Below are 43,968 nucleotides of genomic sequence, written 5' to 3' on the forward strand. Positions count from 1 at the left end.
CGAGAAGGTCGGGGATGCCGCGCAGGACGGTGGTGTAGCCGTCCGCCAGGCTGCGGATCACCACGTTGCCCCCGATCTTGCCCCAGGCCACCAGGGTGCCGACGATGGAGCCCGCGAGAAAGCCGCAGGAGGCGACGGCGATCGTCATCCCGGTCGCGGTGAGAAGAGCCCATCCCCAACCGTTGGGGCCGAACCCGACGAGCTCGAAATAGCTCAGCTGCTGCACGCGTCTCAACTTTCTTGAATACGTCTCCCTCACCGAGAGGCAGGAGGTGAGACAAGATCTGTCACATCGGACCTTCGACCGGAGCGAGTCCCGGGTCCGTTTAGCAGGATCCGGGACTTTTTTTCCAGTGGGCTAAAGCATCGGACGTGAAAAGTGGACTTGCACTTTTGGGATCCATCCGATGCCTTCTTCTTGAATGAGAGCATCGGTCAGGACGGAAAACCGGACCCACTTTTGGGATCGGACCCGAAGGCGCTCCCCCGTGCCCCACTGGTCAGGTCAGACCTGCGGGGTCGCGTCGAGCTTGAACCACTTCTCGGACAGGGTCTTGATCGTGCCGTCCTTGATCGCCGCCTGGATCGCCTCGTCGAAGGACTTCTTGAGCTCGGTATCGTCCTTGCGCATGCCCACCGCGACGCCGCGGCCGAGCAGGCCGCCGCGCATGCCCGTTCCGGCGATGATCATGTCCTTGAACTCGGGCTTCTCCTGCGTGGCCTTCAGGGCGCCCTGTCCGGCGAAGATCGCATCGAGGCGGCCGGCGGAGAGGTCGAGATCGTGCTGCTCCGTGGTCTTGTACTCGCGGATCTGGACCGTATCCTTCAGGTAGGTCTCCACGAACTGCGCGTTCACGGTCGAGGTCTGGACGCCGACGGTCTTGCCCTTCAGGAGCGGCTTCCAGGCCTCGATCGCCTTCTTGGCGCCTTCAGGATCCTTGTCGAGGCTCACCGTCGTGCCGGTGCCCGCCAGCTTGGCGAGGGGGGAATCCTTCATGACGCCGAAGCCGTGCGGGGTGGCCGCGTAGGGGATCGAGAAGTTGATCGTCTCGAGGCGCTTCTCGGTGATGTTCATGCCGGCCATGATGGCGTCGTACTTCTTGGCCTGGAGGGCCGGGATGATGCCGTCCCAGTCCTGGGCGACGATCTCGCACTTCACCTTCATGCGGCCGCAGAGCTCGTTGGCGAGATCGATCTCGAAGCCCTCGAGCTTGCCGCCCGGGCCCGTGAAGTTCCACGGGGCGTAGGCGCCCTCCGTGGCGATCTTCACCGTCTTCTCCTGCGCGGCCGCTCCGCCGACGGCGAGCCCGGAGGCGAGCAGGCCGAGACCCAATGTCTTGAAGAATTTCATCGTCTTCCCTCTGGTCAGCTTCAACTGATCCTGTTGTCGGATGAGGGTCTTAGGACCGTCATCTCGCGTCCAGAAGCTAACATTCAAAAGCCAAGCCGGCGCAAGTCCTAAACATGCTGAATAAAGCGCCCAAGCTGGCGATTTCGGTCGTAGTCGGGCCGGATCGATACAAAAAGGGCGCGGCCGATGCCGCGCCCTGAATTCCATGGTCGTCGCCAGGTCATGGCCGGGCTTGTCCCGGCCATCTCGGTGGCTTGAAGCGCAGCGCCATTCGGCATCGGAATCCCCGGCACAAGGCCGGTGACCACGTGGGACGGGGATTCCAGCCTCGAGGCCGGACGATCAGACGCGCGGCGTGGTGTCGATCTTGAACCACTTCTCCGACAGCTTCTTCACGGTGCCGTCCTTGATCGCCGCCTGGATCGCCTCGTCGAAGCTCTTCTTGAGCTCGGTCTCGCCCTTGCGCAGGCCGACGCCGACGCCGGCGCCGAGCAGGCCGCCGGTGATCGACGGGCCGGCCAGGGTATAGTCCTTGCTGAACTCGGGCTTCTCGAGGGTGCCGATGATGTTGGTCGCGTCCGCCAGAACCGCGTCGATGCGGCCGGCCGCCAGATCGAGGTCATGGGCCTCGGTGGTCTTGTACTCGCGGATCTCGGCCGTGCCCTTCAGGTACTTGTCGGCGAAGTTCGAGTGGATGGTCGAGGTCTGCACCCCGATGGTCTTGCCCTTCAGGAGCGGCTTGTAGGCCTCGATCGCCTTCTCGGCGGCCGCCTGCTGGGTCGAGAGGTTGAAGGCCTCGCCCTTGCCCGGCATGGCGGCGAGCGGAGAGCTCTTCGCCACCAGGAAGCCGTTCGGGGAATTGGCGTAAGGGCCGGCGAAATCGATGGTCTTCTTGCGCTCGTCGGTGATGCTCATGCCAGCCATGATGGCGTCGTACTTCTTGGCCTGGAGGGCCGGGATGATGCCGTCCCAGTCCTGGGCGACGATCTCGCAGGTGACCTTCATGCGGGCGCACAGGTCGTTGGCGAGGTCGATCTCGAAGCCCTCGAGCTTGCCGCCCGCGCCCGTGAAGTTCCACGGGGCGTAGGCGCCTTCGGTTGCGATCTTCACCGTCTTCTGCTGGGCGGCCGCTCCGCCGATCGCAAGAGCGGAACCGAGAAGAGCCAGGCCGACGGTCTTAACGAAATTCATAGTCGTTCCCTTGTTTATGAGCCCCGGTTTCGCGCCGGGGCCTGACATGCCCGCGGCCCTCTTCAGGGCCGCGCCGTGACGCAGTAACAGCCAAACTTGACCAAAACGCAAGGGGGGAGCGCGGGCCTCACACGACCCGCAGCCTGATCTCGCCGAGGCCCTCGATGGCGCCGGTCATGGTCTGACCTTGGGTGACGGCGCCCACGCCGTCCGGCGTGCCGGAGAAGATCACGTCCCCAGGGGCGAGCTCGAAATAGGAGGAGAGATAAGCGATCTGCTCGGCGACCGACCAGATCATGTCGGAGAGATCCGCCGTCTGTCTGGTCGCCCCGTCCACCGTCAGGGAGATCGTGCCGCCGGCCGGGTGTCCGACCTGCGAGACCGGGCGGATCGGTCCGACCGGGCCGGAATGGTCGGCGGCCTTGCCCAGCTCCCAGGGACGGCGGAGCTGCTTGGCCTCGTCCTGGAGGTCGCGGCGAGTCATGTCGAGGCCGACCGCGTAGCCGAAGACATGGTCGAGGGCCTGCTCGACCGGGATGTCCTTGCCGCCCTTGGCCAGGGCCACGACCATCTCGATCTCGAAATGGTAGTTTCCGGTCTTCGGCGGATAGGGATGGTCGGCCGTTTCGCCTTCCGGGACCGGCTGGAGCGCGTCGGCCGGCTTCATGAAGAAGAAGGGCGGCTCGCGGGTCGGATCGCCGCCCATCTCGCGCGCGTGGGCCGCATAGTTGCGGCCGACGCAATAGACGCGGCGGACCGGGAAGAGGTCGGCGCTGCCGGCCACGGGGAGGGCAGGAGTCGAAGGCGCGGGAATGACGTAGGCCATGGAAGCTCGCGGGATGTCAGGGTGATCGAGGGGATCCGGAAGGCAGGACCGCTTGTCCCTTCCTACACCTTGGAAGAGGCATCGCAACCCATGGCGAACAGGTTTGGACTACGGCTTTGGGAGAACATGAAAACGGCGGGCCCAGGGCCCGCCGCAGAGATCCGTCGATCTTGAGCCGCTTAGCGGCGACGGGCGGTGCCGCCCGGCAGACGCTGGGCGTCCGCAAGGTGGTGCTCGATATGCGGAACCACCGAGGCCGCGAACTGGCGCAGGCCCGGATCGTTGCCGCCCTGGGCGTAGCCCGAATGCAGGGCGAGGGCTTCCTGGTGACCCATGCGCTGAGCCTGGCCGTACAGCCGGTCGAACTGCGGGCCCGAGGTCGAGGCGAGCTGGTTCAGCATGGCGGTCTTCTCAGGAGAGAGCGGCACGCCGAGACGGATCGGCGTGACCGAGCCCGTCGCCTGCACGTCGGCGCTGCGGCCGGCCGCGGCGCCCGTGGTCGCGCCGACGCCGGCACCGACCGCGGCCCCCACCGGGCCGCCCACCAGAGCGCCGACGCCCGCACCGGCCAGAGCGCCGGTCGCCGTTCCGCCGGCCGTGCCCGGAGCGCCACTGGCGGCCGCGCCCGCGGTCGCGCCGGCCGTCGCGCCGACGCCTGCGCCCACGGCCGCTCCGACCGGGCCGCCCACGAGGGCCCCGATGCCGGCGCCGGCGAGGGTGCCGCCCAGGGAGCCGCCGATGAACTCACCGGACGCGGAATAGACCGGGCGGCCGCCGTTCAGGGCCTGGCTGGTCATGCTGTGGTCCTTGATCATGTTCTGGGCGTAGCGGCGAACGGCGGGGTTGCGCGAGCGCTCGAGGGCGAGCTGGCTCGAAGCGATCTCGAAAGCATCCGATTGAGCCGCCATCATGCGGTAGGTCTGGCCGTCCATGATCTGGGCAGAGGCCGGGACGGCCGAAACGGATGCAAGCAGGGCCGCGAGGGGAAGATATTTCTTCATGGGGTGAACTCCTGTTACCGGGATCGCAGAACACCGTGCGAAGCCCATCGGGCTCGCGGAGGTCGTGGGTGGCTGCTGCACCCCTTCAACGGCATTCGATCTAAGCGGTTCCAGGAAAGTCAGGTTTCGTTCAGCATAAATTCCGATCAACCCGCCAAAGCTTGGCTTTCGTCACGCTGAAGGACAATAGAGACACCTCTCGCGACAGTGGAAAGCGCGCCTATTCTTCGAAGCTTGACGTTTCAGCGCGGCCATATGCTTGAGCGCGGTCCCGGAGGTTTTCTCAGGACTTCGCCTCGGGCTGGCGAATGCGGGCGAGGGAGAGCATGCCCATGCCTCCGACCGTGCCGTCGGGCTTCAGGCCCCGCAGTTCCGCCATGAGGAGAAATCCGGTCTCGTCCCGGTCGATGGTGAAGAGATGGTAGCCGGCCTTGTGGGTCAGGGTGCCGCCGCGCGCCGAGGCCGAGGGCGCGCCGATCACCGGGATGGGACCGCGCGGGCCGTCGAGATGGGCGAGCGAGCCCACATGGTTGTGCCCGTGCAGCACGAGCTCGGCGCCGACCCGGCACAGCATCTTCTCGAACCGGGAGGCGTCGGTGAGGTTGCGGCCCGCTTCCGCGCCGCCGACATGGGGCGGGTGGTGGATCAGCACGATCCGGAAGCAGCCCGGGTCCCGCCCCAGCTCGCCGAGGATCTGCTCGACGGCCTTCATCTGCCGCGACCCGACCCGTCCGCTGGCCACGAAGGGCAGGGTCGGGATGGCGGAGGAGAGGCCGACCACGGCGATGGACCCGTAGCGGCGCAGGTAGGGGAACGCGCCTTCGCGGCCGTCGTCGCCCCGGGTCCAGGGCGAGATCTCCCGCAGCAGCCCCTCGAGCGAGCCGCGCACATAGGCGTCGTGGTTGCCCGGCACGAAGGTCACGCGGGACGGGTCGCCCAGGCTCTCGAGAAAGACCCGGGACGTCTTCCATTCGTCCGGAAGGCCGATGTTGCAGGTATCGCCCGTGCAGGTGATGTGGTCGGGCTTCTGCGCATGGATGTCGGCGACGAGCTCGGCCAGGAGCTCCATGTCGTGCAGGTCGTGCCGGCTGCGGTGCCAGTTGTACCAGCCGGTCAGGCGCTTGCTCAGAAGCTGCTTGAGACGCGGCCGGGGCAGCGGGCCCACATGGGGGTCGGTCAGGTGAGCGATGCGGAACATGGCGGCCGGGTTGATGCGTCGGGAAGCGAGAGTTCGCGCGCGGTGCCCCGCGCGTCAAGCGCTGCCGATGAAGATCCCGGCGAGAAGCACCAGAATGCCGCCCACGACCACCTGCAGGGTCGCGCTCCAGAACGGCGTGTCCATGAACCGGGTGCGGATCCACGAGATCGCCACGAGCTCGACCGCCACCACGAGGGCCGCGATGCCGGTGGCGAGGAGAAAGGCGTTGGGCCAGGAATCCGGCACCAGATAGGGCAGGGTGTGGCCGAGGCCGCCGGCCGCCGTCATGACCCCGCAGACCAGCCCGCGCAGCCAGGGCGAGCCGCGGCCCGTGATCTCGCCGTCGTCGGAGAGGGCCTCCGTCAGGCCCATGCTGATGCCGGCGCCCACCGAGGCCGCGAGCCCGACCAGGAAGGTCTCCCAGTTGTTCTGGGTCGCGAAGGCGGCGGCGAACAGGGGCGCGAGGGTGGAGACCGAGCCGTCGATCAGCCCGGCCAGCCCCGGCTGCACGTATTGCAGCACGAAGAGCCGGCGGCGGGCATGCTCCTCCGCGGCCTCGGCGTTCTCGGTGAGATGGGCGGCATGCAGCTCGCCGGCCTTGCGCTCGTGGCCGCGCTCGATCTCGGCGAGCCTGGTGAACAATTCGCGCACGGACACGTCGAGGGTCTGCTGGGCGGCCTTTTCGTAGAAGTTCGCGGCCTGCAGCTCCATGACCTCCGCCTCGCGGCGCATGCGGTCGAGGTCGAGATGCGGGCTCCACCACACGGCGCGGCGCTTCAGGAAGCCGCGCACGTCCTCGCGGCGGATCGGCGGGAGATGCTCGCCGAAGCGGTCGCGGTAGAAGCCGTAGAGGGCGTTGCGATGGGCGCGCTCCTCCTCGGCCATGCCGTCGAAGATTTCGGCCGAGGCGGGGAAATCACCCCGGAGGCGATCCGCGAATTGCTGGTAGATCCGCGAATCTTCCTCTTCGCTGCCGATGGCGAGCGCGATAACCTCGCGCTCGGACAATTGGGACAGAGACTTCATGCCCGCTCCTGTTTAGAAGGATTCTAAACAATAAGCCGGGCCGTTGCCAAGCCTCCCCGTGTCAACGGAGGCGAGGCCTCAGACTCAGTACTGCGCGCCCGGGATCAGGGTCGAGTAGATCGAGCGGTCCTCGAGGTTGAGGGCCGGGGACCAGGAGAAGCGGGCGGAACGGTTGAGACGGGACAGGATCAGCGCGAGAAACATCGGAACACCTTTGGTTGATCCTGTCTTAGACCTTCGTCTAATCCCGGTCACGCGACAAAATACCGGAACAGCTATGCAGTGGATGAATGACTACATTCATCCTCCCGTAACCTTGCCGTGATGGGGTGGCCCGATGTCCGATCCTCAGCCTCGCCGGTCCGCGCGCCTCGTCTCCCGGGCACTCCATACCTATTGGCGCTTCTCCCGGGGCATGACGCTCGGCGTTCGGGCCGTGGTCCTCGACGACCGGAACCGGGTCTTCCTCATCCGGCACACCTACGTGGCCGGCTGGCACCTGCCGGGAGGCGGCGTCGAGACCGGCGAGACCGCCCTCGAGGCCCTGGGCCGCGAGCTCCAGGAGGAGGCCTGCATCGCCATGGACGAGACGCCCAGGCTGTTCGGCGTCTTCTTCAACAGCCGGATCTCCCGGCGCGACCACGTGCTGGTCTACGTCATCCGCCGTTTCACGGTGCTCGCCGTCAAGCAGCCGGACCGGGAGATCGCCGAGGCGGGCTTCTTCCCCATCGAGGGGCTGCCCGAGGGAACGACGGCCGCGACCCGCCGACGCCTGGCCGAGATCCTCGAGGGCCAGCCCGTCTCGGCGAACTGGTGAGAGAGGGTTTGCGCCGCGTTCCCGGCGCTGCTATGGCCTTGCGACCTTCATGAAATGCCGAGCCCCATGAGTATCACACGGATTTCGCGACGACGACACGGCTGACGTTCCGTTCAGCCGTTTTCCGTTCCCTCTCGTCCCCGAGTCCGTCCATGACCGAGCTCTCGCTCCTGATCCGCACCGAGCAACCCATCGATTCCGAAGCCATCGAGCGCCTGCACGAGCGCGCCTTCGGGCCGGGCCGCTTCGCCCGCACCGCCTCGCGCCTGAGGGAAGGGGCGTCCCATCGGCTCGATCTGTCCTTCACGGCCCTGGTCGGCACCCTGCTGGTCGGTTCGGTGCGCCTCACCCCGGTGAAGGCCGGCGACGTGCCGGCCCTGATGCTGGGCCCGCTCACGGTGGAGCCCGCCTTCGAGAGCCGCGGCATCGGCGCCGCCCTCATGCGCCGCTCCCTCGAGGCCGCCAAGGCCGGGGGCCATACCCTGGTGCTGCTCGTGGGCGACGAGCCCTATTACAGCCGCTTCGGCTTCAGGCGCATCCCGCCGCAGCAGCTGCAGCTTCCGGGTCCGGTCAACCCGGTCCGCTTCCTGGCCCTGGAACTGGTGGAAGGCGCGATGGCGGGCGCCAAGGGACTGGTGAGCCCGCTGCCCGACTCGGACGGGTAGCGCGAACGATCCGGCCTCTCCGTTGTCGTCACCGGGAGGAGCCCGGTGACGACGTGGCTGATGAGCGCTGCGATTCCGGTCAGGCCCGGCGGCGTCCCTCGATCAGCCAGGCCGCGAGGGTGGAGCCGATCAGGAGCACGAGCCCTACGAAGCCGAGCGCCATCGGGAAGACCGATACCCCGCGCACGATGGCGCTGTCGCTCGGCTTGATGCCGATCCAGTCGCCGCCGGAGAAGCGGCTGCCCGAATGCACCGCGAGGACGCGCGGCACCGTGATGCTCTGATCGCCCGCCATCGCGACGCGCCGCACCGACCCGCCGGTCGCTTCGGCGATCGCGCTCAGGGCCTCGGTGTTGCTGAACACGTCCATGAGCTCGCGCGGATTGGCCGGGCCGATGCTCACGAAGGTGATGAGATCGCCCGACCGGACCGTGTGCAGGCCGAGCTCGCGGCTGGCCACCTGGGCGGTGAAGAGGCCGGGGCGCGTCTCGGTGAGCGGGACGCTGCTCTCCTGGCCGCTCGGGGCCACGATGGTCACGGGGTCGGCCGTCTCGGCCATGGTCTGGCGCTCGACGCGGATGTCGCGCCCCTGCGCGCTCGCCCGCAGGGCCTCCTCCTCGAGGGCCGGCTCCTTCATGAGCCAGTGGGCGAGGCGGCGCAGAAGGTCGAGATGCGGGCCGCCGTCCTGATAGCCGCGGGCCCAGAGCCAGGCATGGTCGGAGAGCAGCAGCGCCACGCGGCCCTTCTCCTCCCGGCGCAGGACGAGGAGCGGCAGGTCGTTCGCCCCCGACATGAGCGTGTCGCCCGACTGCACCTGCGAGCCGATGATGCGCAGCCACTCGCCCCAGGCCGGCGGCGACTGCTCCGAGCCCGGCAGGTCGCGGGTGACGGGGTGGCGGTCGCCGGTGTCGGTGATCTGCGCCTTGTAGGGCTGCTCGACGATGCTGCCGTTGGGCTGGCCCGGGATGATCGGCGCAAGCCTGGTCTGCGCGAGGCTGCCGTAGCTCGCGAATTCGGGGCCCGCCGCCACCAGGATCGCCCCGCCCTCGCGCACGTAGCGCACGATGTTCTCGAAATAGCTGGACGGCAGGATGCTCTGGTTCGCGTAGCGGTCGAAGATGATCAGGTCGAATTCCTTGATCTTCTGCTGGAACAGCTCGCGGGTCGGGAAGGCGATCAGCGAGAGTTCGTTGATCGGCGTGCCGTCCTGCTTCTCCGGCGGGCGCAGGATCGTGAAGTGGACGAGGTCCACGTTGGCGTCGGACTTGAGGAGGTTGCGCCAGGTCCGCTCGCCCGCATGGGGCTCGCCGGAGACGAGCAGCACGCGCAGCTTCTCGCGGATGCCCTCGATGGGGATCACCGCCCGGTTGTTGGCCTGCGTCAGCTCGTTGGGCAGGCCTTCCACTTCGAGCTCGACCACGTTGGTGCCGCCATGCTCGATGCGCACGTCGAGGGTGAAGGGCGTGTCGGCGCGAACCTGCTGGCGGGCGAGAACCTGTCCGTCGCGGCGCACGGTGACGAGGGCCGAGCCGGTGCCGCCGCGCTCCATGATCTGGGCGCGGATCGTCTGGTCCTTGCCCACGATGCCGAAGCGGGGCGCCTCGAGCAGCTTGATCTGCCGGTCGCGCTCGTCCGGACGGCCGGTGATGAGCGCGTGGAGGGGCGCCCGGAAGCCGAGACCCTCCACGGAGGACGGGATGTCGTGCACCACGCCGTCGGTCACGAAGACCACGCCGGCGAGCCGGTCCGGCGGCACGTCGGCCAACCCGTTGGACAGGGCGGCGAACAGGCGCGTGCCGTCGTCGCCGCTGCCGTCGTCCGCCTCGATGAAGCGCGGGTCCACGTCGGCCAGGGAGCCGAAGCGCCGCTCCAGCTCGGCCCGCACCTGATCGGTCATGGCCGGGCGGTCGCCCAGGGTCTGCGAGGTGGAGCGGTCGACCACGACCGCCACGATGTCCTTCACCTTGTCCCGGTCCTCCTGCACGAGCGCCGGGTTGGCGAGCGCCAGGAGCACGAGCCCGAGGGCGACCGCCCTGAGGATCGCCACGGGTCCGCGGGAGACCAGCGCGAGGATCGCGAGCAGCGCGACGACCGCGCCGAGGGCCCAGAGGGCATAGGCCGGGATGAGCGGGGAGAAGCTGATCGAGAGCAAACCGTTTCCCTCTTACTGCCCGAGGCGTTCGAGCAGGGCCGGCACGTGCACCTGGTCGGCCTTGTAGTTGCCGGTCAGCGCATACATGACGATGTTGACGCCGCTGCGGTACGAGAATTCCCGCTGGCGCTGGTCGCTGCCCACGATCGGGTAGATGAACTCGCCCCGGGCGCCGACCGCCCAGGCGGCCGCGAGATCGTTGGACGTGATGATGATCGGCGACACCCCGTCGCCGGAGCGGGCCGGGCGGCTCGCCTCGCCCTCGGGCGCGGGCGGCAGGGCCTCGACCCAGGTCTGCCCGGTGGCGTAACGGCCCGGGAAGCTGTCGAGGATGTAGAAGGTCTTGGTCAGCACGTGATCGGCCGGCACCGGCTCGAGCTCGGGAATGTCGAGGCTCGCCAGCATCCGGCGCAGGTACTGCCCCTCGGCCGTGGGAGCGCCGTCCGGACGGTTGCCGAAGGCGTCGCGTGTGTCGAAGATCACCGTGCCGCCGCCCTTCATGAAGGCGTCGAGACGCCGGATCGCGGCTTCGGACGGCATGGGCCGGGATGCCACGATGGGCCAGTAGATCAGCGGATAGAACGCCACCTCGTCCCGCGAGAGATCGATGCCGATCGGCTCTCCGGGCGACAGGGCGGTGCGCTGGCTCAGCACCTGCGTCAGCCCGGTCAGGCCTGCCTTGCTCGTCTCGTCGACCTGGGAATCGCCCGTGACCACATAGGCGAGCCGCGTCACGAGGGCGGGGCTGGAGCTCTCCATGGTCATGGACGAGCGGCGCTCCTGCGCGTTCGCGTCCGAAGCCGGGTTGAGGAGAAGGGACGCCCCGAGCACGATGGCGGCCGCGGCGCCGGCCCGGCGCAGGCGGGAGGCGACGTTCGACAGATGGCCGCCGAGCCAGAGCGACGCGAGGGTGTCGATCAGCAGGAGCACGAGAGCCAGCATGAAGAGCGGCATGCGCAGATCGATGGTCTGCGCCCCGGCGAGGGGCGCGACCCGGGCGTTGAGGGGAGCGAAGTCGAGAGGCGCGAGCCGGTCGCCCGGCAGGAGCGCGTTCACCGCGAGGCTCGAATCCACCGGCCCGTAGAAGCCCGGCGGATGCTCACCGCTCGCGCGCTCGGCGTAGTTGCGCGCCACGGCGCGGGCATTGGCCGGGGGCGACGTGTAGATGCCGTAGCCGTCGAGGGTCAGTCGTGGAGCCACCGTGTCGTTCTCCGCGTTGCGCGCCTCCGCATTGGCATCGCTCGGCGCGCCCGCGAGCGCCGTGGTCCGGCGCAGCATGTCGACGAAGAGGCCCGACAGGGGCAGGTTCGACCAGGTGGTGTCGGCGGTGACGTGGAAGAGCACGATCATGCCGTCGCCGCGCTTGTCCGCCGTCACGATGGGCGTGCCGTCGGCAAGCGACGCCCAGGTCTTCCCCGGCAGGTCGCCGTCCGGCTCCGCGAGGATCTGGCGGCGGATGCCGATCTCCTCCGGCACGGTCAGGCCGAAATAAGGGCTTTCCCGGGTGAAGGGCGCGAAGGTCTTGGGGGTGTCCCAGGACAGGGTGCCGCCGAGGCTGCGCCCGCCCCGGCGCAGGCGCACCGGCACGAGCTCGTCGTTGCCGGCGGCCAGGCGGGAGCCCGCGAAGCGCAGGAGCATGCCGCCCTTCTCGACGAAGGCCGTGACCCGGCCCAGGGTCTCCCGGTCGAGCCCGCCCACGTCGGCCAGCACGAGAACGGACACCTGCTCGTCGATGAGCTGGTTCACCGCGTCGGCCACCGCGCCGCGCCCGTTGCGGATCTCCGAATAGGGCGCGAGGGCGCGCTCGATGTAGTAGAGCGGCGAGAGCAGGGGCTGGGCCTGATCGGAGGTGCCGCCGAACACCAGCCCCACGCGGCGGCGCTTGCCGCGCTCGTCGAGGAGATGCACGGCCCCGGCCGAGCCCTCGCCGAGGACCTCGATGCGCGCGATGGCGTTGCGGATCTCGGTGGGCAGATCGAACGCGACGCTCGTCTCGGTGGCGTTCGGATCGAAGGCGAAGCGCATGTCCGCGAGCGGCAGGCTCTTGAGGTCGAGGGCGCGCACGGTGCCGGCATCGCGTCCGTTCGGCTCGGGACGCACGAGCCTCACGTTGAGCTGGCCGCTGGCATTCTCCGCGCCGGCAACGGCCAGGGCCGGAGCGCGCTCCGCTTTGAGAACGGTGATCCGCTGCCCGTTCGCCATCTTGGCCAAACCATCGATGAAGCCCTGTCCATCAACGCCCGCCACCCCGTCGCTGATCCAGACGATGTTGGTCTCGGGAGTCGATTCCAGGAACCGCCTGACGGAATCGAGATGGGCCTGGCGGTCCTGCAGATGCGGCAGGGGTTTCAAGGACCGAAGCCGTTCCAGCGCGGTGGACGGGCTCGCCGGCTCGATGGCCGCGGGAGCCTCGGCGGTCGCCACGAGCGCGACCGTGCGCCCGTCGCGGCCCGCCGCCTCGACGCGCTCGACCGCGAGGTTCATGCGCTCGCGCCAGTCATGCGCGGCGGCAAAGCCGTTGTCGAGCACGATCAGGAGCGGCGAGCGGTTGTCGTCCTCCGCCAGCGGGTTCCAGATCGGGCCCGCGGCCGCCAGGATGAGGAAGGCGGCGAGCAGCAGCCGCAGCAGCAGGAGCCACCAGGGGGTGCGCGCAGGCATTTCCTGCTCGGGCCGCAGGTCCGCCAGGATCTTGAGGGGCGGGAAGTCGACCCGGCGCGGCTGCGGCGGCGTGATGCGCAGGAGCAGCCAGATCGCCGGCAGGGCCGCCAGCGCCGTCAAAACGAGCGGAACCGCGAAGGTGAGGGGAAGGCCCAGCATGGCTCAACGCCCTCCCAGGCCGGTGCCGCGCGCGGTCGACACGAGCGTCATGATGCGCAGGGCGGCTTCGCTGGCCGGCCGGTCGGTGCGGTGGATGGTCAGGGTCCAGCCGCGGCGGCGGGCCAGCTGCTGAAGCGCCTCCCGGTGCTCCTCGATCCGCAGCCGGTAGGCACGGCCCCAGGAGACCGCATCGCCGATCCGCAACGACAGCCCGTCCTCGAGATCGTGCAGGACGGCCTGTCCCTGGAACGGAAAGGTCTCCTCGACGGGATCGACGATCATCACGAGATGACCGCGCGCCCCGCGCGACGAGATGCCTTCGACCATGGCGGTGACATCGGACAGGGGCGACAGGAAATCGCTGATCAGAACGGCCTCGTGCTGGGGCGCCACGGGAGCCTGCGGGGGCAGGTCCTCTTCCAGGGACGCCCGGTCGGCCACCAGGGTCTGGGCCATGGTCTCGGCGATGCGCCGCGTCGCCCGCGGCGGCATGAGGCCGAGCATGCCGACCCGCTCCCCGGCCTCGACGAAGGCATCGGCGAGCGCGAGGCCGAGCACGATGGCGCGCTCGACCTTGGGCGCCTGCGCCAGCTCCGAGACATAGCCCATGGAGGCGGAGCGGTCGATCCAGAACCAGACGGTCTGGGCGGTCTCCCACTCGCGCTCGCGCACATAGAGCCGGTCGTCGCGGGCCGAGCGGCGCCAGTCGATGCGCTGCGCCGCCTCGCCGGCCACGAAGGGGCGGAACTGCCAGAAGGTTTCGCCGGTGCCGGCGCGCCGGCGGCCGTGGATGCCGTGGGCCAGGTTGGCGGCGACCCGCCGGGACTCGAGCACGAGGTGCGGCATGCGGTCTGCGAGGGAGAGAGCGCTTTCCGTTTCGCGGCGGCCCGGCGAGCGGGCGCTTTCGGGGAGGACCCGGACACGGGCCATGACGGGGTTCCTAGCCTGCCAGCCGCGACGTGAGCCGGCCGACGATGCTCTTGATGGTCTCTCCATCCGCCCGGGCCGAGAAGGTCAGGGCCATGCGGTGCTTGAGCACCGGCTCGGCGAGCGCCACCACGTCGGCGATCGACGGGGCGACCCGGCCTTCGATCAGCGCGCGGGCGCGCACCGCCAGCATCAGGGCCTGGCTGGCGCGGGGACCCGGCCCCCAGAGAATCCTGTCGGTCACGCCTTCGATGCCGTTGCCCTCGGGACGTGCCGAGCGGACGAGGTCGAGGATCGCCTCGACCACGCTCTCGCCGACCGGCAGGCGGCGCACGAGGCGCTGGGCGTTCATGAGGGCCTCGGCGTTCATGACCGCCTGCGGCTTGTGCTCGTCGGCGCCCGTGGTCTCGATCAGGATGCGCCGCTCGGCCTCGCGCGTCGGATAGCCGACGTCGATCTCGAGCAGGAATCGGTCGAGCTGGGCTTCCGGAAGGGGATAGGTGCCTTCCTGCTCGATCGGGTTCTGGGTCGCCAGCACATGGAAGGGCTGGGGCAGGTCGTGCCGCTCGCCCCCCACGGAGACGTGATGCTCCTGCATGGCCTGGAGCAGGGCCGATTGGGTGCGCGGGCTCGCGCGGTTGATCTCGTCGGCCATCAGGAGCTGCGCGAAGACCGGGCCCTTCACGAAACGGAAGGAACGGCGCCGGTCGGCGCCCTCGTCGAGGATCTCGGACCCGAGGATGTCGGAGGGCATCAGGTCCGGGGTGAACTGGATGCGGCGGGCGTCGAGCCCGAGCACGGTGCCGAGCGTCTCCACCAGCTTCGTCTTGGCGAGGCCGGGAACGCCCACGAGCAGGCCGTGGCCGCCCGCGAGAAGGGTGATGAGGGTGAGATCGACCACGTCTTCCTGGCCGAAGATGACCGTGTGGATGGCCTCGCGGGCCCGGCCGACAGTCTCGAGGGTCGCCTCCGCGTTGCGGATGATCGCGTCGTCCAATGCGGTAGGCGCCTGAGCAATGCTGGCCGTCATGAGGTCACTCTCCTCGATCGCAATTGCCCCCGGTAGGTAGTCTGCCTTCGATCCGTGTCGAGGTGCAAGGGTCGTTGCGCCGCAGCGAAGGACGGATGGAGTGGACGAGACAGCCGAGGGCTCTATGCTTTAAAGCATCGGACCCAAAAGTGGACCCACTTTTGGGATCGGATCCGATCCTTCGTCATTGATGTGTGCATCGTTGATGCGGAAAACCGGGTCCACTTTTCCGCACGATGCCCTTAGAAGTAACAATCGGCGGCCGTTCGTCGATCCATAAAGTTCAAAATCCTGTTCACGCTTGCGTCATGACCGAACCCTCCGCCTCCACTCCCGGGAATGCCCTGGCCCGCCTGACAGCGGCGCTGGGCTCCGATCGCGCGCGCAAGGGACCGCCGCCGGTCGAGCGCTGGAACCCGGCCTATTGCGGCGAGATCGACATGCGCATCGCAGCCGACGGGACGTGGCATTACATGGGCACCCCCATCAACCGTCCGGCTCTCGTGAGGCTGTTCTCGACGGTGCTGCGCAAGGATCCGGAGCGCTACGTGCTCGTCACCCCGGTCGAACGGGTCGGCATCACGGTCGAGGATGCGCCGTTCCTCGCCGTCGAGATGGCCGTGGACGGCGACGGCGCAAGCCGCCAGATCGCCTTCCGGACCAATGTGGACGATCTCGTGCAGGTCGGGCCAGCGCATCCCCTGCGCTTCGAGCAGGACGCCAGCGGCGGGGTCAAGCCCTCCGTGAAGATCCGAGGGGATCTGTGGGCGCGGGTGACGCGCTCCCTGGCGCTGGATCTCGTCGCCCTCGGCGAGGAACGGGATGTGGAAGGCGCTGCCACCTTCGGCGTCATGGCAGATGGCATGTTCTTTCCCATCGCTCCCGTCAGCGCTCTGGACGCCTTCTGATGCGGCTTGCTCCCCACGACGCGCCGGACTTCCTGACGCTGGCGGCCGAGCGTCTGCGGCCCGAGCCGCCGCATCCCGAGGAGGCGCTCGCCAACCCGCGCGGCGACCACAGCCTCGACGACGTGCCCCTGGTCCACCCCCTGACGCCGAAGCCGGCCGCGGTCCTCGTTCCGGTCGTCATGCGGGCGGAACCGATGCTGCTCCTGACCGAGCGCTCCGCTCAGCTGCGCCAGCATTCCGGGCAGATCGCCTTTCCGGGCGGGCGGGTCGACCCGGAGGACGCCTCGGTCCTGGCGGCGGCCTGCCGCGAGGCCATGGAGGAGATCGGCCTCGACAGCCGCTTCATCGTTCCGCTCGGCTACCTGGACGCCTACCTGTCCACGACGAATTATCTCGTCATGCCCGTGGTGGCGCGGGTCTCCCCTTCCTACAGCCTCAACCTCAACCACGACGAGGTGGCCGAGACCTTCGAGGTGCCGCTCGGCTTCCTCATGGATCCCTCCCGCCATGAGCTCCATTCCCGCGAATGGAAGGGAAGGGTGCGGCGCTACTATGCAATGCCCTACGAGGGACGCTACATCTGGGGCGTGACGGCGGGCATCATCCGCAATCTGTACGAGAGGCTCTACGGTTCATGACGCGGGCAGTTGTCCAGGGATTGGTTCTGTTCCTCCTGCCCTTCGTTCTCTTCGGCGTCTACCTGGTCGTCCGTCGCCGCAACCCGCTGATCTGGTCGCACTGGAGCGACCAGTCGCTCTGGCTCGCCATCGCGGGCTTGAGCTTCGTGATCGCCTCGCTGGTCGCGACCGGCCTCCTGGTCGACCGCGAGACGGGCACCTATGTGCCGACCCATGTGGAAAACGGACGGGTCGTCCCGGGACATTTCGAGTGATGGAAACCCTCGATCGACAGGCCCTGCTCGGCCTTCTTGACCGTCCGCCCCTGCGCCGCCTCCTGGAGGCCTTCAATGACGGCGCCGAGGAGACGCGCATCGTGGGCGGGGCCGTGCGCAACGCCCTGCTCGGGCGGCCCGTGACGGAGGTGGACTGCGCCACGACCATGCGGCCCGATGCCATCGTCGAGCACGCGAAGGCGGCCGGGTTCAAGGCGGTGCCGACCGGGATCGAGCACGGCACGATCACCGTGATCGCCGACGGCGAGCCTTACGAAATCACGACCCTGCGCGAGGATGTGGAGACCGACGGGCGTCACGCGGTCGTGCATTTCGGACGCGATTTCGCGCTCGACGCGAGGCGCCGCGACTTCACCATCAACGCTCTCTCGCTCGGCCTCGACGGGCGGCTCCACGACTACACGGACGGCCTGGCCGATCTGGCGGCCCGACGGGTCCGGTTCATCGGCGATGCCCGGACCCGCATCCGCGAGGATTATTTGCGGATCATGCGCTTCTTCCGGTTTCACGCGGAATATGCGCAGGCCGATCCGGACCCGGAGGGGCTCGCCGCGGCCGGGGCCGAGCGGCAGGGATTGGAGATCCTCTCCCGGGAGCGGATCCGGCATGAGCTCTTCAAGCTCCTGGTCGCCCGGCGGGCGAAGGACACGATCGGCGTCCTGGCCGATCACGGCTTTCTCCCGTGGCTTCTGGGCGGCGCCGCCGAGTTCGGCCGCTTCGGCCGCGTGGAGGTCTCCGACGCGAAAAGCCCCGTCCCGGTCTGGCGTCTGGCCGCGCTCGCGGTGATGGTCGAAGAGGATGCCGACCGCCTGCGGGAGCGCCTGCGTCTGTCGAACGACGAGCACCGGAAGCTCGTCGCCTATGCGCGCCTTCTGAGCCTCGTGAAGACCTGGGCCCTGCCGCTCGACGCCGGCGCCATCCGCCGCCTGGCGGCGGATCACGATGTGGAGGCCCTCGACACCGTCCTGGCGGCGACCGCCGGCGAGCCATTCCCGATCGTCCGTGCCGACGCCCGCGAGGCGCTCGAACGCTACCGCACCGGGGCCGAGCCTGTGCCGGTCTTCCCCCTGCGGGGAGGCGACCTGGTCGGGAGCGGCATCCCGAAAGGGCCGAGGATCGGTGAATTGCTCGCGCAGGCCCGCCAGGCCTGGCTGGCGGAGGGCTGCCGAACCGACGAAGCCTCCGCGAAGGATCTGCTCAGGCGGGTGCTGAAGCAGGCTTAAAGCATCTTTTCACGTCCGATAGTCCGGCCCCTGTCTCCATCCCGGGACATGACCAGCCGGCCGTGCCATTCGCCCCGTCATCACCGGCACAAGGCCGGTGATGACGGGGCGGGTGAGATGGGACGGTGGTGACACCCTCCCCATGTCATGGCCGGGCTCGTCCCGGCCATCCCGATACGAAAGGCGCTGCGCCCTACAGAAGCGAGATCGCCGGCACGCGCCCGGGGGATGATGCCGTGACGGCGTCGATGTCGGACGGCTGCGCTTCCCCGTGGCGGCTGGCGTTATGGCCACCGCACCGTCGGCGGCATGGACGAGAGGATCGACGCGATGTTGCCGCCCGTCCTCAGCCCGAAGATCGTGCCGCGGTCGTAGAGCAGGTTGAACTCCACGTAGCGCCCGCGCCGCACCTGCTGCTCGATCCGGTCCTCGTGCGTCCAGGGGCGTGCGACGTTGCGCCGGACGATCTCGGGATAGACCGTGAGGAAGGCCTCGCCCACGTGCCGGGTGAACGCGAAGTCCTCGTCCGGATCCCCGGTCCAGTGATAGTCGTAGAAGATGCCCCCGACGCCGCGCGGCTCGTTGCGGTGCTTGAGGTGAAAGTACTCGTCGCACCACGCCTTGTATTTCTCGTAGGAGCCTTCGGGCGCATGGACGCGGCAGGCCTCTTCCATCGCGGCGTGAAACGCGACCGTATCCGGATCGTCCTGCGTCCGCCGCCGGTCGAGCACGGGCGTGAGGTCCGCCCCGCCGCCGAACCAGGGCTTGGAGGTCACCACGAAGCGGGTGTTCATATGCACCGTTGGAACGTTCGGGTTCCAGGGATGCGCGATGAGCGAAAGGCCGGCAGCCCAGAAGCGGGGATCCTGATCCGAGCCCGGAATCTGGCCGCGGAACTCCGGCGCGAACTCGCCGTGCACGGTCGAGACATGCACGCCCACCTTCTCGAACACGCGGCCGCGCATCATGGACATGACGCCGCCGCCGCCGGGGGCGCCGCTGTGATCCTTGCGCTCCCAGGGCGTGCGTTCGAACCGGCCGGGGTCGGAGGCCTCGGGGGGGAGGGGGCCCGCGACCTCGTCCTCGAGCGCCTCGAACGCGGCGCAGATGCGGTCGCGCAGCAGGGCGAACCAGATGGGAGCCTCTGCCTGCAGGCGTTCGACGGTTGTCGTATCGGTCATGATGGTTCCGCTTCAGGTTTCGGACGGAGCCGGATGGGGAAACCCGTTGGTCTGCCGCAGGGCCTCGCCGAGGATCATGGCGGCCGTTACGGCGACGTTCAGGGAGCGCAGGCCGGTCTGCATCGGGACAGCGACCCGGGCGTCGGCCGCCTGATGGACCTCCTCCGGGACGCCGGCGGATTCCCGGCCGACCAGAATGACGTCGTCGGGCCGGTAGGCGAGTTCCGTGTAGGCGAGCGCGCCCTTCGTGGTCGCCAGGATCAGCCGGCCCCCGGCTTCCTGCCGCCAGGCCTCGAAGGTGCGCCAGGACATGTGCCGGGTGATCGTCACATGGTTGAGGTAATCCATGCCCGAGCGGCGCAGGTTGCGGTCGGAGACGTCGAAGGCCGCAGGTTCGATGATCTCCACCGGCACGCCGAGGCAGGCGGCCAGGCGCAGCATGGTCCCGGTGTTCTGCGGAATGTCGGGCTGGTAGATGGCGAGACGGGGCATGGGTCCGTCATCGGAGGAACGGGCTCCGTCGTCAAGGGAGCCTCAGGGCCATTTGCCCCGGCGGCATTTGCGCCACAAGCTGGAACAACTCCAATCCGGCTATGGACAGGCGGGCTTGGCCGTGCCAAAGAGCCACCGCGCGGCGACTCCCAGTCGCATTGCGCGCGCGTCGCCGCGCATGCTTGTTCCATTTTGGACCTCGTGTGCCAAATGCCTTGGTTCCCAAGGGATTGCCGATGCGCGGTTCTCGTTTTTTGATCAATGCTGGAGAGCCAAGTGGCCGAGACCACCACTCATGTCGCTGAGCCGACACGGCGCGATTTCCTTTATATCGCCACGGGCGCAGCTGCCGTCGTCGGCGGAGCCACCCTGGTATGGCCCTTCGTCCAGTCCCTGGCGCCCGACGCGGCGACGGTGGCGGCCGGCGCCCCCGTCGAGGTCGACCTGACCCCCATCGCGGAAGGGCAGATCGTCAAGGTTTTCTGGCGCGGCAAGCTGATCTTCATCCGTCACCGCACGGCCGAGGAGATCAAGGCCGCCGAGGACGTGAACGTGGCCTCCCTGCGCGACCCGCAGCCCGACTCGGCCCGCGTGAAGGAAGGCCATGCCCAGTGGCTCATCGTTTACGGCAACTGCACCCATCTCGGCTGCGTGCCGCTGGGCCAGCAGGGCGAGTATCACGGTTGGTTCTGCCCTTGCCACGGCTCGATCTTCGACACCTCCGGCCGCGTCCGCGGCGGCCCGGCGCCGATCAACCTGCCGATCCCGCCCTATACCTTCGCGTCCGACACCAAGATCGTGATCGGCCAAGAGGCCACGGCGTAACCTAAGCGACGATCAGGCGATATCATGAGCGACCATCCCACAACTTACGTTCCCAAGAGCGCCTTCGGTAAGTGGTTCGAGAGCCGCCTGCCCATCGCAGGCCTCATCCACTCGTCCTTCATCGCGTTCCCGGTTCCGCGGAACCTGACCTATTTCTGGACCTTCGGCGCCATCCTGGTGTTCATGCTCGTCGCGCAGATCGTGACCGGCGTGTTCCTGGCCATGTACTACACGCCGAACGCCGGCATGGCTTTCCAGTCCGTCGAGCACATCATGCGCGACGTGAACTACGGCTGGCTGATCCGCTATCTGCACGCCAACGGCGCGTCGATGTTCTTCGTGGCCGTCTACGTCCACATCTTCCGGAACTTCTACTACGGCTCCTACAAGGCCCCCCGCGAGGTTCTCTACATCCTCGGCGTGATCATCTTCCTCTTGATGATGGCCACGGCCTTCATGGGCTACGTGCTTCCCTGGGGCCAGATGAGCTTCTGGGGCGCCACCGTGATCACGAACCTCTTCTCGGCGATCCCGCTCGTCGGCGAGACCATCGTGAGCTATCTCTGGGGCGGCTACTCGGTGGGCAACCCGACCCTGAACCGCTTCTTCTCCCTGCACTACCTGCTGCCCTTCATGATCGCGGGCGTCGTGATCCTGCACATCTGGGCGCTGCACGTGCCGGGCCAGAACAACCCGACCGGCATTCCGATCAAGTCGGGCAAGGACGCGGTTCCGTTCACCCCCTACGCGACGATCAAGGACATCTTCGCCGTCGTGGTGTTCATGATCTTCTTCGCCTACTGGGTGTTCTACATGCCCAACTACCTGGGCCATGCGGACAACTACATCCCGGCGAACCCGGCCGTGACGCCCGCGCACATCGTTCCCGAATGGTACTTCCTGCCGTTCTACGCGATCCTGCGCGCCATCCCGGACAAGCTCGGCGGCGTCATCGCCATGGGCTCGGCCATCGTGATCTGGTGCTTCATGCCCTGGCTCGACACCTCCAAGGTGCGCTCCACGGCCTACCGCCCGCTCTACAAGCAGTTCTTCTGGATCTTCGTGATCGTGTGCTTCCTGCTCGGCTGGCTGGGTTCCCGCCCGGCCGAGGGCTGGTACGTGATCGCCTCCCAGATCTGCACGGCCTACTACTTCGCCCACTTCCTGATCATTCTGCCGGTGCTCGGCTTCGTCGAGCGTCCGCTGCCTCTGCCGAATTCGATCCTCGAATCCGTCATGGGCGTGCAGAAGGGCGGGGCTGGTATTCCGGCCGGCGCCAATGCCGAGCCGCATTCCAAGGGCTGATGCGAGAGTCGAGGAAACACAGACAATGATGAAGCGTACTCTTCTCATCGCAGCCGCCGTTCTCGGCTTGTCCGCTCCGGCCTTCGCTGCCGGCGAGACCCCGGTCCCGCCGCAGCTCAAGTGGAGCTTCCAGGGGCCGTTCGGCAAGTTCGACCGGGCCCAGCTCCAGCGCGGCTTCAAGGTCTACCGGGAGGTCTGCGCCTCCTGCCATTCCCTGAACTACGTGGCCTTCCGCAACCTGCACCAGCCCGGCGGCCCGGAATTCTCCGAGGCCCAGGTCCGCGCGCTCGCGGCGGAGTACAAGGTCCAGGACGGCCCGAACGAGGCCGGCGACATGTTCGAGCGCCCCGGGCGCCCGGCCGACCGCTTCCCGGCACCGTTCCCGAACGAGAACGCCGCGGCTTCCGCCAACGGCGGCAAGGCTCCCCCGGACCTGTCCCTGATGCCCAAGGCCCGCACCTACGAGCGCGGCTTCCCCTGGTTCATCACCGATGTGTTCCGTCAGTACTCGGAGAACGGCGCGGATTACGTGACCGCGCTGCTGACCGGCTACGAGGAGGCCCCCCAGGGCTTCACGGTGCCCCAGGGCGGTCACTACAACCACTACTATCCGGGTCACGTGATCGCCATGCCGAAGCCGCTCAGCGACGGCCAGGTGGAGTATCCGAAGAATGAGGCCGGCCAGCCGCAGGTGCCGGAAACCGTCGATCAATACGCCCGCGACGTGACGGCCTTCCTCACCTGGACGGCTGAACCGCACCTCGAGGCCCGCAAGCGCCTCGGCTTCCAGGTCATCCTGTTCCTGCTCGTCCTGTCCGGCCTGCTCTACTTCACCAAGAAGAAGGTCTGGGCCCGGGTGGGCGGCGAGGTCGAAGGCCACGCGACGCCTCCGATGACCCACAACCCCTAAGGATCAAGGCCCCGGTTTCCGGGGCCTTTTTCGTTTCAGGCGACTTCGACCGGAGAGGCGTCCAGGCCGACCACCATGCTGCAGACCATCGCCGACGACATCTGGGGCACGGATTGCCTCGCCTACCACGTGCAACCCAGCCTGGAGCCCGAAACCCGGGCGGCCTTCGAGCGGGTGCAGCAGGCCTTCGCTGGGCTCTGGCCGGAGCCCCTGCATGTCGGCCCCAAGCACGGCCTGCATGTGACCATCTATCCGCTCGTGACCGTCAGGGGCGGCTTCGACAAGGATGCCTACTGGCAGAGCATCGCCCAGCACAGCGAGAGAATTCTGGAGGAGCTCTGCACGGGTCATCGGGCCTTGGAGCTGCGCTTCTCCCGCCTGAAGGTGACGGACACGGCCATCATCGCGACGGCCACCGACGAAACAGGCCTCATCCAGGCCATCCGGGACAGGATCGTGCGCGACATTCCTCCACCGCCGGGGGCGAGCCCGATCATCTACGACCTGATCCATTCCACGCTTGCGCGCTACAGGACGAGCACCGCCATCCCGGACGACGCAGTGGCGCGCGTCGAGAACCTGCCGGTCTCCATCACGGCGCCCGTCACCCGGATCAGGCTCGTGCGCGAGACGCTCTTTCCCTGCCTCGCGACGGACGAGATCGCGTCTATTCCCCTGGGACGCGAGGAGGCTGCGAGGACGGCCCGGAGGCCACCGGGGTGACGGTCTGCGGTGCCGCGCGCGGTTGCGGGACGGGATCGTAGGGATAGACGCGCTGGCTCCGGAGCAGGATGAGCGATTGCGCGATCAGGGACCGGCTGTACCGGATCTGCTCGCGGGTCAGGGCCGCGAGGGTATGAGAGACGCCGATCGCCGTGGAGCAGCGTCGGGTCGCATTGCCGGTCTTGTCGTTCATCGGGGGAGCATACTGTCCCGTTCGCCGCCTGCATTCACCTAGATCAATCGCACGATCCCGATACGGGACTTGGGACCCGGCCCGCACTCGTCTATGAAACGGAACGGGCGGAGAGCCCGGAAACGGGGAGGGCGCGCGATGGCGAAATCGGTTCTAGGCATCATCGGCGGGTCGGGGGTCTACGACCTGCCCGGGCTCGAGGACATGCGCGAAGAGCGCATCGATTCGCCCTGGGGCGAACCCTCGGACGTTCTGCGCGTCGGACGCATCGGGACGACCGAGATCGCCTTCCTGCCGCGCCATGGGCGGGGGCACCGCCTCCCCCCGTCCGACATCAACTACCGGGCGAATATCGACGTGATGAAGCGCGCCGGGGTCACCGACCTGATCTCGGTCTCGGCCTGCGGGTCGTTCAAGGACGAGTTCTATCCGGGCTTCTTCGTGCTGGTGGACCAGTACGTGGACCGCACGCATCGCCGCGAAAGCTCCTTCTTCGGCCGGGGCTGCGTCGCCCATGTGCCCATGGCCCACCCGGTCGGGCCGCTGCTGCGCCAGCACATCGCCGACGCGGCGGTGGCCGAGAAGATCCCGTTCGCCCTCGGGGGCACGCTGGTGTGCATGGAGGGGCCGCAATTCTCCACCTATGCCGAATCCATGACCTACAAGAAGCTCGGCTACGACGTGATCGGCATGACGGCCATGCCGGAGGCCAAGCTCGCCCGCGAGGCCGAGATCACCTACGCGACCATCGCCATGGTGACCGATTTCGATTGCTGGCATCCCGAGCACGACAACGTCGACGTGGCGTCCGTGGTCGCGGTCGCCCACCAGAACGCCGCGAAGGTGGCCCGCCTGATCGCCCGCATCGCCCGCGACTTCCCGGCCGAGCACGAGCCATGCCCCGTGGGCTCCGACCGGGCCCTCGACGGGGCCATCATGACGGCCCCGTCGGCCCGGGATCCGGAGCTTCTGAAAAAGTTGGATGCGGTGGCCGGACGGGTGCTAAACCCTTGAGCGCGCGATCGCCGGATTCCTGCGGGAACGAAGCCGGCGGACCCATCCCTTTCGATACCCAGGCAGGCTTGACCTCATGGACCAGCGTCTCATCACCGACCTGAAGGCCGCGATCCGCTCGATCCCGGACTATCCGAAGCCCGGCATCGTGTTCCGTGACATCACGACCCTTCTGGGCGACGCGCGGGCCTTCCGGCGCTCCGTGGACGAGCTCGTCCATCCGTTCGCCGGCGGACGCGTCGACAAGGTCGCGGGCATCGAGGCGCGGGGCTTCATCCTCGGCGGCGCCATCGCGCATCAGCTCTCCTCGGGCTTCGTGCCGATCCGCAAGAAGGGCAAGCTCCCCCACGAGACTGTGCGCATCGCCTATTCGCTCGAATACGGCGTCGACGAGATGGAGATCCACACGGACGCCATCGGCCAGGGCGAGCGGGTCATCCTCGTCGACGACCTCATCGCCACGGGCGGCACGGCCGTCGCGGCGACCCGGCTCCTGCGCCAGATGGGCGCCAACATCGTGGCCGCGTGCTTCATCATCGACCTGCCGGATCTCGGCGGCGCCGCGAAGCTCCGGGACCTCGGCGTCGAGGTGCGCAGCCTCGTGAGCTTCGAGGGACATTGAGGAGCCGGCGATGGCAAGCGAGCGCCTCCTGGGAGCGCTGGAGTTCCTGCGCGAAGCGGAGCGGCTCAAGAGCACTCTGCGCAGCGGCTTCACGTCGACGGGCCGGCCCGAGAGCACGGCCGAGCATACTTGGCGCCTGTGCCTCATGGCGCTGGTGTTCTCGGACGAGCTCGGGGACGTCGATCCCCTGCGCCTCATCAAGCTCTGCATCGTTCATGACCTCGGCGAGGCCCTGAGCGGAGACATTCCCGCCGTTCTGCAGACGGACGGGTTCGACAAGTCCGCTCGGGAAAGGGCGGACCTCGAGGAGCTGACCAGGGCGCTCCATCCGGCGAAACGGGCCGAGATCCTGGCCCTGTGGGAGGAGTACGAGGCGGCCTCGTCGCCCGAGGCCGTTCTCGCCAAGGGGCTCGACAAGCTGGAGACGATCCTCCAGCACAACCAGGGCCGGAACCCCGCAGATTTCGACTACGCGTTCAATCTCGATTACGGGCGCAAGCAGACCTCCGCTCACCCGGTTCTCGCCGAGATCCGCGTCCTGCTCGACGAGGAGACGCGGGCCAGGGCCGACGCTTCGAAGGCGGGTTAGAGCATTTTCCGGTGAAATGGATCCGGTTCACCGTCAGAAAATGCGGCTCGGCAAAGAAGAGAGCTGCTTCCACGTGAGTGGAAGCAGCTCTAGTCCCGCCGCTCCCAGAATACCATCCCGTCGAACGCGAACACCTCTTCGCCGTGCTGGTTCGTGCCCGTGTTGTGGTGGAACACCAGGCCCCAGCCGGGGCGGGACGCGGAGGCGCGCTTGGCCGTCACGGTGGACCGGTAGGCGATCGTGTCGCCCGCATAGACGGGCTTGAGCCATTTCAAGTTGGTGAAGCCCGGCGAGGGGCCCAGCCGGGCCGGCCGCTGGCCATGGCTCAGCGCGTAGTCCCGGATGCGGTCGCGGTGGCCGACCATGTGCTTCATCCACACGCTCGCCGTATGCCAGCCGGAGGCGCACAGGGCGCCGAACAGGCTGTCCTTGGCGGCCTCCGCGTCCACGTGGAAGCGCTGTGGATCGAACTGCCGGGCGAAGGCCACGATGTCGTCGGGCGCGAAGGTGTACGAGCCGAGCTCGTCCGTCTCGCCGACGACGAGATCCTCGAAGTACGGATTGGCCGAGACCGGCGGGATCTCCCGCGCCGGCACCGCGCCGGGCAGGGCGTCCGCCGCAGCCGCCAGGGCGTTGCGGCCGCCGCTGAACGGCTCGGCGTCCCGGGTCGCGAACATCACCCAGTTGGTCTGGGTCAGGACGGGCTCGTCGGCCTGGTTGAGCATGTCGAAATGTAACCGCACGAGGCCGAGCGAGGGCCTGCTCCTGGAGGCGCGGCTCTCCAGGACCTTCATGCGCGAGCGCAGGGTGTCGCCGGGCCGCACGGGCTTCAGCCACTTCACCTCCTCGATGCCCGGCGAGCCCATGGAGGACGAATCGAGGACCAACCCGTCGGCGAACAGGCGCATGTTCAGGCTGCAGCTGTGCCAGCCCGAGGCGATCAGCGTGCCGATGAAGCTGTCCTTGGCGGCGATCTCGTCTACGTGGAAGGGCTGCGGATCGTATTCGCGGGCGAAGGTCATGACATCGTCCTTCGACACCGTGAGCGGGCCGAAGGTTTCGGTCAGGCCGGGCGGAAGATCTTCGAACGTGCGCATGAGCATTCCCTTGTCGGGGCCTGCCCTAGCACAACGCCTCCGCCATGGGGAGGCTTGCCGCCGCAACCGCGGCCTGACTTTCGGAGGGTGTCCGGGCTGCCCGCCTCAGGGGGAAAACTGCCCGGCCGCGTTGTGCGCGAGCCGGATCGGCTCCGGCAGGCGATATTTCGGGCAGCAGCGCAGGACGAGTTCGGCCGCGGTCGGAATATCGGCCAGGTGTCCGGGCGAGATGAACATCGGGTTCTTGGCCGTCCGGGTGCGCAGCGCCACCCCGATGGTCTCCTTACGGTCGACCAGGGGAGCGGCGGCGCCTTTCTCCTCCGCCAGGTCCTTGTAGCGCCCGCACAGGAGCGTCTTGCCGCAGCCGACGGTCGGGCGCTGCAGCCACAGGCCCATGTGACTGGCGATCCCGACCCGGCGGGGATGGGCGATGCCCATGCCGTCGAACAGGAAGACGTCCGGCTCGGATTTCAGCGTCTCGAACGCCTCTTCGAGCACGGGGCCCTCGCGGAAGCTCAGGAGGCCCGGCACATAGGGAAAGGGCGTCGGGCGCCGGGCCAGGACGGTTTCCACCGGCAGGAAACCCGGAAAGGTGACCACCACGATGGCGGCCTGCGACTGCTCGTTCTTCACGCTCACGTCGACCCCGGCCACGAGCTGCACCCGATCGAGATCGATCGGTCGGTCGGACACCACTTCCGTTCTCAGCTGGTGCTGGAGGGCGATGGCCTCGGAGGGCGTCAGGTTCCAGTCGTGGCGGTGGCGGAGCAGCATGATGGCCTATGAATGCGGACGAGGCGTCAACGCTCAAGGTTCCGGAACGATCCGGATTGATCTGGATCATCGCACTGGGGACAATTCGTCGTCTCTTAAGAAGGTTGACCCACACGGAGGCTTGAGGTGATCTCCTCCGCATCGAGCAGGAGACAGTCATTGGCTCATTCAGCCGCCACAGGCCGCAGCATTCCGATCATCAGCCCGGCCGAAGGCGTTTCGGAGGCGTTGATCCGGCAGCTCGTGGAAACCTTCTACGACCGGGTGATCCGCGATCCGGAACTCGGGCCGATCTTCCACGGCAAGCTCTCCGGCCGCTGGGCCCGGCACCTGGCCCTGATGGTGGATTTCTGGTCCTCGATCGCCCTGCGGACCGGCCGCTACCAGGGAAAGCCCCAGGCGGCGCATTTCGGTCTCGACCTCACGCCCGACCTGTTCGCCCGCTGGCTCCGGCTGTTCGAAGAGACGGCTCGGGAGATCTGCGCGCCGGACGTGGCGGCCTTCTTCGTCGACCGGGCGCGGCGCATCGCCGAGAGCCTGCAGATCGGCCTCGGGATCGGCCCGAAGGCGCTGCGTCTTCCCTGAAGCGGATTTACCGCTCCCACCATTCGAGCCCGTCGCCTCTCCGCTTGGGGAGCAGGGACGAGACGCCGATCATCACGAAACCGCAGGCCACGAGCACGCCGACGAAGAATTCGGCATTGCCGAGCCCGGGAGACACGAAGCTGTCGAACAAAGTCTGCATGGATCACATCCTCTACGCAGCCCTTTTCGCGGAATGGCCCTGAACGGACGACGAAGCCCGCGTTCAGGAAATGGTCAGGTTGGCGGTCCACGGCGTCATCGCCGGCCTGGTGCCGGTCCTGCTCAAGCATCGGACGTGTCATCGACCTCACGCCCGATGCTCGAGGCTTCTGTTTCAAAGCATCTTTTCACGCCAAACCGGTTCCCACTTTCGCGCCCGATGCTCGAGGCTTTTGTTGTGGAGCATCTTTTCACGCAAAACCGGTTCCCACTTTTGCGCCCGATGCTCTCACCCAGCGAGTCCCGCCGAGAACGGCACCCTCGCACGTCATGGCCGGGCCCGTCCCGGCCATCCCGACCAGAAAGACGCCGCGCCCGACAGAAACGGGATCACCGGCACGAGGCCGGTGATGACGGGTGGGCATCGTCTGCCGAACGGTTCAGGGGGAGGGTGGAGGCGGACGCCTCAGGTGTTGAACCGGAAGTGCATCACGTCGCCGTCCTGCACCGTATACTCCTTGCCCTCGAGCCGCAGCTTGCCCGCATCGCGGGCCCCGGCCTCGCCCTTGAGAGAGGTGTAGTCCGCATACGCGATGGTTTCGGCGCGGATGAAGCCCTTCTCGAAATCCGTGTGGATGACGCCCGCGGCGGCCGGCGCCTTGGTGCCCCGGGTGATCGTCCAGGCGCGGGCCTCCTTGGGCCCGACCGTGAAGTAGGTGATCAGGCCGAGAAGGTCGTAGCCGGCGCGGATCACCCGGTTGAGGCCGGGCTCCTCGAGGCCGACGGCGTCGAGATAGTCCTTCTGCTCCTCGGGGGGCAGAACCGCGATCTCGCTTTCGATCTTGGCCGAGACGACCACGGCCTTGGCATCCTCTTCCCTGGCGCGCTCGAAGACGCGGGCGGAGAACTCGTTGCCCTTGTCGGCGGAGGCTTCCTCCACGTTGCAGACGTACAGGACGGGCTTGGACGAGAGCAGGCCGAGCATCTGGAACAGGCGCTCCTCCTCGACCTTCCGCTCCACCAGACGGGCGGGCTTGCCCTCGCGCAGGAGCGGCAGGGTGCGGTTGACGAGGTCGAGGGTCTCCTTGGCCTCCTTGTCGTTGCCCTTGGCCTTCTTCTCGAGGGCCGTGACGCGCTTCTCCAGGCTGTCGAGGTCGGCCAGCATCAACTCGGTCTCGATGGTCTCGATATCCGCGATGGGATCGATCTTGCCCTCGACATGGGTGATGTCCGTGTCCTCGAAGCAGCGCACCACATGGGCGATGGCGTCGACCTCGCGGATATTGGCCAGGAACTGGTTGCCGAGGCCTTCGCCCCGCGACGCGCCGCGCACGAGGCCCGCGATATCCACGAAGGTGAGGCGGGTCGGGATGATCTGCGCCGAGCTGGCGATGCCCGCGAGCCGGTCGAGCCGCTCGTCCGGCACCGCCACGTCGCCCACGTTGGGCTCGATGGTGCAGAACGGGTAATTGGCGGCCTGCGCGGCCGCGGTCTGCGTCAAAGCGTTGAAGAGGGTGGACTTGCCCACGTTCGGCAGGCCGACGATGCCCATCTTGAAGCCCATGGCCTCACTCCTTGCATGGCCGGCATCCGCGCCGGCGTGATTGTCGAATTACGTGGCCTTTTCTCCAGGCCGCTTCACGTCCGCCCAGCCTCTCGCCTCCATGGCCAGGTGGACCTTGTTCTGAAAGCTTCCGTCCTCACCCTTGGCGAGAAGGGCCGCATGGTCCGCGATGATCCGGCACAGATCGTCGACCCAGGCCTCCTCGCCCTTGCCGAAGTCGCCCAGCACATGGTTCTGCACGAGCGCCTTGTGGCCGGGATGGCCGATGCCGAGCCGCACGCGGCGGTAATCGTTGCCGCAATGGGCCGAGATCGAGCGCAGGCCGTTGTGGCCGGCATTGCCGCCCCCGATCTTCACGCGCAGCTTGGCGGGCGGAAGATCGAGCTCGTCGTAGAAGACCGTCACGTCGTGCAGCGGGATCTTGAAGAAGTTCTGCGCTTCCCCCACGGCTTGGCCGGACAGGTTCATGTAGGTCTGCGGCTTGATCAGCAGAACCTTCTCGCCGCCGATCACCGCGTCGGCCGCCTCCGCATGGAAGCGCTTGCGCCAGGGCCCGGCGTTGTTCGCGCGCGCGATCTCGTCCACGGCCATGAAGCCGATGTTGTGGCGGTTCCGCGCGTAGCGGGATCCGGGATTGCCGAGACCGACGAAGAGACGCATCGCTTGGTCCTGCTCATAAGAAACGCTCCGGCCTTGCGGTCGGAGCGTCGAAGCCGATCGATGGGCTTGACCGCCCGATGGCCTTAGGCCGCAGCCGTGCCCTCGGCGGCCGGAGCCGGAGCCTCTTCCGTGAGGCCGGTCGGGGCCACCACGGTGACGAGGGTGAGGTTCTCGGCGGAGGTCGCCTTGGCGCCGTTCGGCAGCTTGATGTCGGCGAGATGGATCGAGGAGCCGATGTCGAGACCCTCGACGGACGCCTCGATGTAGTCCGGGATCGCGTCGGAGGGAACGAGCAGTTCCACCGAGTGCTCGACGACCTGGAGCGTGCCGCCGCGCTTCACGCCGGGGCTCTTCTCCTGGCCCACCACGTGCACCGGGACCACGACCTTGATCGCCTGGCCCTGCGAGAGGCGCAGGAAGTCGACATGGATCGGGAAGTCACGCACCGGGTCGAGCTGGTAGTCGCGCGGAATGGCGCGGACCGTCTGGCCGTCCACGTCGATCTCGAAGATCGTGGTCAGGAAGTGACCGGCGAAGATCAGCTGCTTGGTCTGGTTGAAGTCGAGGGCGATCGCCTGGGCCGACTGGCCGGCTCCGTAGATGACGGCGGGAACTTGGCCTTGGCGACGAACGGCCCGGGCGGCCCCCTTGCCGGCCCGGTCGCGCGCCACGGCCTTGATTTGCTTTACTTCGCTCATGGTCGTGGTCCTTTGAAGTGAGTTTAAAAACCGATGGCCGCCCAGGCTTCTCGAGAAACCTACCGGCGGCCATGAGGTCGGCGCCCGTGCCTCCAAGGGTGTCGAGCGGGCGCGAGGCGGCTTATAGGGGAAAGCGCCCCGGAATGCAAGGTAAGCCCGGCCGGGTATGGCGCACCCGGTCATCACCGGGCTTTTCGGATCGGGATGGCCGGCAAGAGGCGGGTGATGACCGGACGGCCATGACGTGTGGAGGGTGTTGTCACGGCTCATGCCACCCTCGACGTCATCACCGGGCTCGTCCCGGTGATCCCGATCGGAAGAGCGGAGGGTGCCATGGCGTGTGGAGGGTGTTCGCACCGCCTCACACATACACCACGTCATCACCGGGCTTGTCCCGGTGATCCCGCCTCCGTAGAGCGCCGCGCCCTTCCGATCGGGATGGCCGGCACAAGGCCGGCCATGACGTGCGGAGGTGGCAGGGAGGGCGGAGGGTGCCATGACGTGGGGAGGGTGTTCGCACCGGGCCACACACACACCACGTCATCACCGGGCTCGTCCCGGTGATCCCGCTTCCGTAGGGCGCCGCGCCTCACCGGATCGGGATGGCCGGCACGAGGCCGGTGATGACGTACGGAGGGTGTTAGGACGGCTGGAGTCGCGCGGCGGTTTTACCACTCCCGGCCACCGGCATCCCGCTGTTGGCCGCTCATTCAAGGGAGCCGCCGATGGAACTGTAGCTTACAGCGCCCTGGGCGACGCATTGTCGAAATTCCATGGCTCCTCGGACTTGATCGAAGCCATGTGCCTGAGTCCCGACATAGAAGACAGGCGGGTCGATCACCCGATGCTGCGGAATTCCGGCTTCTACAAGCTGTGAGGAGAGCATGGCTTATGTAATGATGCAACGTATCGCAATCGACATAAAGCAAACGTCTGAGCCTGTCCATAAAGGATCCTTCGGACTTGGTCGAAGGGTTCATGCAAAGGGGGAAGGCGACACGCTCTAGTCGAACAGGCTCGACACCGAGCTTTCCGTCGCCGTACGGCCGATGGCCTCGCCCATCAGGGACGCGATGGAGATGACCCGGATGTTGTGGGCGACCTTCACGGCCTCGGTGGGCATGATCGAGTCGGTGATCACGAGCTCCTTCAGCCGTGAGCCCGCGATGCGGGCCACCGCGCCGCCCGAGAGAACCCCGTGGGTGATGTAGGCGTAGACTTCCTTCGCTCCGTTGGCCAGGAGCGCGTCGGCGGCGTTCACCAGGGTGCCGCCGGAATCCACGATGTCGTCGACCAGGATGCAGGAGCGGCCCGACACGTCGCCGATGATGTTCATCACTTCCGACTCGCCCGGGCGCTCGCGGCGCTTGTCCACGATGGCGAGCGGCGCATCGATGCGCTTGGCGAGCGCTCGGGCGCGCACCACGCCGCCCACGTCGGGCGAGACCACCATGCGGTTGCCACCGTCGAGATGCTCCTTGATGTCGCGCGCCAGGGTCGGGGCGGCGAACAGGTTGTCGGTCGGAATGTCGAAGAAGCCCTGGATCTGACCGGCATGGAGGTCGAGGGTCAGAACGCGGTCGACGCCCGCATGGGCGATGATGTTGGCCACGAGCTTGGCCGAGATCGGCGTGCGGGCGGCGGGCTTGCGGTCCTGCCGAGCGTAGCCGAAATAGGGGATCACCGCCGTGATGCGGCGGGCCGAGGCCCTGCGCAGGGCATCGCTGATGATCAGAAGCTCCATCAGGTGGTCGTTCGTCGGGAACGAGGTCGACTGGAGGATGAACACATCCTCGCCGCGCACGTTCTCCTGGATCTCGACGAAGACTTCCATGTCCGCGAAGCGCCGCACCTGGGCCTTGGCGAGCGGAACGTTGAGATAGGCGGAGATGGCCTCCGCCAGCGGACGATTGGAATTTCCCGCAACGAGTTTCATGCAAGCAACTTTGGCTTCGAGTGACCGATCACACCCGCTGCGCAATGCCATAATCCCTGCACGGCTGGGCGCAAGGCTCTTAGCAGCGATATGAAACCGTCACAATACATGGAGGGCTTCCGATGCGCTGCAAGTTTGGCGCGCCGCCATGCAGTCACTGCATCGCAACAGGGGGTTCGTCGCCCGAGACCTCCGCCGTCTGAATAGGTGCTTCCGAGGTGGCCTGCGCATCGGGGCCGCTCTCGGACTTGGACGCCGTCAGGAATTCGGCGATCTCGTCCATGCTCGCCTGGGCGAGCTTCGCCAGCGCCGCCTTGTCGAGGGCCGAGATGGAGGAGGCGGGCGCCGGGCTCGATCCGGCCAGGCGCTTGGCCCGACGCTTCTGGGCATCGAACACGTCCCAGACATAGGCCACCTTGGTTTCCCCATCCTCGGTCGAGGTCGACAGATAGCCGCGGACCCGGTAGCGCGCCTGGGCGCTGGCGCCGACGAGATCGACCTTGCGGTCGGTGGCCGCGCTGGTCAGCTCGTCGACGAGGGCCGTGCGGATCGGGGCCGGGGCGCCGTCGATGCTCTCCAGGGCGACCGGGACGCCTTCCGGCGATCCTCCGAGCGGGCCCTGGCAGGCTCCCAACGCCACCGTCAGGACCAGAGCGGCCAGCCGCCCCGCACGCGTCATCCCGTCCATGAGGCCCCCCGTTCTCGGTCTTCGTCACGAAGTCTTAAGCTTAACGGAGGGTTTCGTCCAGATCAGCCGCGCCGGCGCAGGCGGATCGCCAGCACGTCGAGGGCCAGCGTCGCGAGCCCGGCGGCCAGGCCCCAGAAGGCCGACCCGATGCCGAGGAGCGTCAGCCCGGAGGCCGTGACCGCGAAGGTGACGACGGCGGGAAATCGTTTCGCCTCCTCGGCGAGGGCCGACCCGAGGGCGCCCAGGAAGGCCCCCATGAGGGCCAGGCCGGCGACGGTCTTGATCAGCTCCGGGGGGAGGGCGGCGATCAGCCCGATGAGCGCGGCGCTGAAGGCGGCGAACACCAGATAGCTCAGCGTGTAGAACGGGCCGACCATCCAGCGCTTCTTCGGGTCCGGATGGGTGTCGGGTCCGGTGCAGATCGCGGCCGAGATGGCCGCGAGATTGCTCGTATGGGCGCCGAAGAAGGCGGTGACGATCGAGGCCAGTCCCGTCACGGCGAGGATCGGGCCCGCGGGCGGCTCGTAGCCGGACGCCTTGAGCACGGCCAGGCCCGGCAGGTTCTGGGACGCCATCGTGACCAGGAACAGGGGCAGGCCGAGGCCGATCAGGGCCGTGGGGTCCCAGGCCGGAGCGATGAAGGTGAGGGTGGACAGGGTGAGGTCGGATGCGAGCGGCCGGGCCATGCCGCCGCCGAAGGCGAGAGCGAGCCCCACGAGGAGCACCGCCAGCACGGCGAGGGCGGGATTGACCAGGCGAACCACCAGGAAGATGCCGACGAGGGGCAGGACCAGGCCCGGTGCCCCTTGGGCGCTCTGGAAGACCCCGACCACGAACTGGAGCAGGACGCCCGCCAGCATGGCCGCCGCGATGGCCGTGGGGATGCGCTCGATCAGCCGTCCGAACGGCCTGACGAGACCCGTCAGCACGATGAGGCCGCCGGCGAGCAGGAAGGCCCCGACCGCCGCATGGATCGAGATGCCGCTGGAAGAGGCGATCAGCGCCGCCCCGGGGGTCGACCAGGCGGTGACCACGGGCATGCGGTAGCGCACGCTCAAGGTGCCGCTGGTGGCCGCCATGGCCAGGCACAGGGCCGCCACCCAGGACGAGGTCTCGGCCGCGTCGGCCCCTACCGCCTGGGCGGCCGCGATGATGATGGCGATCGTGCTGCCGAACCCCACCAGGGCCGCGACGACGGCTGACGTGACGATCGACAGGCGCATGACCGGCTCCGCAGGCGTTCGAGGAGCTTAGCCGTGTAAACCGAACGGCCGGGCTGCGCCAGTTCGTCGGCGGCACTTTCCTCGGGACTCCCGAGCCCTTAAATCTCCCCCATGAGTCGCAACACCACCAACGACGTTCCGCCGGACATTCTGGACAACGAGGAGGACGAGGAGGCCGTCGCCGTCGAGAGCGGCTCGGATGTCGAGTTCGACCTGGAAGCCAATCCGGGCTCGGTCCAGCGCGGCACCGAGGTCATCCGGCATTTCTGGACGACCCTTCCCAACGCGCCCGGCGTCTACCGGATGCTCGATGCCAAGGGCGACGTGCTCTATGTGGGCAAGGCGAAGAGCCTGAAGAACCGGGTCGGCTCCTATGCCCGGGGACAGGCCCATTCGAACCGCATCGCCCGCATGATCGGCGAGACCGCCTCGATGGAGTTCGTCACCACGGCGACGGAGACCGAGGCGCTGCTGCTCGAGGCCAACCTCATCAAGCAGCTCAAGCCGCGCTACAACGTGCTCCTGCGGGACGACAAGTCTCTGCCCTACATCCTGCTCACGGCCGATCACGAGGCGCCGCAGCTCGTGAAGCATCGCGGCGCGAGGAAGCGCAAGGGCGATTATTACGGCCCCTTCGCCAGCGTGTGGGCCGTGAACCGCACCATCAACGCGCTGCAGCGCGCGTTCCTGCTGCGCTCCTGCAACGACAGCTATTACGAGAACCGCACGCGGCCCTGCCTGCTCTATCAAATCAAGCGCTGCTCGGGCCCCTGCACGAACGAGATCCCGCGGGAGGATTACGCCGAGCTGGTCTCCGAGGCGCGCGCATTCCTGTCGGGCAAGTCGAACGCGGTCAAGCAGCGCATCACGGACGAGATGCAGGCCGCCGCCGAGGAGCTCGAGTTCGAGCGCGCCGCGCGCTGCCGCGACCGCCTCGCGGCGCTGTCGGCCATCCAGGGCGTTCAGGGCATCAACACCCAGTCGGTCGAGGAGGCGGACGTGTTCGCGCTCGACGAGCAGGCGGGTCAGTTCTGCGTCGAGGTGTTCTTCTTCCGGAACTGGCAGAACTGGGGCAACCGCGCCTATTTCCCGAAGGCGGACAAGTCCATGAGCCGGGAAGAGGTCCTGAGCTCGTTCATGGCGCAGTTCTACGACGACAAGCCCGCGCCCCGCCTCATCCTGCTCTCGCACGAGATCGAGGATTCCGAGCTGATGGCGGCGGCGCTGTCGACCCGCGCGGAGGCCAGGGTCGAGATCCACGCGCCCCAGCGCGGCGAGCGGCGGCAGCTCATCGAATACGCCCTGCGCAACGCCCGCGAGGCGCTGGCCCGGCGTCTGGCCGATACCTCGTCGCAGCAGAAGCTCCTCGTGTCCCTGGGGCAGGCCTTCGGACTGCCGAAGGCGCCGAAGCGCGTGGAGGTCTACGACAATTCGCACATCATGGGCACCAACGCGGTCGGCGCCATGGTGGTGGCGGGCGCCAACGGCTTCATGAAGCAGCATTACCGGACCTTCAACATGAAGTCCGAGGACCTCAAGCCCGGGGACGATTACGGCATGATGCGCGAGATGCTGCAGCGCCGCTTCGCCCGCCTGGTGAAGGAGGAGCCGCGCGGCTCGGATGCACAATCGGGCGACGACGGCTTTCCCGCCTGGCCCGACCTGGTGCTGATCGACGGCGGCAAGGGGCAGCTGGAGGCGGCCCGCCAGGCCCTCGCCGAGGTGGGCGTCAGCGAGGACGACGTGGCCCTGGTCGGCATCGCCAAGGGGCGCGACCGGGATGCCGGCCGCGAAACCTTCTTCAAGCCGGGCCAGCCGCCCTTCAAGATGCCGCCGCGGGATCCCGCGCTCTACTTCGTCCAGCGCCTGCGCGACGAAGCCCACCGATTCGCCATCGGGGCGCACCGCGCCAAGCGCAAGCGCGAGCTGGTGAAGAATCCCCTCGACGAGATCCCGGGCATCGGTCCGACCCGCAAGCGGGCGCTCCTGCACCATTTCGGCACCGTCAAGGCGATCCAGCGGGCCGCCCTCGAGGACCTGATGAAGGCGCCGGGCGTCAATGCCGCCACGGCCCGCGCGGTCTACGATTTCTTCCACGAGAGGGGATAGGGGTGAGCGTCCGAAGGGTCATGGGGGCTTCCCTCACATTGCCGTGTTCGCCGGATGGCGGTGCGCAACCGGGATCTGTCCGATTGACGGGCGGACCGTCCTCATGCTTCCTGCGGGTGTGATGAAGACTGTTTCCTCCATGGGCCGCTCGAAGGCGTTCAACCTCGCCAACATGCTGACCTACGGTCGGCTCGCCGCGGTTCCGGCCGTGGTCGGTTTCCTGTTCTGGCCCGAGGACCACTGGTCCCGCTGGTTCGCGCTGGCGGTTTTCGCGATCGCGGCCATCACCGACTATCTCGACGGCTACGTGGCGCGAACCTTCGCCCAGCAATCGGCGCTCGGTCGCATGCTCGATCCCATCGCCGACAAGCTTCTCGTGGCCGCGACCCTGCTCATGCTGGTGGCCGACGGGACCATCAAGGGCTGGGCCCTGTGGGCCGCCATCGTGATCCTCTGCCGCGAGATCCTGGTGTCGGGCCTGCGCGAATTCCTGGCCGAGCTGAAGGTCAGCGTGCCCGTCAGCCGGGTGGCCAAGTGGAAGACGACGCTCCAGCTCGTCGCCCTCGGCTTCCTGATCGCCGGACCGGCGGGCGAGACGGTGCTGCCCAACAACACCCTCATCGGCACGATCCTCCTGTGGATCGCCGCCATCCTGACGATCTATACCGGCTGGGATTACTTCAAGAACGGAATCCATCACCTCGTGGACGAGGGTTAGCGCCATGAAGCTGGTCTATTTCGCCTGGGTGCGGGAGCGGGTCGGCCGGACGGACGAGCAGGTGGTGCTGCCGGACGGCATCGCCACGGTGGCCGATCTAGTGCGCTGGCTGAAGGGCAGGGGCGAGGAATATGCATATGCCTTCGAGAACGAAGGCGTCGTCCGGGCGGCCATCGACCACGTCCACGTGAAGCCCGAGGCCCGGATCGAGGGCGCCCGGGAGATCGCCTTCTTCCCGCCCATGACGGGAGGCTAGCTCCCGCCGGGGAGCCGCAACGCCATGGATTTCACCATCCGCATCCAGGCCGAGCCCTTCGATTCCGCCGCCGAGACCGCAGCCCTGACCCGGGGGAGAGCGGAGATCGGGGCCGTCGTCGCCTTCACGGGGCTGTGCCGGGACGAAGGGGGACGGCTCGCGGCCCTCGAACTCGAGCATTATCCCGGCATGGCCGAAGCCGAGATCGGCCGCATCGCCGATCAGGCGGCAAGCCGTTGGCCGCTCCTGGGCCTGACGATCGTTCACCGCTTCGGCAGGATCGCTCCCGGCGAGGAGATCGTCCTCGTCGTCACGGCCAGCGTCCACCGCCAGGCTGCCTTCGAGGCGGCCTCCTTCCTGATGGATTACCTGAAAACCCAGGCGCCGTTCTGGAAGCGCGAGCACCTCAAGGACGGAACGGTCGGAACCTGGGTCGATGCCAAGGAGGCTGACGACCGGGCCGTGGAAAGGTGGCGTTGATCGGCCCTTGACGGGACCTTGCGGCGGGATGAGCATCGACCGTGAAACGACCACGGAGGCGTCCCATGCGCGGCGTCGTTGTCTTTCTCGCCCTCGTCGCCGCGGCCCCGGTCCTCGGCCACGAGACGCCCTCGTCGCAGACCGCGCAGGCGCCCGTTCACAACCCGCTCGACTGCTATTGCCGCGCTCAGGGCAGGATGTTCGCCGTGGGGGAGAAAGTCTGTCTCAAGACGGCCGAGGGACCCAAGCTGGCGCAGTGCCAGATGGAGGTCAACGTGATGTCCTGGACCATCACGGAAGTGCCCTGTCCCGACTCATGAAAAACGCCGCCGAGGGCGGCAGCGTTCAAACGGCTCGATCGGTGGGGGTATCGCCTGTGGCGATCGGCGCCCGCTTACAGAAGGCCCGTGAAAACGGCGCAGATGAACGAGAAGGAAACGCAGACCGCCGCGATGTTGAGCTTGGACGCCCAGTCCAGGTTCGATGTCAGGTTCATCGGAGCCCCTCTTTCTGAAGGGGTTAATCCCCTATCTGAATAGACAGGCACCCTATCAAACCCGCGAGATCCTGAGAAGCGCTCCGACCGCGAGCAGCAGGCGCGGCGCACGCCGATGTAATCGTTAACAAGACGTTAAATCCTTGTAACCTCGACCGAAATTCCTGCGTCGTTTCGGACGAAAAAAGTTCCTGCTCGATTCTGTCGCACCCCCAGGAGGGGCTGGATCATGGTTCCAGCACGACTCCCGGAAAGCCCGAATCGCGCCGGCTCCCGAACCCGTCGCCTGCCATTGACGGGATGTTTACGGTGTTGGGGCAGTCTTGCCCCATGCGTCGTGGGTTCGTTGCGTTTATTGCCCTATCGTTCGTCGGGCTTGGGCTTACCGGTTGCGGGCTGTTCCGGTTCGAGCAGCGCGAGCCGTGGCGCGCCCAGGCCGAAGAGGCCTGCCTGTCCCAGCGCCTGGTGCAGCCTTCCGCCTACATGGCCCTCAGCTCGAAGATCGACGGGCCCGGCGTCTGCGGCATGGATCACCCGTTCAAGGTCTCTGCCTTCAACAACGGTGCGGTGGGGCTGAAATCGAAGGTGACGCTGGCCTGCCCGATCATTCCCCAGATCGACACATGGCTCGACGAGATCGTGAGACCGGCGGCCGAGCTCTATTTCGGCGTGCCGCTGGCCGATATCAAAGCCGGCTCGTATTCGTGCCGCCCCCGCAACAACCAGATGGGCGCGAAGGTGTCGGAGCACGCCTTCGGCAACGCCATGGACGTGATGGCCTTCGTGCTCGCCGACGGCCGGGAGATCTCGGTGGTCAAGGGCTGGCGGGGAGGGAACGGAGCCGAGCAGGAATTCCTGCGCGAGGCCTTCGTCGGCGCGTGCCGCTACTTCACCACGGTGCTGGGTCCGGGCTCCGATGCCTTCCATTACGATCACCTCCACATCGACCTGGCACGGCACGACCCGCGGGGTCAGCGGCGCATCTGCAAGCCGATCCTGAAATTCTCCCCGCGGATCGACCCGGAACGCAGCCGCGAGGCGCTCCAGAGCGCGGCGGCCTCCGGCGACCTCGCCCCGGTCGATCTGGAGCAGGACGTTCCGGATGGGGAGGCCTACGTTCCGCCGGCGCCTCCGCCGCCGGCCCCGACCTTCTCCGCCCCGGTCGCCCCGCCGGCCCGCTATTCCTCCGGGGGCGGCTTCTCGGCCGACCTTCCCGGACCGAACGCGGGATCGCCGCGGGGGAGCCCGTCCCCGTCCACTTCTCAGGCGCCTCTTCCGCCTCCCGGCCGTCCGCTCGAGCAGACCTATGCTCCTCCCGGACAGCAGGGTCGCTCCGCCGGCCAGCCGCTGATGCTCAACAGCCACGCCATCTATTAAAGCGTAGGCGGATCTTGACCTTCGCGGCCGCCGCCCACATGGTCGAGGTTGCACGGTCCGAAGACTTGGTGGAGCATTTTCAATGAAGTGGCTGGCGGCTTTCATCTCCTGCATGCTGTTGAGCGCGCCCGCGCTTGCGCGCGAGATCACGCCCGCGGAGCGGCGGGAAGAGCCTTTCGACGCGACGCTGCCGGCCTGCGCCGATCCCTCCGTGCTCCAGAACATCAGCTCGCGGTTCGCCAAGAAGGAGGGCCGATTCTGGAACTCCGACCTCAGGCTGATCGGCTTCGAGCGGGTGCAGGAAGTCGCGTGGCGCCCCTGGGGTCTCGATTACATCCCCCGCCGCTTCTGCACCGGCACCGTGATCGTGTCCGACGGCTACAAGCGCCGGATCAATTTCTCGATTCGCGAGGATCTCGGCTTCATCGGCATCGGCTGGAACACGGAAGCATGCGTCGACGGGCTCGACCGCGACTATGCCTTCGCGCCCCATTGCAAGCAGGCGGCTCCTTGATCCTGCGCGGGTGCCTCGCCGTCGCGGGCGCCTTCCTCCTCTCGATCCTTCCTGCCGCGGCCCAGGGCCCCCGGGAGGCGAGGGGCGCCCCGATGGGGCAGTTCGATTTCTACGTGCTGGCCCTGTCCTGGTCGCCCGGCTTCTGCGAGAACAGCGGCAGCCGGAGCCGGCAATGCGACAGCGGCAGCGGTCTCGGCTTCGTGACCCATGGCCTCTGGCCCCAGCGGGAGCAGGGCTATCCCAGCTTCTGCGAGCCCAATGGCCGCTTCGTGCCTCAGGCCGCCATGGCCGATGCCGCGGGCCTTTTCCCGGACGACAATCTCGCCCGCTATCAATGGCGCAAGCACGGCACCTGTACGGGCGAAAGCCCGGGCGGGTACTTTCGCGCGGTCCGGCAGGCGCGGGACCTCGTGCGCGTGCCGGACGGTTTCGATGGCCTGAACAGCCGGTCCAAGGTGTTGCCGAGCGAGATCGAAAGCGTCTTCATGAAGGCCAATCCGGGGTTGCGTCCCGACATGGTTTCCGTTTCCTGCGGACGACGCATCTTCCAGGAGATCCGCATCTGCCTCACCAAGGATCTGCGGGGCTTCCGCCAGTGCCCCGAGGTCGATCGCGACGGCTGCCGCGCGGGCGAGATCACCGTGCCGGCGGTCCGCTAGAGCATCGGGCGTGACACGTGGGAGCCGATTTTGCGTAAAAAGATGCGCCCAAACAACAGCTTGAGGCGTCGAACGTGAGGTCGATGACACGTCCGATGCTTGAGCGCCTCGGACAATGCGTGCGAGTAAAAGAGCACCTGGCTGAAAGAACACTTGGCTGAAAGAACACTTGGCTGAAAGAGCACCTGGCTGAAAGAACACCTGGCTAAGAGAACACTTGGCTGATCCCACGAATGCGATCCACTTCCGGGGCTGAGGCCGCAGGACGACCATGAATTACCGCCATGCCTTCCACGCCGGCAATTTCGCCGACGTCATGAAACACGCCCTGCTGGCGCGTATCCTCGCCTATCTCCAGCGCAAGGAGACGCCGGTGCGCGTCATCGACACCCATGCGGGGATCGGGCTCTACGATCTCGCCGGCGACGAGGCCGGGCGGACCGGGGAGTGGGTCGACGGGATCGGGCGCCTCGAGGAAGCCTTCGCGCCCGAGGTCGAGGCGATCCTCGCCCCCTATCGGAGAGTGGTGGCGGAGGTGCGCGCGCGCCATGGCGAGACCATCTATCCGGGCTCGCCCGGCCTGGTGCGCGAGCTGCTGCGGCGGCAGGACCGGGGCGTGTTCGTGGAGCTGCATCCGGCCGACTACCGGGTGCTGAGCGATGCTTTCAACGCGGTCACGAATTGCAAGGTCATGCATCTCGACGGCTGGACGGCGCTCCATGCCTTGATCCCGCCGAAGGAGAAGCGCGGCCTGGTGCTCATCGATCCGCCCTACGAGAAGCCGAACGAGCTCGACCGGCTCGGGACGGAACTGCTCGCCGCGCTCAAGAAGTGGCCCACCGGCGTCTATGCCGGCTGGTATCCGATCAAGGAGGTCGCCCCGGTCGACGCGCTGGCCGCGCGGCTGCACGCGGAGAGCCCGCGCCCGGGCCTGCGCCTCGAGCTCTATGTGGACGATCCGCGCGACCCGTCCCGGCTCAACGGCAGCGGCCTCTTCGTGCTCAACCCGCCCTGGTCCCTGAAGGAGGAGGCCGAGACGCTGCTGCCGGCTCTCGCCGAGCGCCTGTCCCGCGGCGGCTACGGGGCTTTCCGCTGTGAAGCCTTCGGGACTCCTGCTTAAAGCGGATTGCCGTTCGGGACGCGAGCGGTCATGACTCCTGCCGGTTTCTCCAACAGAGGTCACCCATGCTCGTTCTCCGCTCCTCGCCCGCATCGCCTTTCGGCCGCAAGGTCAAACTCTCGGCCTCGATTCTCGGGCTGACCGATCGCATCCGGATCGTCGATGCGGATACCCTGAATCCCGAGGATTCGATCCGGCAGCAGAACCCGCTGGGCAAGATCCCGGCGCTCGTTCTGGAGAGCGGCGAGGTGCTCTACGATTCCCGCGTGATCGTGGATTACCTCGACCACCTGGCCGGCGGCGGCATCATCCCGAACGGCCCGGAACGGTACTCCGCCCTGCGCGATCAGGCGCTCGCCGACGGCATCATGGATGCGGCGCTGCTGCAGGTCTATGAAGGCCGCTTCCGTCCGGAAGACCGGCATGAGCCGAGATGGGTCTCTCACCAGGCCGACAAGGTGCGCCGCGGCCTCGACCATGCCGAAGCCCATCTGTCGGAGGCGGGCCAGCCGCTCCACATCGGCCAGATCGCGCTCGCCTGCGCGCTGGGCTATCTCGACCTGCGCTTCGGGGGCCGCTGGCGCGAGAGCTATCCCAGGCTCGTGGCCTGGCTGGCCGATTTCGAATCCCGCGTCCCGGCCTACGCGCAAACCAGGGTGACGCCATAAAGCAAAAAGGCCCGGGTGTGACCCGGGCCTGATGGATCCCGAAAACAACAAGGCCCGGGGTGACCCGGGCCTGATGGAACTCCAAAACAACAAGGCCCGGGGTGACCCGGGCCTTGTCTGTCTCCGTGGAGACGGATCTTAGTAGGTGCCGAAGCGGAAGTTCAGGCCGGCGCGGACCACACCGAACTCAGCGTCGTTGTCGATGTTGAAGATGCTGTTGTTGTCCTGGTCGAGGTTGACGTACAGGCCTTCGACCTTGGCCGACAGGTTGTTGGTGAAGGCGTACTC

The 43,968-nt window shown here is 67.5% G+C and carries 46 protein-coding genes and 1 pseudogene; 24 read left to right on the forward strand and 23 right to left on the reverse strand.

What is annotated here, in order from left to right; all coding sequences use genetic code 11:
• From OCW50_RS26285 to mbfA, 7 genes and pseudogenes are all read right to left on the reverse strand, one after another.
• A pseudogene (locus tag OCW50_RS26285) lies at positions 1-226 on the reverse strand (ABC transporter permease); the annotation flags it as partial.
• Positions 227-505: 279 nt separating this feature from the next.
• Positions 506-1,351 carry a lysine/arginine/ornithine ABC transporter substrate-binding protein gene (locus OCW50_RS26290; RefSeq protein WP_262299613.1) on the reverse strand — a complete coding sequence of 282 codons (846 nt, stop codon included), beginning with the start codon at positions 1,349-1,351 and terminating at the stop codon, positions 506-508.
• 342 nt (positions 1,352-1,693) lie between these two features.
• Positions 1,694-2,542 carry a lysine/arginine/ornithine ABC transporter substrate-binding protein gene (locus OCW50_RS26295; protein WP_262299614.1) on the reverse strand — a complete coding sequence of 283 codons (849 nt, stop codon included), beginning with the start codon at positions 2,540-2,542 and terminating at the stop codon, positions 1,694-1,696.
• 127 nt (positions 2,543-2,669) lie between these two features.
• A complete protein-coding gene (locus OCW50_RS26300) occupies positions 2,670-3,368 on the reverse strand; it encodes a fumarylacetoacetate hydrolase family protein (RefSeq protein ID WP_262299615.1) in 699 nt (232 codons plus the stop codon).
• Between the two features lie 179 nt (positions 3,369-3,547).
• Positions 3,548-4,369, reverse strand: coding sequence for a DUF4142 domain-containing protein (locus OCW50_RS26305; RefSeq protein WP_262299616.1), 822 nt, complete (start codon positions 4,367-4,369; stop codon positions 3,548-3,550).
• A 283-nt stretch (positions 4,370-4,652) separates the two neighbouring features.
• On the reverse strand, positions 4,653-5,567 hold the full coding sequence (locus OCW50_RS26310) for a metallophosphoesterase family protein (RefSeq protein WP_262271565.1): 915 nt from the start codon (positions 5,565-5,567) through the stop codon (positions 4,653-4,655).
• Between the two features lie 54 nt (positions 5,568-5,621).
• Positions 5,622-6,593, reverse strand: coding sequence for an iron exporter MbfA (gene mbfA / locus OCW50_RS26315; protein ID WP_262299617.1), 972 nt, complete (start codon positions 6,591-6,593; stop codon positions 5,622-5,624).
• Positions 6,594-6,930: 337 nt separating this feature from the next.
• Here mbfA and OCW50_RS26320 point away from each other — a divergent pair, with 337 nt between their 5' ends.
• Together OCW50_RS26320 and OCW50_RS26325 are read left to right on the forward strand one after the other, a co-directional pair.
• Positions 6,931-7,410, forward strand: a complete 480-nt coding sequence (locus OCW50_RS26320) for an NUDIX domain-containing protein (RefSeq protein ID WP_262271567.1) — start codon at positions 6,931-6,933, stop codon at positions 7,408-7,410.
• Positions 7,411-7,562: 152 nt separating this feature from the next.
• Positions 7,563-8,075, forward strand: coding sequence for a GNAT family N-acetyltransferase (locus OCW50_RS26325; RefSeq protein ID WP_262299618.1), 513 nt, complete (start codon positions 7,563-7,565; stop codon positions 8,073-8,075).
• A 79-nt stretch (positions 8,076-8,154) separates the two neighbouring features.
• Here OCW50_RS26325 and OCW50_RS26330 read toward each other — a convergent pair whose 3' ends face one another.
• From OCW50_RS26330 to OCW50_RS26345, 4 genes are read right to left on the reverse strand one after another with little or no spacing between them, the layout of a single operon-like run.
• The gene (locus tag OCW50_RS26330; RefSeq protein WP_262299619.1) at positions 8,155-10,227 is read right to left on the reverse strand and encodes a hypothetical protein; all 2,073 of its coding nucleotides are present in this window, start codon (positions 10,225-10,227) and stop codon (positions 8,155-8,157) included.
• 12 nt (positions 10,228-10,239) lie between these two features.
• Entirely contained in the window at positions 10,240-13,044 is a 2,805-nt protein-coding gene (locus OCW50_RS26335; RefSeq protein ID WP_262299620.1) for a DUF4159 domain-containing protein, read from the reverse strand.
• Between the two features lie 3 nt (positions 13,045-13,047).
• Entirely contained in the window at positions 13,048-13,974 is a 927-nt protein-coding gene (locus tag OCW50_RS26340) for a DUF58 domain-containing protein (RefSeq protein ID WP_262271571.1), read from the reverse strand.
• A 10-nt stretch (positions 13,975-13,984) separates the two neighbouring features.
• Positions 13,985-15,001 carry an AAA family ATPase gene (locus tag OCW50_RS26345; RefSeq protein ID WP_173945970.1) on the reverse strand — a complete coding sequence of 339 codons (1,017 nt, stop codon included), beginning with the start codon at positions 14,999-15,001 and terminating at the stop codon, positions 13,985-13,987.
• 308 nt (positions 15,002-15,309) lie between these two features.
• On the opposite strand from OCW50_RS26345, the gene OCW50_RS26350 reads away from it, so the two are divergent.
• From OCW50_RS26350 to OCW50_RS26365, 4 genes are read left to right on the forward strand one after another with little or no spacing between them, the layout of a single operon-like run.
• Positions 15,310-15,909: a DUF1285 domain-containing protein gene (locus OCW50_RS26350; RefSeq protein WP_262299621.1), complete on the forward strand. Its 600-nt coding sequence runs from the start codon at positions 15,310-15,312 to the stop codon at positions 15,907-15,909.
• Positions 15,909-16,547, forward strand: coding sequence for a CoA pyrophosphatase (locus OCW50_RS26355; RefSeq protein ID WP_262271573.1), 639 nt, complete (start codon positions 15,909-15,911; stop codon positions 16,545-16,547). Before OCW50_RS26350 ends, OCW50_RS26355 begins: the two co-directional genes overlap by 1 nt.
• Positions 16,544-16,801 carry a DUF6111 family protein gene (locus tag OCW50_RS26360; RefSeq protein WP_262271574.1) on the forward strand — a complete coding sequence of 86 codons (258 nt, stop codon included), beginning with the start codon at positions 16,544-16,546 and terminating at the stop codon, positions 16,799-16,801. The genes OCW50_RS26355 and OCW50_RS26360 overlap by 4 nt, the downstream gene beginning before the upstream one ends.
• On the forward strand, positions 16,801-18,045 hold the full coding sequence (locus OCW50_RS26365) for a CCA tRNA nucleotidyltransferase (RefSeq protein WP_262299622.1): 1,245 nt from the start codon (positions 16,801-16,803) through the stop codon (positions 18,043-18,045). Before OCW50_RS26360 ends, OCW50_RS26365 begins: the two co-directional genes overlap by 1 nt.
• 284 nt (positions 18,046-18,329) lie before the next feature.
• Here OCW50_RS26365 and hemF read toward each other — a convergent pair whose 3' ends face one another.
• Together hemF and OCW50_RS26375 are read right to left on the reverse strand one after the other, a co-directional pair.
• The gene (hemF, locus tag OCW50_RS26370) at positions 18,330-19,226 is read right to left on the reverse strand and encodes an oxygen-dependent coproporphyrinogen oxidase (RefSeq protein WP_262299623.1); all 897 of its coding nucleotides are present in this window, start codon (positions 19,224-19,226) and stop codon (positions 18,330-18,332) included.
• 12 nt (positions 19,227-19,238) lie between these two features.
• A complete protein-coding gene (locus OCW50_RS26375; RefSeq protein ID WP_262299624.1) occupies positions 19,239-19,718 on the reverse strand; it encodes a tRNA (cytidine(34)-2'-O)-methyltransferase in 480 nt (159 codons plus the stop codon).
• A 261-nt stretch (positions 19,719-19,979) separates the two neighbouring features.
• On the opposite strand from OCW50_RS26375, the gene petA reads away from it, so the two are divergent.
• The 4 genes from petA to OCW50_RS26395 all read left to right on the forward strand — a co-directional run bounded on the left by petA (position 19,980) and on the right by OCW50_RS26395 (position 23,481).
• Positions 19,980-20,543: a ubiquinol-cytochrome c reductase iron-sulfur subunit gene (gene petA, locus OCW50_RS26380; RefSeq protein ID WP_173945706.1), complete on the forward strand. Its 564-nt coding sequence runs from the start codon at positions 19,980-19,982 to the stop codon at positions 20,541-20,543.
• 24 nt (positions 20,544-20,567) lie between these two features.
• On the forward strand, positions 20,568-21,848 hold the full coding sequence (locus tag OCW50_RS26385) for a cytochrome b (protein ID WP_262271578.1): 1,281 nt from the start codon (positions 20,568-20,570) through the stop codon (positions 21,846-21,848).
• A 25-nt stretch (positions 21,849-21,873) separates the two neighbouring features.
• Positions 21,874-22,758 carry a cytochrome c1 gene (locus OCW50_RS26390; protein ID WP_262299625.1) on the forward strand — a complete coding sequence of 295 codons (885 nt, stop codon included), beginning with the start codon at positions 21,874-21,876 and terminating at the stop codon, positions 22,756-22,758.
• A gap of 75 nt (positions 22,759-22,833) precedes the next feature.
• Positions 22,834-23,481 (forward strand): 2'-5' RNA ligase family protein, encoded by a 648-nt coding sequence (locus tag OCW50_RS26395; protein ID WP_262299626.1) that lies wholly within the window; start codon positions 22,834-22,836, stop codon positions 23,479-23,481.
• On the opposite strand, the gene OCW50_RS26400 is transcribed toward OCW50_RS26395, so the two are convergent.
• A complete protein-coding gene (locus OCW50_RS26400) occupies positions 23,426-23,674 on the reverse strand; it encodes a hypothetical protein (RefSeq protein ID WP_262299627.1) in 249 nt (82 codons plus the stop codon). The two genes, OCW50_RS26395 and OCW50_RS26400, sit on opposite strands and share 56 nt — an antisense overlap.
• A gap of 138 nt (positions 23,675-23,812) precedes the next feature.
• Between OCW50_RS26400 and OCW50_RS26405 the strand changes: the two genes are divergently transcribed.
• From OCW50_RS26405 to OCW50_RS26415, 3 genes are all read left to right on the forward strand, one after another.
• Positions 23,813-24,688 (forward strand): S-methyl-5'-thioadenosine phosphorylase, encoded by an 876-nt coding sequence (locus OCW50_RS26405; protein WP_262299628.1) that lies wholly within the window; start codon positions 23,813-23,815, stop codon positions 24,686-24,688.
• Between the two features lie 76 nt (positions 24,689-24,764).
• Positions 24,765-25,310 carry an adenine phosphoribosyltransferase gene (locus OCW50_RS26410; protein ID WP_262271582.1) on the forward strand — a complete coding sequence of 182 codons (546 nt, stop codon included), beginning with the start codon at positions 24,765-24,767 and terminating at the stop codon, positions 25,308-25,310.
• Between the two features lie 10 nt (positions 25,311-25,320).
• A complete protein-coding gene (locus OCW50_RS26415) occupies positions 25,321-25,899 on the forward strand; it encodes an HD domain-containing protein (protein WP_262299629.1) in 579 nt (192 codons plus the stop codon).
• 89 nt (positions 25,900-25,988) lie between these two features.
• On the opposite strand, the gene OCW50_RS26420 is transcribed toward OCW50_RS26415, so the two are convergent.
• Both OCW50_RS26420 and nfi read right to left on the reverse strand, forming a co-directional pair.
• Positions 25,989-27,002: a MaoC family dehydratase gene (locus OCW50_RS26420; protein ID WP_262299630.1), complete on the reverse strand. Its 1,014-nt coding sequence runs from the start codon at positions 27,000-27,002 to the stop codon at positions 25,989-25,991.
• Positions 27,003-27,101: 99 nt separating this feature from the next.
• Positions 27,102-27,770, reverse strand: coding sequence for a deoxyribonuclease V (nfi, locus tag OCW50_RS26425; protein ID WP_262299631.1), 669 nt, complete (start codon positions 27,768-27,770; stop codon positions 27,102-27,104).
• A 159-nt stretch (positions 27,771-27,929) separates the two neighbouring features.
• On the opposite strand from nfi, the gene OCW50_RS26430 reads away from it, so the two are divergent.
• Entirely contained in the window at positions 27,930-28,355 is a 426-nt protein-coding gene (locus OCW50_RS26430; RefSeq protein ID WP_262299632.1) for a group III truncated hemoglobin, read from the forward strand.
• 7 nt (positions 28,356-28,362) lie between these two features.
• Here OCW50_RS26430 and OCW50_RS26435 read toward each other — a convergent pair whose 3' ends face one another.
• The 7 genes from OCW50_RS26435 to OCW50_RS26465 all read right to left on the reverse strand — a co-directional run bounded on the left by OCW50_RS26435 (position 28,363) and on the right by OCW50_RS26465 (position 35,283).
• Positions 28,363-28,515, reverse strand: a complete 153-nt coding sequence (locus OCW50_RS26435) for a hypothetical protein (protein WP_262271587.1) — start codon at positions 28,513-28,515, stop codon at positions 28,363-28,365.
• A gap of 465 nt (positions 28,516-28,980) precedes the next feature.
• Complete coding sequence (gene ychF, locus OCW50_RS26440) at positions 28,981-30,078, reverse strand: redox-regulated ATPase YchF (RefSeq protein WP_262299633.1); 1,098 nt, start codon at positions 30,076-30,078, stop codon at positions 28,981-28,983.
• Positions 30,079-30,126: 48 nt separating this feature from the next.
• Entirely contained in the window at positions 30,127-30,738 is a 612-nt protein-coding gene (gene pth, locus OCW50_RS26445) for an aminoacyl-tRNA hydrolase (RefSeq protein ID WP_262271589.1), read from the reverse strand.
• Positions 30,739-30,821: 83 nt separating this feature from the next.
• Positions 30,822-31,436: a 50S ribosomal protein L25/general stress protein Ctc gene (locus OCW50_RS26450; RefSeq protein WP_262271590.1), complete on the reverse strand. Its 615-nt coding sequence runs from the start codon at positions 31,434-31,436 to the stop codon at positions 30,822-30,824.
• 1,003 nt (positions 31,437-32,439) lie between these two features.
• Positions 32,440-33,372 carry a ribose-phosphate pyrophosphokinase gene (locus OCW50_RS26455; protein WP_262271591.1) on the reverse strand — a complete coding sequence of 311 codons (933 nt, stop codon included), beginning with the start codon at positions 33,370-33,372 and terminating at the stop codon, positions 32,440-32,442.
• 154 nt (positions 33,373-33,526) lie between these two features.
• Entirely contained in the window at positions 33,527-34,060 is a 534-nt protein-coding gene (locus tag OCW50_RS26460; RefSeq protein WP_262299634.1) for a hypothetical protein, read from the reverse strand.
• 62 nt (positions 34,061-34,122) lie between these two features.
• Positions 34,123-35,283: a benzoate/H(+) symporter BenE family transporter gene (locus tag OCW50_RS26465; protein ID WP_262299635.1), complete on the reverse strand. Its 1,161-nt coding sequence runs from the start codon at positions 35,281-35,283 to the stop codon at positions 34,123-34,125.
• A gap of 111 nt (positions 35,284-35,394) precedes the next feature.
• Between OCW50_RS26465 and uvrC the strand changes: the two genes are divergently transcribed.
• From uvrC to OCW50_RS26515, 10 genes are all read left to right on the forward strand, one after another.
• The gene (uvrC, locus tag OCW50_RS26470; protein ID WP_262271594.1) at positions 35,395-37,392 is read left to right on the forward strand and encodes an excinuclease ABC subunit UvrC; all 1,998 of its coding nucleotides are present in this window, start codon (positions 35,395-35,397) and stop codon (positions 37,390-37,392) included.
• A 121-nt stretch (positions 37,393-37,513) separates the two neighbouring features.
• The gene (gene pgsA, locus OCW50_RS26475; RefSeq protein ID WP_262271595.1) at positions 37,514-38,110 is read left to right on the forward strand and encodes a CDP-diacylglycerol--glycerol-3-phosphate 3-phosphatidyltransferase; all 597 of its coding nucleotides are present in this window, start codon (positions 37,514-37,516) and stop codon (positions 38,108-38,110) included.
• Between the two features lie 4 nt (positions 38,111-38,114).
• The gene (gene moaD, locus OCW50_RS26480) at positions 38,115-38,366 is read left to right on the forward strand and encodes a molybdopterin converting factor subunit 1 (RefSeq protein ID WP_262271596.1); all 252 of its coding nucleotides are present in this window, start codon (positions 38,115-38,117) and stop codon (positions 38,364-38,366) included.
• 24 nt (positions 38,367-38,390) lie between these two features.
• Positions 38,391-38,846 (forward strand): molybdenum cofactor biosynthesis protein MoaE, encoded by a 456-nt coding sequence (locus OCW50_RS26485; protein ID WP_262271597.1) that lies wholly within the window; start codon positions 38,391-38,393, stop codon positions 38,844-38,846.
• Positions 38,847-38,911: 65 nt separating this feature from the next.
• On the forward strand, positions 38,912-39,166 hold the full coding sequence (locus OCW50_RS26490) for a hypothetical protein (protein ID WP_262271598.1): 255 nt from the start codon (positions 38,912-38,914) through the stop codon (positions 39,164-39,166).
• Positions 39,167-39,672: 506 nt separating this feature from the next.
• On the forward strand, positions 39,673-40,719 hold the full coding sequence (locus OCW50_RS26495; protein WP_262299636.1) for an extensin-like domain-containing protein: 1,047 nt from the start codon (positions 39,673-39,675) through the stop codon (positions 40,717-40,719).
• A gap of 82 nt (positions 40,720-40,801) precedes the next feature.
• The gene (locus tag OCW50_RS26500; RefSeq protein WP_262271600.1) at positions 40,802-41,233 is read left to right on the forward strand and encodes a hypothetical protein; all 432 of its coding nucleotides are present in this window, start codon (positions 40,802-40,804) and stop codon (positions 41,231-41,233) included.
• Entirely contained in the window at positions 41,230-41,892 is a 663-nt protein-coding gene (locus OCW50_RS26505; protein WP_262299637.1) for a ribonuclease T2 family protein, read from the forward strand. Before OCW50_RS26500 ends, OCW50_RS26505 begins: the two co-directional genes overlap by 4 nt.
• Positions 41,893-42,163: 271 nt before the next feature.
• Positions 42,164-43,012, forward strand: coding sequence for a 23S rRNA (adenine(2030)-N(6))-methyltransferase RlmJ (locus OCW50_RS26510; protein ID WP_262271602.1), 849 nt, complete (start codon positions 42,164-42,166; stop codon positions 43,010-43,012).
• 65 nt (positions 43,013-43,077) lie between these two features.
• Positions 43,078-43,680: a glutathione S-transferase gene (locus OCW50_RS26515; protein WP_262299638.1), complete on the forward strand. Its 603-nt coding sequence runs from the start codon at positions 43,078-43,080 to the stop codon at positions 43,678-43,680.
• Positions 43,681-43,968 lie beyond the last annotated feature (288 nt).

Origin of the sequence: Microvirga sesbaniae, assembly GCF_025460805.1 — a bacterium.
Classification (GTDB): domain Bacteria; phylum Pseudomonadota; class Alphaproteobacteria; order Rhizobiales; family Beijerinckiaceae; genus Microvirga; species Microvirga sesbaniae.

What these genes read in the sequence shown, in the direction of transcription:
- OCW50_RS26290 (WP_262299613.1), bottom strand. Translation starts at nt 1,351, where the DNA reads ATGAAATTCTTCAAGACATTGGGTCTCGGCCTGCTCGCCTCCGGGCTC.
- OCW50_RS26295 (WP_262299614.1), bottom strand. Translation starts at nt 2,542, where the DNA reads ATGAATTTCGTTAAGACCGTCGGCCTGGCTCTTCTCGGTTCCGCTCTT.
- OCW50_RS26300 (WP_262299615.1), bottom strand. Translation starts at nt 3,368, where the DNA reads ATGGCCTACGTCATTCCCGCGCCTTCGACTCCTGCCCTCCCCGTGGCC.
- OCW50_RS26305 (WP_262299616.1), bottom strand. Translation starts at nt 4,369, where the DNA reads ATGAAGAAATATCTTCCCCTCGCGGCCCTGCTTGCATCCGTTTCGGCC.
- OCW50_RS26310 (WP_262271565.1), bottom strand. Translation starts at nt 5,567, where the DNA reads ATGTTCCGCATCGCTCACCTGACCGACCCCCATGTGGGCCCGCTGCCC.
- mbfA (WP_262299617.1), bottom strand. Translation starts at nt 6,593, where the DNA reads ATGAAGTCTCTGTCCCAATTGTCCGAGCGCGAGGTTATCGCGCTCGCC.
- OCW50_RS26320 (WP_262271567.1), top strand. Translation starts at nt 6,931, where the DNA reads ATGTCCGATCCTCAGCCTCGCCGGTCCGCGCGCCTCGTCTCCCGGGCA.
- OCW50_RS26325 (WP_262299618.1), top strand. Translation starts at nt 7,563, where the DNA reads ATGACCGAGCTCTCGCTCCTGATCCGCACCGAGCAACCCATCGATTCC.
- OCW50_RS26335 (WP_262299620.1), bottom strand. Translation starts at nt 13,044, where the DNA reads ATGCTGGGCCTTCCCCTCACCTTCGCGGTTCCGCTCGTTTTGACGGCG.
- OCW50_RS26340 (WP_262271571.1), bottom strand. Translation starts at nt 13,974, where the DNA reads ATGGCCCGTGTCCGGGTCCTCCCCGAAAGCGCCCGCTCGCCGGGCCGC.
- OCW50_RS26345 (WP_173945970.1), bottom strand. Translation starts at nt 15,001, where the DNA reads ATGACGGCCAGCATTGCTCAGGCGCCTACCGCATTGGACGACGCGATC.
- OCW50_RS26350 (WP_262299621.1), top strand. Translation starts at nt 15,310, where the DNA reads ATGACCGAACCCTCCGCCTCCACTCCCGGGAATGCCCTGGCCCGCCTG.
- OCW50_RS26355 (WP_262271573.1), top strand. Translation starts at nt 15,909, where the DNA reads ATGCGGCTTGCTCCCCACGACGCGCCGGACTTCCTGACGCTGGCGGCC.
- OCW50_RS26360 (WP_262271574.1), top strand. Translation starts at nt 16,544, where the DNA reads ATGACGCGGGCAGTTGTCCAGGGATTGGTTCTGTTCCTCCTGCCCTTC.
- OCW50_RS26365 (WP_262299622.1), top strand. Translation starts at nt 16,801, where the DNA reads ATGGAAACCCTCGATCGACAGGCCCTGCTCGGCCTTCTTGACCGTCCG.
- hemF (WP_262299623.1), bottom strand. Translation starts at nt 19,226, where the DNA reads ATGACCGATACGACAACCGTCGAACGCCTGCAGGCAGAGGCTCCCATC.
- OCW50_RS26375 (WP_262299624.1), bottom strand. Translation starts at nt 19,718, where the DNA reads ATGCCCCGTCTCGCCATCTACCAGCCCGACATTCCGCAGAACACCGGG.
- petA (WP_173945706.1), top strand. Translation starts at nt 19,980, where the DNA reads ATGCTGGAGAGCCAAGTGGCCGAGACCACCACTCATGTCGCTGAGCCG.
- OCW50_RS26385 (WP_262271578.1), top strand. Translation starts at nt 20,568, where the DNA reads ATGAGCGACCATCCCACAACTTACGTTCCCAAGAGCGCCTTCGGTAAG.
- OCW50_RS26390 (WP_262299625.1), top strand. Translation starts at nt 21,874, where the DNA reads ATGATGAAGCGTACTCTTCTCATCGCAGCCGCCGTTCTCGGCTTGTCC.
- OCW50_RS26395 (WP_262299626.1), top strand. Translation starts at nt 22,834, where the DNA reads ATGCTGCAGACCATCGCCGACGACATCTGGGGCACGGATTGCCTCGCC.
- OCW50_RS26400 (WP_262299627.1), bottom strand. Translation starts at nt 23,674, where the DNA reads ATGAACGACAAGACCGGCAATGCGACCCGACGCTGCTCCACGGCGATC.
- OCW50_RS26405 (WP_262299628.1), top strand. Translation starts at nt 23,813, where the DNA reads ATGGCGAAATCGGTTCTAGGCATCATCGGCGGGTCGGGGGTCTACGAC.
- OCW50_RS26410 (WP_262271582.1), top strand. Translation starts at nt 24,765, where the DNA reads ATGGACCAGCGTCTCATCACCGACCTGAAGGCCGCGATCCGCTCGATC.
- OCW50_RS26415 (WP_262299629.1), top strand. Translation starts at nt 25,321, where the DNA reads ATGGCAAGCGAGCGCCTCCTGGGAGCGCTGGAGTTCCTGCGCGAAGCG.
- OCW50_RS26420 (WP_262299630.1), bottom strand. Translation starts at nt 27,002, where the DNA reads ATGCTCATGCGCACGTTCGAAGATCTTCCGCCCGGCCTGACCGAAACC.
- nfi (WP_262299631.1), bottom strand. Translation starts at nt 27,770, where the DNA reads ATGCTGCTCCGCCACCGCCACGACTGGAACCTGACGCCCTCCGAGGCC.
- OCW50_RS26435 (WP_262271587.1), bottom strand. Translation starts at nt 28,515, where the DNA reads ATGCAGACTTTGTTCGACAGCTTCGTGTCTCCCGGGCTCGGCAATGCC.
- ychF (WP_262299633.1), bottom strand. Translation starts at nt 30,078, where the DNA reads ATGGGCTTCAAGATGGGCATCGTCGGCCTGCCGAACGTGGGCAAGTCC.
- pth (WP_262271589.1), bottom strand. Translation starts at nt 30,738, where the DNA reads ATGCGTCTCTTCGTCGGTCTCGGCAATCCCGGATCCCGCTACGCGCGG.
- OCW50_RS26450 (WP_262271590.1), bottom strand. Translation starts at nt 31,436, where the DNA reads ATGAGCGAAGTAAAGCAAATCAAGGCCGTGGCGCGCGACCGGGCCGGC.
- OCW50_RS26455 (WP_262271591.1), bottom strand. Translation starts at nt 33,372, where the DNA reads ATGAAACTCGTTGCGGGAAATTCCAATCGTCCGCTGGCGGAGGCCATC.
- OCW50_RS26460 (WP_262299634.1), bottom strand. Translation starts at nt 34,060, where the DNA reads ATGGACGGGATGACGCGTGCGGGGCGGCTGGCCGCTCTGGTCCTGACG.
- OCW50_RS26465 (WP_262299635.1), bottom strand. Translation starts at nt 35,283, where the DNA reads ATGCGCCTGTCGATCGTCACGTCAGCCGTCGTCGCGGCCCTGGTGGGG.
- uvrC (WP_262271594.1), top strand. Translation starts at nt 35,395, where the DNA reads ATGAGTCGCAACACCACCAACGACGTTCCGCCGGACATTCTGGACAAC.
- pgsA (WP_262271595.1), top strand. Translation starts at nt 37,514, where the DNA reads ATGAAGACTGTTTCCTCCATGGGCCGCTCGAAGGCGTTCAACCTCGCC.
- moaD (WP_262271596.1), top strand. Translation starts at nt 38,115, where the DNA reads ATGAAGCTGGTCTATTTCGCCTGGGTGCGGGAGCGGGTCGGCCGGACG.
- OCW50_RS26485 (WP_262271597.1), top strand. Translation starts at nt 38,391, where the DNA reads ATGGATTTCACCATCCGCATCCAGGCCGAGCCCTTCGATTCCGCCGCC.
- OCW50_RS26490 (WP_262271598.1), top strand. Translation starts at nt 38,912, where the DNA reads ATGCGCGGCGTCGTTGTCTTTCTCGCCCTCGTCGCCGCGGCCCCGGTC.
- OCW50_RS26495 (WP_262299636.1), top strand. Translation starts at nt 39,673, where the DNA reads ATGCGTCGTGGGTTCGTTGCGTTTATTGCCCTATCGTTCGTCGGGCTT.
- OCW50_RS26500 (WP_262271600.1), top strand. Translation starts at nt 40,802, where the DNA reads ATGAAGTGGCTGGCGGCTTTCATCTCCTGCATGCTGTTGAGCGCGCCC.
- OCW50_RS26510 (WP_262271602.1), top strand. Translation starts at nt 42,164, where the DNA reads ATGAATTACCGCCATGCCTTCCACGCCGGCAATTTCGCCGACGTCATG.
- OCW50_RS26515 (WP_262299638.1), top strand. Translation starts at nt 43,078, where the DNA reads ATGCTCGTTCTCCGCTCCTCGCCCGCATCGCCTTTCGGCCGCAAGGTC.